This is a genomic window from Secundilactobacillus sp. MJ173, assembly GCF_059704265.1.
The window spans coordinates 1-57671 of record NZ_BAAKGN010000068.1 but is presented as its reverse complement, the minus strand read 5'-3'; the positions used below and the strand labels follow the sequence as shown (position 1 = coordinate 57671).

Annotated in this window: 39 protein-coding genes and 1 other annotated feature (1 of these 40 running past the window's edge); of the genes, 12 read left to right on the top strand and 27 right to left on the bottom strand. The window is 45.1% G+C overall.

Annotation, left to right across the window (positions count from 1 at the left end):
• Window positions 1–4303, top strand: partial view of a glutamate synthase large subunit gene (gene gltB, locus AC6H04_RS10900; RefSeq protein ID WP_497571696.1) — the 3' portion only. It extends 167 nt beyond the left edge of the window; the window shows 4303 of its 4470 coding nt (coding positions 168–4470); the start codon falls outside the window, past its left edge; it ends in the stop codon at window positions 4301–4303.
• A 5-nt stretch (window positions 4304–4308) separates the two neighbouring features.
• The gene (locus AC6H04_RS10895; protein WP_497571695.1) at window positions 4309–5739 is read left to right on the top strand and encodes a glutamate synthase subunit beta; all 1431 of its coding nucleotides are present in this window, start codon (window positions 4309–4311) and stop codon (window positions 5737–5739) included.
• A 124-nt stretch (window positions 5740–5863) separates the two neighbouring features.
• Here the strand turns inward: AC6H04_RS10895 and AC6H04_RS10890 are convergent, their stop codons facing one another.
• From AC6H04_RS10890 to AC6H04_RS10840, 11 genes are all read right to left on the bottom strand, one after another.
• Window positions 5864–6754, bottom strand: coding sequence for an LPXTG cell wall anchor domain-containing protein (locus tag AC6H04_RS10890; protein ID WP_497571694.1), 891 nt, complete (start codon window positions 6752–6754; stop codon window positions 5864–5866).
• 78 nt (window positions 6755–6832) lie between these two features.
• Window positions 6833–12754: an MBG domain-containing protein gene (locus AC6H04_RS10885; RefSeq protein WP_497571693.1), complete on the bottom strand. Its 5922-nt coding sequence runs from the start codon at window positions 12752–12754 to the stop codon at window positions 6833–6835.
• Window positions 12755–13083: 329 nt separating this feature from the next.
• Window positions 13084–17481, bottom strand: a complete 4398-nt coding sequence (locus AC6H04_RS10880) for a mucin-binding protein (protein WP_497571692.1) — start codon at window positions 17479–17481, stop codon at window positions 13084–13086.
• Between the two features lie 247 nt (window positions 17482–17728).
• Entirely contained in the window at window positions 17729–18574 is an 846-nt protein-coding gene (locus tag AC6H04_RS10875) for a methyltransferase domain-containing protein (RefSeq protein WP_497571691.1), read from the bottom strand.
• Window positions 18575–18586: 12 nt separating this feature from the next.
• Entirely contained in the window at window positions 18587–19777 is a 1191-nt protein-coding gene (locus AC6H04_RS10870; RefSeq protein ID WP_497571690.1) for an MFS transporter, read from the bottom strand.
• Between the two features lie 157 nt (window positions 19778–19934).
• Entirely contained in the window at window positions 19935–20858 is a 924-nt protein-coding gene (locus AC6H04_RS10865; RefSeq protein WP_497571689.1) for an L-lactate dehydrogenase, read from the bottom strand.
• Window positions 20859–21259: 401 nt separating this feature from the next.
• Entirely contained in the window at window positions 21260–22165 is a 906-nt protein-coding gene (gene htpX / locus AC6H04_RS10860; RefSeq protein ID WP_497571688.1) for a zinc metalloprotease HtpX, read from the bottom strand.
• Between the two features lie 16 nt (window positions 22166–22181).
• Window positions 22182–22745 (bottom strand): LemA family protein, encoded by a 564-nt coding sequence (locus AC6H04_RS10855; protein WP_497571687.1) that lies wholly within the window; start codon window positions 22743–22745, stop codon window positions 22182–22184.
• Window positions 22746–22913: 168 nt separating this feature from the next.
• Window positions 22914–24182, bottom strand: a complete 1269-nt coding sequence (locus AC6H04_RS10850; protein ID WP_497571686.1) for a metal-dependent hydrolase family protein — start codon at window positions 24180–24182, stop codon at window positions 22914–22916.
• A gap of 186 nt (window positions 24183–24368) precedes the next feature.
• On the bottom strand, window positions 24369–26006 hold the full coding sequence (locus tag AC6H04_RS10845) for a peptide ABC transporter substrate-binding protein (protein ID WP_497571685.1): 1638 nt from the start codon (window positions 26004–26006) through the stop codon (window positions 24369–24371).
• Between the two features lie 464 nt (window positions 26007–26470).
• Entirely contained in the window at window positions 26471–27865 is a 1395-nt protein-coding gene (locus tag AC6H04_RS10840; protein ID WP_497571684.1) for a DHA2 family efflux MFS transporter permease subunit, read from the bottom strand.
• Window positions 27866–28026: 161 nt separating this feature from the next.
• Here AC6H04_RS10840 and AC6H04_RS10835 point away from each other — a divergent pair, with 161 nt between their 5' ends.
• Window positions 28027–29139, top strand: a complete 1113-nt coding sequence (locus AC6H04_RS10835) for a YdcF family protein (protein ID WP_497571683.1) — start codon at window positions 28027–28029, stop codon at window positions 29137–29139.
• A gap of 225 nt (window positions 29140–29364) precedes the next feature.
• Here AC6H04_RS10835 and AC6H04_RS10830 read toward each other — a convergent pair whose 3' ends face one another.
• A complete protein-coding gene (locus AC6H04_RS10830; protein ID WP_497571682.1) occupies window positions 29365–30978 on the bottom strand; it encodes an FAD-dependent oxidoreductase in 1614 nt (537 codons plus the stop codon).
• Window positions 30979–31199: 221 nt separating this feature from the next.
• Here AC6H04_RS10830 and AC6H04_RS10825 point away from each other — a divergent pair, with 221 nt between their 5' ends.
• Entirely contained in the window at window positions 31200–32558 is a 1359-nt protein-coding gene (locus tag AC6H04_RS10825) for a glutamate--cysteine ligase (RefSeq protein ID WP_497571681.1), read from the top strand.
• A 69-nt stretch (window positions 32559–32627) separates the two neighbouring features.
• On the opposite strand, the gene AC6H04_RS10820 is transcribed toward AC6H04_RS10825, so the two are convergent.
• Complete coding sequence (locus AC6H04_RS10820; RefSeq protein WP_497571680.1) at window positions 32628–34757, bottom strand: AAA family ATPase; 2130 nt, start codon at window positions 34755–34757, stop codon at window positions 32628–32630.
• A gap of 292 nt (window positions 34758–35049) precedes the next feature.
• On the opposite strand from AC6H04_RS10820, the gene AC6H04_RS10815 reads away from it, so the two are divergent.
• A complete protein-coding gene (locus AC6H04_RS10815; RefSeq protein WP_497571679.1) occupies window positions 35050–36030 on the top strand; it encodes an aldo/keto reductase in 981 nt (326 codons plus the stop codon).
• A 490-nt stretch (window positions 36031–36520) separates the two neighbouring features.
• Here AC6H04_RS10815 and AC6H04_RS10810 read toward each other — a convergent pair whose 3' ends face one another.
• The 3 genes from AC6H04_RS10810 to AC6H04_RS10800 are packed head-to-tail and all read right to left on the bottom strand — an operon-like array spanning window position 36521 to window position 38529.
• Window positions 36521–36922 (bottom strand): hypothetical protein, encoded by a 402-nt coding sequence (locus AC6H04_RS10810; RefSeq protein ID WP_497571678.1) that lies wholly within the window; start codon window positions 36920–36922, stop codon window positions 36521–36523.
• Entirely contained in the window at window positions 36915–37235 is a 321-nt protein-coding gene (locus tag AC6H04_RS10805) for an acetyl-CoA carboxylase (RefSeq protein ID WP_497571677.1), read from the bottom strand. Before AC6H04_RS10805 ends, AC6H04_RS10810 begins: the two co-directional genes overlap by 8 nt.
• Window positions 37228–38529 (bottom strand): Y-family DNA polymerase, encoded by a 1302-nt coding sequence (locus tag AC6H04_RS10800; protein WP_497571676.1) that lies wholly within the window; start codon window positions 38527–38529, stop codon window positions 37228–37230. The genes AC6H04_RS10805 and AC6H04_RS10800 overlap by 8 nt, the downstream gene beginning before the upstream one ends.
• Before the next feature lie 139 nt (window positions 38530–38668).
• On the opposite strand from AC6H04_RS10800, the gene AC6H04_RS10795 reads away from it, so the two are divergent.
• Together AC6H04_RS10795 and AC6H04_RS10790 are read left to right on the top strand one after the other, a co-directional pair.
• The gene (locus AC6H04_RS10795; protein ID WP_497571675.1) at window positions 38669–39211 is read left to right on the top strand and encodes a PAS domain-containing protein; all 543 of its coding nucleotides are present in this window, start codon (window positions 38669–38671) and stop codon (window positions 39209–39211) included.
• 249 nt (window positions 39212–39460) lie between these two features.
• A complete protein-coding gene (locus AC6H04_RS10790; protein ID WP_497571674.1) occupies window positions 39461–40618 on the top strand; it encodes an ArgE/DapE family deacylase in 1158 nt (385 codons plus the stop codon).
• A gap of 291 nt (window positions 40619–40909) precedes the next feature.
• Here the strand turns inward: AC6H04_RS10790 and AC6H04_RS10785 are convergent, their stop codons facing one another.
• The 4 genes from AC6H04_RS10785 to AC6H04_RS10770 form a co-directional block, all read right to left on the bottom strand.
• The gene (locus AC6H04_RS10785) at window positions 40910–41902 is read right to left on the bottom strand and encodes a D-2-hydroxyacid dehydrogenase (RefSeq protein ID WP_497571673.1); all 993 of its coding nucleotides are present in this window, start codon (window positions 41900–41902) and stop codon (window positions 40910–40912) included.
• 185 nt (window positions 41903–42087) lie between these two features.
• Window positions 42088–42645 carry a serine O-acetyltransferase EpsC gene (gene epsC, locus AC6H04_RS10780; RefSeq protein ID WP_497571672.1) on the bottom strand — a complete coding sequence of 186 codons (558 nt, stop codon included), beginning with the start codon at window positions 42643–42645 and terminating at the stop codon, window positions 42088–42090.
• Window positions 42611–43798, bottom strand: a complete 1188-nt coding sequence (locus AC6H04_RS10775) for a trans-sulfuration enzyme family protein (RefSeq protein WP_497571671.1) — start codon at window positions 43796–43798, stop codon at window positions 42611–42613. The genes epsC and AC6H04_RS10775 overlap by 35 nt, the downstream gene beginning before the upstream one ends.
• 20 nt (window positions 43799–43818) lie before the next feature.
• Window positions 43819–44736 carry a PLP-dependent cysteine synthase family protein gene (locus AC6H04_RS10770; RefSeq protein ID WP_497571670.1) on the bottom strand — a complete coding sequence of 306 codons (918 nt, stop codon included), beginning with the start codon at window positions 44734–44736 and terminating at the stop codon, window positions 43819–43821.
• A 742-nt stretch (window positions 44737–45478) separates the two neighbouring features.
• Window positions 45479–45702 (top strand) — a binding site (T-box leader).
• A 78-nt stretch (window positions 45703–45780) separates the two neighbouring features.
• On the opposite strand from AC6H04_RS10770, the gene AC6H04_RS10765 reads away from it, so the two are divergent.
• The 5 genes from AC6H04_RS10765 (at window position 45781) to AC6H04_RS10745 (ending at window position 50153) form a co-directional block, all read left to right on the top strand.
• Window positions 45781–46731, top strand: a complete 951-nt coding sequence (locus AC6H04_RS10765; protein ID WP_497571669.1) for a ketopantoate reductase family protein — start codon at window positions 45781–45783, stop codon at window positions 46729–46731.
• 18 nt (window positions 46732–46749) lie between these two features.
• Window positions 46750–47571 carry a MetQ/NlpA family ABC transporter substrate-binding protein gene (locus AC6H04_RS10760; RefSeq protein ID WP_497571668.1) on the top strand — a complete coding sequence of 274 codons (822 nt, stop codon included), beginning with the start codon at window positions 46750–46752 and terminating at the stop codon, window positions 47569–47571.
• A 68-nt stretch (window positions 47572–47639) separates the two neighbouring features.
• Window positions 47640–48461 carry a MetQ/NlpA family ABC transporter substrate-binding protein gene (locus AC6H04_RS10755; RefSeq protein ID WP_497571667.1) on the top strand — a complete coding sequence of 274 codons (822 nt, stop codon included), beginning with the start codon at window positions 47640–47642 and terminating at the stop codon, window positions 48459–48461.
• A complete protein-coding gene (locus AC6H04_RS10750; protein ID WP_497571666.1) occupies window positions 48455–49501 on the top strand; it encodes a methionine ABC transporter ATP-binding protein in 1047 nt (348 codons plus the stop codon). The genes AC6H04_RS10755 and AC6H04_RS10750 overlap by 7 nt, the downstream gene beginning before the upstream one ends.
• Window positions 49494–50153: a methionine ABC transporter permease gene (locus tag AC6H04_RS10745; protein WP_497571665.1), complete on the top strand. Its 660-nt coding sequence runs from the start codon at window positions 49494–49496 to the stop codon at window positions 50151–50153. The genes AC6H04_RS10750 and AC6H04_RS10745 overlap by 8 nt, the downstream gene beginning before the upstream one ends.
• A gap of 321 nt (window positions 50154–50474) precedes the next feature.
• Here the strand turns inward: AC6H04_RS10745 and argR are convergent, their stop codons facing one another.
• The 7 genes from argR to AC6H04_RS10710 all read right to left on the bottom strand — a co-directional run.
• On the bottom strand, window positions 50475–50942 hold the full coding sequence (argR, locus tag AC6H04_RS10740; protein WP_497571664.1) for an arginine repressor: 468 nt from the start codon (window positions 50940–50942) through the stop codon (window positions 50475–50477).
• Window positions 50943–50959: 17 nt separating this feature from the next.
• Entirely contained in the window at window positions 50960–52432 is a 1473-nt protein-coding gene (arcD, locus tag AC6H04_RS10735) for an arginine-ornithine antiporter (protein ID WP_497571663.1), read from the bottom strand.
• Between the two features lie 31 nt (window positions 52433–52463).
• Entirely contained in the window at window positions 52464–53153 is a 690-nt protein-coding gene (locus tag AC6H04_RS10730) for a Crp/Fnr family transcriptional regulator (RefSeq protein WP_497571662.1), read from the bottom strand.
• 41 nt (window positions 53154–53194) lie between these two features.
• Window positions 53195–54157, bottom strand: a complete 963-nt coding sequence (gene arcC, locus AC6H04_RS10725) for a carbamate kinase (protein WP_497571661.1) — start codon at window positions 54155–54157, stop codon at window positions 53195–53197.
• Window positions 54158–54324: 167 nt separating this feature from the next.
• Window positions 54325–55353, bottom strand: a complete 1029-nt coding sequence (gene argF, locus AC6H04_RS10720; RefSeq protein WP_497571660.1) for an ornithine carbamoyltransferase — start codon at window positions 55351–55353, stop codon at window positions 54325–54327.
• 16 nt (window positions 55354–55369) lie between these two features.
• Window positions 55370–56605, bottom strand: coding sequence for an arginine deiminase (arcA, locus tag AC6H04_RS10715; protein ID WP_497571659.1), 1236 nt, complete (start codon window positions 56603–56605; stop codon window positions 55370–55372).
• 552 nt (window positions 56606–57157) lie between these two features.
• Window positions 57158–57671 (bottom strand): restriction endonuclease (locus tag AC6H04_RS10710; protein ID WP_497571658.1); only part of this gene is annotated, 514 nt, incomplete at its 5' end.

The window sequence follows — 57671 nt, the reverse complement described above, 5'->3', positions numbered from 1 at the left end:
TGAACCCGATACTGGTGACGGCGCCGGTATTCTTATGGCAATGCCGGATACATTTTTCCGTCAGCAGATGGCAAATGCCAATCTGCAGCTACCTAAAAAAGGCGACTACGCTGTGGCACAGCTGTTCTTACCCCACGAAGTCCAAAAACGCGATGCCATGTTAACGGCAGTAACAGCACAAATCGATCAAGCCGGCTTCCCGGTATTATGGACCCGACTCGTTCCCTTTGTTTATGAAAACTGTGGTCCCGGCGCTCAAAAATCCATGCCAGGGTTCGTCCAAATCATCATGCAACGACCAGCTGATATCGCCGCTGGCCGCCCTTTTGAAGACCAGCTTTACACCCTTAGACGTCAGTTGGAACACGTTTTTGAACACCAGTCATTAGCCATTTGCTCACTTTCCAGCCAAACCATCGTGTACAAAGGCATGCTGCACGCCTATCAAGTTGGCCGCTTTTATCCAGACCTGCACGACCCTGCCATGGAAAGCGCCATTTGCCTCATTCATTCACGTTTCTCAACCAACACCTTTCCAAGTTGGGCGCGTGCTCAACCCTTCCGCTTCTTGGCTCATAACGGGGAAATTAACACCTTAAAGGGTGCCGAAAATTGGATGACTAGCCACGGCATTGATATTTACGACGAAGAAGATTCTGACTCCGCTAAATTGGAAAACTGCATGGAATACCTTTACCGTCAGGGACGCTCAATCCCTAAAGCACTCATGATGATGGTGCCAGAAGCTTGGGGTAGCGGTGTTCAGATGCCAAAACAACAACGCGCATTCGATGAATACAACGCCACTTTCATGGCCCCTTGGGATGGTCCAGCAGCACTGTGCTTCACCGATGGCATCCAAGTGGGTGCTTTTCTCGACCGTAACGGGCTGCGACCATCGCGTTATACCTTAACCAAGGACCGCGTGCTCGTGGTGGCTTCTGAATCCGGTGTGGTGGACGTCAAGCCAACTGACATTGTTAAAAAGGGAATTCTAGGTCCCGCTCAAATGATCTTGGTGGATACCAGCTTAGGCAAGATTTACCAATCAGATGAACTCAAGCAAACTTTTGCTAACGAACATCCTTATCAGCAATGGCTGACTGCTAACCGAATCTCACTGAAAAACTTGCCGGAAGTCAAAACAGAAACGGCTATTTCAGATGCCGATTTAAAACGGCTCTGGCTGCAAAACGGCTATACCCACGAAGTTATTGAAACGGCATTGATCCCCATGGCAGAAAACGGTGGTGAACCCGTGGTGGCGATGGGTTTCGATTCACCGCTAGCGGTGCTCTCACATAAAGCTGAAAATCTCTTTACCTACTTTAAACAGGCCTTCGCACAGGTGACCAACCCACCGATTGATCCCCTCCGTGAAAAAATCGTGATTAGCACGACCCTCTATCTCGGCCGTGACGCAGATATCACTACTGATACAGCCGAAAACTGTCATAAAGTCCGGATTGAAAGTCCCATTTTAAGCGATCAAGATTACGCCAAAATTGAAGCGCTGGACCTACCAGGCCTCAAAGTGGCTAAATTGGGCTTGTCATACGATCTTACTGAGCGTCCTAACCGATTGTTCCATGCCTTGGATGACCTATTCAAACGGGCTGAAAACGCCATTGATAAAGGCGCATCTATTCTGATTCTTTCAGACCGTTCTACTGGTAGGCACCAGCTGACCATTCCCGTCTTACTGGCAGTTTCTGGATTGCACAACTATCTCGTTCAGCAAGGTAAAAGTACCGATGCATCCATCGTAGTGGATACGGCAGAAGCCTGTGAACTGCATCACTTTGCCTGCCTCGTTGGCTATGGCGCAACTGCTATTCACCCTTATGGCGCTTATGCCACCCTGGTTTCACGTGGTTATGAAGCCAAATTAGCCAACTATCGACTGGCCGCTACCAAAGGCATTATCAAGATTATGAGTCGGATGGGGATTTCCACCATCGCCGGTTATCAAGGCGCTCAACTGTTCGAAGCAGTTGGCCTATCAGCTGAAGTGGTAGACCAGTATTTCACTGGTACCCCGAGTCGAATCGGCGGCCTAACCCTCAATCAAATTGAAGACGAATACGCAGTGAAATATCACGCTGCCTATGATGCTCACAACATTGACGATTTACCATCCGGTGGCAGTTTCCAGTTCAAATCAGATGGTGAACATCACCTTTACAACCCAGAATCTATCTACCAGTTCCAAAAGGCAGTGCGTTCTGGCAGTTACGAGGAATACCAAAGATACGCGCAACAAATGAATCAAGAAGCTATTAGCGATCCTGTCACCCTACGTTCTATGTGGGAAATTCAAACAAAGGGTCGGACAAGCGTTCCCATCAACGAAGTGGAGCCAGTTAGTTCCATCGTCAAACGGTTCAAGTCCGGCGCCATGAGTTTCGGGGCCCTTTCAGAAGAAGCCCACGAGACGATTGCCATTGCCATGAACAAGTTAGGCGCACGCAGCAACTCCGGTGAAGGCGGTGAAAACCGGAACCGATTTAAAGTTGGTGCTGATGGTCTGAACCGGAACAGTCGGATCAAACAAGTTTCCACTGCCCGGTTCGGTGTCAACGCTGAATACCTTGAAAGTGCCGATGAGATTCAAATTAAAATGGCACAGGGCGCGAAACCTGGTGAAGGTGGTCAACTGCCCGCTGGTAAAGCTTATCCTTGGGTGGCTAGTATCCGGGGTTCCATTGCTGGTGTGCAATTAATTTCACCGCCGCCTCACCATGATATCTACTCGATTGAAGACCTTGCTCAGTTGATTTATGACCTAAAACAAGTTAACCCTTACGCGATTATCAACGTTAAGCTGGTCTCTTCAACTGGTGTTGGGACGATTGCAGCCGGCGTGGTTAAGGCTGGCGCTGATACCGTGGTGATTGCTGGCTATGACGGTGGTACCGGTGCAGCTCCGAGAAACTCCACCCGTGATTGCGGGCTGCCATGGGAAATGGGCTTAGCGGATGCGCACCAAACATTAGCGCTTAACCATCTCCGTCAGCGAACCACTCTTGAAGTGGATGGTAAACTGCTGACCGGTCGCGATATTGCAGTCGCAGTCATGCTGGGCGCTGAAGAATTCAGCTTTGCTACCCTGACCATGGTGGCTATCGGCTGTATCATGATGCGGAAATGCAACCTCAATACCTGTCCCATTGGCATTACCACCCAAGATCCACAATTACGGCGTCTATTTGCCGGTAAACCGGAATACATCATTAACATGATGCACTTTCTGGCACAGGATCTCCGGGAACAAATGGCCCAATTAGGCTATCGAACCGTGGATGAAATGGTCGGTCATGGTGAACATCTGGCTCCCCGTTACGTCCCAGCTGGTAAGGCTAAATCGCTTAACTACGATAGGATGATTGGTAAAACCATCACCATTCAACGTAAAGCTAAGGATCCCTTCCGTGCTAAATACAACTGGCCTGACCTCAACGCGATTACTGAAGCCGGCCTGAAAAACGGGACTACAATATCGATCAATCAGCCTATCAATAATACCAACCGGGCAACAGGAACCCGACTCGGTGGCTGGATTGCTGCTCGCTTTGGCAATCAGGGACTCAAACCGGGTGCTCTGCAACTGAACTACACCGGTACTGCCGGTCAAAGTTTCGGTGCCTTTATTACCCAGGGATTGGAACTCAAGTTACGCGGGGAAGCTAACGATTACGTGGGGAAAGGACTTTCTGGAGGCCGACTAATCGTTGCTTCGCCAGAAGGTGCCGAAGACATCTACGCCCACGCCCCGATTATCGGTAACGTTGCCTGTTTTGGTGCCACCAGTGGGGAAGCCTTCTTCAATGGCCGCGCTGGTGAGCGTTTCTGCGTTCGTAATTCCGGTGCCAACGTCGTAGTGGAAGGTATCGGCAATAACGGCTGCGAATATATGACCGGTGGCGTCGCTGTCATTTTAGGGCAAACGGGTCGGAACTTTGCTGCTGGTATGTCTGGTGGTGTTGCCTACGTTTATGATTGGAAACACAACTTCAAACAGCGTTGCAACACCGAACTCGTTGATCTGTATGATTTAGACGAATCAGGCGACGACAGCATCCTCAAAACTTTGATTGAAAAACACTATTACTACACCCAATCTTCACAGGCAAAGAAAATTCTCGACAACTGGGAAGAAGCAAAGCAGTTATTCGTGAAAGTCTATCCAACTGATTATCACCGGATGCATGACTTGATTCACAAATTTGAACAAGCGGGCGTCCCTGAGAATCAGGTGATTCAAAAAGCCTTCGACGTCGCCACTCAAACGGGAAAGGAGTGATCGGTATGGGAGATCCAAGAGGATTCATCAAACACGATCGAAAGAGCAACCCCATGCGGCCGATTCCAGCACGCATCAAGGACTTCAACATTATGGAAATCGACTTAGGTGATGCTGATCGCCGGATTCAGGCCAGTCGCTGTATGAACTGCGGCATTCCCTTCTGTCATCACGGTGTTTTTTACGGCGGTAAACGTGGTGTTAGCGGCTGCCCAAACGATAATTTAATTCCAGAATGGAACGATCTGGTTTATAAGCAACGCGATAAAGCGGCCTTTGAGCGCTTAACCCGGACCAACTACCTGCCAGATATGACTGGTCGAGTTTGTCCCGCACCGTGCGAAGTCGCCTGTGTTAACGCCTTAAATGGCCCCGGAATCACCATTCGTAATAACGAAAAATTCATTATCGAACAAGCCTTTAAAAATGGCTGGGTAGTTGATTCAGGTAAACCCGCTCACCGAACTGGTAAAAAAATTGCGGTTATTGGCAGCGGTCCCGCAGGTATTGCTGCTGCGTGGCGCTTAAATCAACTGGGACACTCCGTCACCGTTTATGAGCGAGCTGACCGCTTTGGTGGTTTACTGATGTACGGGATTCCTAATATGAAGCTACCTAAAGAAGTTGTTGAACGGCGGATTCAAGCGATGCGTGACGTAGGCATTAAATTAATTGCCAATACTGAAGTGGGTCGAGATATCGACGTTGAAACTTTAAGGGCTGAGTACGATCGCATCGTGATCTGTACCGGTGCTCGTGAAGCCCGTGATTTAGACGTTCCCGGCCGGCAGCTTAAAGGCGTTATGAAGGCCGTGGATTTCCTAACTGACGCAACTAAGTCAGTGATTGAGAATGGTACTGAAGCAACGGATGCGCTAAAGGGCAAGCACGTGGTAGTCCTTGGTGGCGGCGATACGGGTAATGACTGTATCGGAACTGCCATTCGTCAGGGTTGCGCCGGTATCACCCAGTTGGAAATCAATCCGGAATTGCCAAAGGAACGCACCTCAGATAATCAATGGCCAGAGTGGCCAATGGTGCTGAAAGACGGCTATGGTCAACTGGAAGCCCAACGGTTATTCGGAGAGATTACAACGTATACGGCAACTGCCACTGGTTTCTTCGGTAAAAACGGTCAACTATCTGAAGTTGAGGCTAGCCGTACCGATCATTTCAAGCCAATCCCAGGCAGCCAAAAACGTATCAAAGCTGACTTAGTCTTACTGGCTATGGGTTTCACTGGTGCGGAGCAATGGCTGTTTGACGCCTTTGGTATTACTAAAGTAAACGCTAATTACAGTACTAACGATAGCCAGATATTTGTGGCCGGTGATAGTCGCCGTGGCCAAAGTCTGGTGATCTGGGCCATTTACGAAGGCCGGATGTGTGCTGAAAAGATCAATGCTTCGTTTGAGGTGTTGTCGGCTAAAGTCTAATTTAAAATGATAAAAAACGGGCAATTTTCAGCGAATTGCCCGTTTTTACTTTCTTGAATTTAGGTAACAAAAATAGCGCTGATGATCACTCATCAGCGATATTTTCAGTGACGCGAACGACTAATTATTTCTCGTCTTCACGTTTCTTTTGCTTCGTGAAACCTAATAGACTCAACATACTCATGAGACTGATGCCAAGTAATGCCCAAACACTGGTATTTTGTTCGTTGGTTTGCGGCAAAGTGCCTGTCTTTTGACTAGTAGCCTTGGAACCCGTTACCCGTTGTGGCTGACCAGCTTCGGCGTTGCTGCTCTGTTGGACCAGTCCAGATTGCGTACCACTATTAGCACCACCCGACTGAGTTGGCTGACCAACCGTCTTTTGACCATTATCAGTGGCAACCACATTATTGTCTTTCCCACCGGTCACTGGATTACTACCTGACTCATCACCACCAGGCACCGTATTGTTGTCGGAACCATCAGTAGTCATATCAGTACCATCCGTTGGTGTACCAGTACCATGATCAGTTGAACTGCCATCTGGTACATCCGTCGGGCCACCATTATCTGAAGGATTTGCAGGTACCGTGACACTGACGGTAATTGGCTTCGATGGATCTTGGTTATTCGGAATCTCAACGTCGCCATCCGTACCGTTTAAGACATAGCCGTTTGGCACGTTTCCAGAAACATCAAACCGATTACCTGGGTTACCTACGACAGTTGCCGTACCAACTACATCACCACTTGGTGTGACAAAGTTGACCGTGTACTCGTTGGCTGAAGGAACATTATCCGTTGGCACTTCAGTCTTAGTCCAAACTTGAATACCGTCAGTATCTTGACCAGCCGGAGTCGTGACGTTGAAGACAATTGGTGTCTTCGAATCATCGCCAGCGGTTATCGTGATATTGCCAGTCTTTCCTGGAGTCGGAACATAACCCTTTGGTAAGTTTGGTGTGAGCTCGTGCTTGTCGCCTGGATTACCAACTATGGTCGTCTTACCAACCACATCACCATTTGGTGTAACAAAGTTGACCGTGTACTCGTTGGCTGAAGGAACATTATCCGTTGGTACTTCACCCTTAGTCTAAACTTGAATTGGGTCTGTATCTTTGCCAGCTGGCGTCGTAATGTTAACCATAATTGGCGTCTTCGGATCTGAACCCTTTGGTATATTGACGTATACCTTGTCATTTCCTGGTGTTGGCACATAACCGGCCGGAATGTCTGGTGTAACATCAACTGTATTATCTACTCCTGGGTTAGCTGGAACCGTGATTTTACCGACCACATCGCCATTTGGTGTGACAAAGTTTATCGTGTACTGGTTGGCGTATGGCGCATCAGGAACTTGTTCCTTAGTCCAAACTTGGACGCCATCCGCATCTTGACCAGCTGGTGTTGTGACGTTAAAGACAATTGGCTTATCCGGCACATCGGTCTTACTAATCGTGATGTTGCCATCTTTACCTGGTGTTGACACGTAACCCTTTGGAATACTTGGGGTGACGTTTAACTTATCGCCTGGATTACCAACGAACGACATGTGACCAATAACATCGCCGTTTGGTGTGACAAAGTTTACCGTGTACTGGTTAGCGTACGGTGCATCGGGAACCTGTTCTTTGGTCCAAACTTGGATACCATCTGCATCTTGACCAGCTGGGGTTGTGATGTGAACAATAAGTGGTTTCTTCGGATCAGCACCCTTTGGAATATCAACGTATACCTTTTCTTGCCCTGGTGTAGGTACATAACCATCAGGAATATTTGGTGTAACTTCAATGTGATGGCTCAACGCTGGGTTACCCGGAACTGTGGTCGTACCAACCACATCACCATTTGGTGTGACGAAGTTTACCGTGTATTGCTGAGACGCTGTATCAGGAATACCAATCGCATTGTAATAATAAGGTTCATCTGCGTTTAAGAAGGTTGAATCCTTACCTAAATCAGGATTTCCCAACTTGGTTAAGTCGTCCTTGGTAAGCGTAAATTTAACTGGATTCAATGCTGATACGTACGTAAATTCAGGTACGTAAGTAATCTCATCACCACCACTTGGAATTGAGTGAAGCGGCACTGCTTGGTAATTACTGTTAGCATCAGGCGTAAAGGTAACATCACCCGTTGCTTCATCTGTACTGATTGTCCAGTTAACTTGCTGAACAATTGGACTTGGTAATTTAGATTCATTAACGTCTGTATTACCCTTGAAGGTAATCGTACGGGTTGAAGTAATGGTTTCCGTGGAGATGTGATGTGTTAAATGAATCACTACATCCGCATTATCAGCCGCAGCAAAGGTATATGACCCTGAAGCTACTTGACCATCAGCTAAATCATAGCCAGCTGGCTTATCATTGGTATTCCAAGTAGCACTGCCACCTGTAATCCCAGTAAGCTTTGTTGGTGTACCAACTGCAGCACCATTGTTATCGTCATCAACATATTTAACATTCGCACTTTGATTGGTACCGATGTAATGAACGGTAACAGATTCGTCTTTCGGTGTTTCAGTTTTCATTGGATGTTGAACCGATACACTTCCAACACCATTCTCAACGGTATAACCGGCGCCCGCAACAGCCTTATAACCAGGAACAGTTGGTGCTGTTAATGCAGGATACATCCCCATTGGGGAGTAAAAATCTAACGGTGTCTTAGATACTGCACCAATTGGCCGAATATAGGTCACTTGCTGAACTTGGTCTGGAGCAATCGTATCACCTTTACTATCAACAAAATGGATAGTCCTGGTCTTTGTGACTGTTTCATAATCCAGTTTTTCCGCAATTGGTACTGTCCACTTTTGATCTTTCGTATCATCATGATCAAACGTTGTAATCGCACCAGTAAACGTTAGGAAGTCGTTAAAATTCCCAGTAGTATAACCAGCCAAAGCATAGCCTGCTGGAATCAGATTCAAGATTGTACCTTCATCATAGTTAACTGGACTATCAGAAGCACCAGTTAAGGTAGTGGTGGCCAATTCAGTACCATGATTATCAACAAAGTAAACGTTAACCGTTTGAGTATTAGGAACATAGGTTACATTGACGGTTGTGCCACGCTTATCAGGCGTAGTGACCTTACCATTAGTAACATTGTCTTTATTAGGTACTGGTGTAGGAATGGTAACTGTCTTATCAGTATTAATAACGGTATAACCAGGTACATTGGGAGCAGTAACATCAGTGCCAGGAAGACCCGTTACCGTAGTTGGGGTAGCGTTCTTGATTGGGTCACCATTTGGATCAACAGGAACTAAGGTAGCATCCGCAGGCACCTGATCATTAAACTTACTCAATTTAACGGTAATTGTTGGAGTAGCCTTGTCATCGTGATCAAAGACTTTCGGTGCGGTAACAAAACCAGTCTTATCACCATTAATTGGAAGATACCCTTGGCTTACTAAAGTCTTTTGAATATTCAACGCTTTGGTGTAGTCGATATTGCTATCGGATCCACCCGTTAAATCGATGGTATCACCTAACTTATTACCATCTTGATCAACGAATTGAACCTTAACTGTTTGAGTATTTGGCGTGTAAGTGACTTTGACAGTAAAATCAGGGCCATTGGGAATAGTTACATTTGACGTAGTTGCAGCGTATCCGGGAACATCAGGAACCGAAACACTGTTACCTGGGAAATCATTAACCGTTGTTGGCGTGGTGTTCGGAATTGGGTTATTGTCTCCATCACTTGGAACTAAAGTTGCGGTTACTTTTTGGTTGTAGACGACATCGATACCAGTTAAGCTTGCAGAATCAGTCGCCTGATCAAACGCAATTTCAGGTGCAGGTGTCACACCAAAATCAATGGCAGATCCATCGGCATGATTAAATTCAAAGGCAAGTATATCTCCGGCCTTAGACGAGCCCAATTGCTCACTCGTAGTTACACTGGTGGTATCTGGCTTACTATCATAGTAACTATTTGTTTGTGTGATTGTATTTTTAACCTTATCCACACTGATGACAGATTGTTTAATCCCCGATTTGTTTTGCGGCGTGTTTGCATACGTTAAGGTAATTTTATTTAGTTGGTCAGTTGGGTAGTCAGAAACACTGGCATCAATTGCCGAAACTTTTGTATCGTTACCTAACGTGAGTGTTTGAGTTGGTTTAATAGTTTTACCCGTCGTATCTTCAACTGTGACAGGAATATTCAGGGCAGTAACATTTAGCTTCCCCGCCACATCAATAGTGTTATCAAACAAATACCCTGGGTTAGCAGCAGCTAGTTTAGATAACCCTTGATTGGAAAGTTGAATATCATAGCCCTCATTTGGAGCGGTAACAACGTTCTTAATAGTAGATAAGTCCAAATCACCATCAGCAGTAGTAATCGTATAGGTATTGTTGCCTGCAGTTGCCCAATCACTTGGTGCTTTCAAGTTACTTGGTAACGTAACGGTAAACGTATCAGGTGTAGCCGCACCCCAGACGATAGTTTGGTCACCCAACTTAACTTGGTCATCATTCAAAACTTGCTTATATTTGACATCATAAGTTGTTCCCGGAAGAACAGTTTCGTCAGAGGTAAGTGTAGCCGTGCTAGCTTTAAAAGTCTGCTCCTTTGGAATACCCGTTTTATCTAATACATATTGAGTACCATCAGTTGTAGTTATCGTAGTTGGAATTATTGATAATGGATTATAAGTGTCGCCAACCTTGCCGTTAGTTGTGACAGCGTTACTATTTGTTGCAGCATTAGTAATTGATGTACCTAATTCATCAGTCAGGTTATACGTGTCTTGGACTGGAGCATGAACGATGTAAAATTGTCCCACCCATTGAGGGCCATCATAACCATCACCCAGTGTTAAAGCATTTGTTAATCCAAGTGCGGTTGCCACCGTCTGATTGTTGGGAAATGAGCCATCATGATCTAAAACATATTTACCATCCGTCAAATTACTAGAGTCAGTTGCATAGAGAATGGCATCGTCATTCTCACCCTTTTGATTACCATACTTCACAGTTGTTACATTATTTATATCAGGATCGACCATGATGTTTACCGGGAAGAGGGAATACGAATTGGTATCAGTAAAACCAGTTGTTGTAACGCTGCCCCATTGAACAGCAAAAGATTGTCGTCCTTTATAATTATCTAACTGTTTAACCGTAAAGTCCGTGTACGTGACACCTCTTTTATCCAAAACGGTTTGAACTTGCTTTTCAAAACTTTGTGCAGGATCCGTAGGCTTTGTATAAGTAGTACTTGTCTGGCCGTTCACGCTTGTAGTATGTGCATCAGCAATCATCATTCCTGCGGGAACAATCACAATATCAGTGAAATTCTGAAATGCACCTGAAGTACCATTGAAAAAGGGCAGGCTCATGTAAGTACCATCACCATCACCTAACGTTTTATTGTTGACGCTCTCATCAGTAAAATCATCATCTCCTAGATAAAATCCGCCACCAAAATTAGATAAGCCCCGATGAGTCGCAGAATTAGTTACAACTACACTGATTTGCCCAGATCTAACATTAGTCGTTGCTAACTGACGATCTGGATTAGCACTATTTAGGGTAGCCAGTGCTGCAGCAGTCAGATTGACAGTATAATTACCAACTTTAGTATTATCAACATTACTAGTGTCAAAGTAGCTTATTGGAATAGTATATACAACATCGTCTTGACCCGTATTATCGTAGCTAACAGCCCAATCAGTTGGTACCTTTTCTTCACGAGAAATAACACCAGTCAGTGAAGTTGGCAAAGCAGCATTGGCAACAATTGTCGCAACACCAAGACTTAATTTTGTATTATCCGCAATTTTAAACGTTCCTGGAGCAATCTTATCAGCGGTAATATCATAGTTTTTATTAACGTCCTTTAACTTTTGCAAACCAGCATCAGTTAAATTAACTAGATAACTGCCAGCAGTTTGGCTGTCAATATTAGCTTGAATATCACCAGAAGCCAGCGTAACCGTGTACGAACCATCATCGTTAGCAGCCCAGTCAGTCGGTGCAACCAAGCCATTATCCAGTTTGATTTCGTAACTAGTTGGATCCGTTGAAGCATCGTTATCATACAGTTTTGAAGTATCCGCAATAGTTACAGAGCCACTAATAATGGGTGCCTTGGTGATAGTTAACTTGCCACCGACTACAGTAGATAGTGTTAAATTTTTTTCTTTGTTAGCTACAACCGCATTGATGCGCTGAATTCCCATATCACTCAAAGTGATGTCATAAGTACCTACATCTTGTTGGACCTGAGATAAATCTAAGTCAGTTGAGGTTGAAGACACCAAATATTGATTTGGGGTACTAGTCACATACCAATCGCTTGGTGCTGTCAAATTGTCTGAAAGCTTAACGTTAACATTGCCTGGAATATCGGTGTTACCGTCGTATGCCTTCAAAGCATTTTCAACTGTTACCGTTGGCGTCTCAACTGGATCAGCCACCGTTGAAGGGTCTCCTTGAGCACCAGAAACCGCTGTAATAACTTGTGGTGTACCGGTCTTAGCATAGGCTTCCGCTGCAGCAGTCTTCGCTCGATCAATCGTACTTTGATCAGTAACGTCACCTAAGTTAGTCGTTTGAATGTTAGGCGTTGCTGCTCGAGCTTGCATATCATTTGTGGAAGGCGTCTTCGTTTCAGTTGAAGACGGCGTTCCTGTTCCTTGATTCTCCGTTTCCTGGTTTTCTGTTTCAGGTTCTGTTGTCGTTCCAGTTGTGTCTGTATCCGTTTTCATTCCAGATGTAGGTTCCTGTGATTGTGTTTCATCACCAATCACGACGCTTTTTGCTTGTAAATTAGTCTGTGTTGCAGTCGACTGAGATGTTTCTGAGTCAGTTTCAGTAGTTGCCGCATGAACATCTGGATGGTCACCCATCACAATGCCTGCGCCTAGCGAAATCGTGAATAGACCGGCGAAGAGCCACGTCTTTCCAACCTTATACATCTTAAAGTGTTCTTTAACCTGAGCACTATCCTGTAGTACCCGTTCGTGCTGCTTTTGTAGATCTTGCTTATTCATTTGATTGCCCCCCAGCAAAATTTAAACCTAGCTCCAACTTTTAGTATCCCTATTCATAGGATGCCGATATACCTAGTTAACGCTATTAATTATCCTCCAACGATACATAACAATTAACTAACCTTTGTTTGCCCATAGTATAACAATTTATTATCAAAAAAACCAGTAACAGAACGGAATTTACTGATTTTAATTTAAGTTGACTTTGCAAGTATCACTGATATGTATTTTAAAATACAAGGTGCTTCCAATCTCAATTGAATGAATCTATCACCTTCCCAGTCAAAAAACTCCTTCAACACTATTCTGATCAATTAACTTTACATTGCTTAATCATTTTCACGTTTCTGCCGCTTAACTAAGCCAAGCAAGCTCATGATACTTATCAGACTAAGGCCTAATGAAGTCCAGATGTGAGTGTTCTGTTCATTAGTTTGCGGTAACTCAGATGTTGCTTTGACTGTGTTATTAGACATCTGCTGACCAGATACTGGTTGAGCACGCTCACCAGCCTCGGTTAACCCAGATTGCCCCGCTTGACCAGTCAAACCCGTTCGATTTTCACTGCCATTCGTACCATTATTTTCTTGACTCGGTACCTGTCCATTATCCGTCGTCTCACTCACTGGCTCATTTGGCACTGTACCACCATCAGTAGTAAGCGTCGTTTCTGGTGTAGTTGGTGGTGTCTCGGGCGTAGTTGACGGTGTCACATCATTATCTGGTGCATCCGGCGTAGCAACGTAGTAAACCATTACTGTCATATTTCCAGCACTCTTGCCTATCACAACACCTGGGTATTCATTATCAACACTTGTTTGATCAGGTGTATAGCCTGAAACAACTGGCGAATTCACTGCAGGATAACCACCCTCGGGAACTGCCACAGTAGCACCCGTGACTTTATCCGTCGTAATGTACCAAGTCAATGGTTGTACTTCTGACGCATGAACTGGCATTGTCGTCCCTTGAACGAAGTAATTAATCGTCCGGGTTGTAATCGTGGTGGCATGCCCGATTTGATGCGATAAGTGAATGACAATCGTACTATTATCAGGCGTAAACGTGTAATTAACCTTATCGCTTTGACCTTTACTCAACTCGTAGTTATTTGGTGTCACAACGTTAAACGTACCTGTTTGGTCAATAAATCCGTCTAATGATGTGCCTTCAACTACCTTACCGTTTTCGACATCATCAACATAGGTGACAGCAATCTTGGTGGGATTGGGATTGTACGTCACGGTAACCGGCTTCAATGTTTCGTTACCAGTTAAAGTTGTCACGTCAATGCTACCAGCACTGACTGAAGATTGATCAGGTGTGTAGCCGATAATCTTAGTTGACGTCACTGCCTCAAAACCTTGACCAGTTTCAGTAGTTGGTGTCCACGCACCATACGTGATCTTGCCAGTTACTTCATCGATTGTCCCTGTCCGGATATAATCTTTGAGTTGAGTTACCGAATCACCTGCTTTATCACCCTTTTGATGATCAACTGTATCGTTTCCGTAAACATAGTTGATGGTCCGAGTCACCGTTGCCCTCAATTCGCCATTTTGGGGCTCAGTCACAGGCGTAATCGTCCTTGTTGCGTGTTTAATGTAGACATTGTAGCTTTGATCAACCTGGTCATCAATGTCATACGTCCCACTGGATGCACCATCATCGGCCCCAACCTGAACGTAATTGGTCGGTAACGTAATTGTGTTTGTGTACGTCTCATCCGTAGTTCCGTGCAGTGTTTGTTCAGCTAGTAGCACCTCGGTACCATCCGCTGCCGTCCAGTCTGACGTCTTGGGTGAGTCGTTCACATCAATGTAGTGCACCGTAACTTTTTGTTTGTCTGGATGATACGTAACTGTTTCTACCACTGGCTGATCATTGGCCGTTAAACCACTCGTTGCCACAGCCACAACCGTATCCTTATCCGGTGTATAACCAGTCAGCTCAGTATCACTGGCCCCAGTTGGTGAGTCAACTGCTGCAAACCCTTCACCAACACTGGTTACAGCCGTCCACGTACTGTAATTCACATCGTTAGTGACTAAATCGACTATCCCTGTGCGCGTAAAGTCCTGTTTCTGAACCACTGCTGGTGCTGCAGTCGTTCCCCGCTTACCCGCAACTGCATCATCCCCATACACGTAGTTTATGGTGCGCGTAATTGTGGTTTTTAGCTGATCGTTTTGGGGATCAGTTGTCGGCGTTATCGTCTTTGTAGCATGTTTGACGTAGACGTTATAGTTCTGACTGATCTGATCATCAGTGTCGAAAAAGCCACTGACAGAACCCGTGTCTTGAGCCACTTTAACATAGTTTGTCGGCAAGATAATGGGGTTTGTATAAACATCATCCGTGGTGCCATTCAACGTTTGCAACGCCGAAATCAGTTCAACACCATCCATCACTGTCCAGCCAGATTTCTTATTTGAACCCGTAACATCGATATAGTGAATCTGAATTATTTGAGCATCCGGATGATAAGTTACTGTTTCTGACTTTAATGTCGTCTCACCCGTCTTCAGTCCAGTCAAATCAACGTTTTCTGCAGCTATTGAAAGTTGATCCGGCATATAACCGGTGATGGCAGTCGATGGCACAGCTGTAAGCCCGCCATCATCCTGACTAATTGGCGTCCAAGGACTGTAGTAAATCACATCACCAGTGACCTCATCAACGATTCCAGTCCGTGTGAAGTCTTGCTGCTGGTTAACTGGTGCGATTACCTGATCGCCTTTGCGATGCGCCACAGTATCATTTCCATAAACATAGTTAATCGTTCGAAGTACCGTTGCATTTAATTCATCATTTTGGGGATCAGTTGTCGGTGTTATCGTCTTTGTAGCATGTTTGACGTAGACATTGTAGCTCTGATCAGTCTGGTCATCATTATCAAATATTCCGCTGGATGCACCATCATCGGCTGCAACCTGAACGTAATTATCTGGTAATGTGATCATGTTCGTGTAAGTCTCATCCGTAGTTCCGTACAGTGTTTGTTCAGTTGGTAGCACCTCGATACCATCTGCTGCAGTCCAGTCCGAAGTCTTGTTTGAATCATTCACATCAATATAATGTACTATGACCGTTTGCGGATTACCGGTGTACGTAACGTTGACTGTTGTATCTGTTGGTTTTATATCAGTAATCATATCGCCGTTAATCGGTACAATGCCAATATCAGGCGCGTAACCGTCTACCGTTGGACTAGTTACTGCTGTAAGCCAGCCCATTGGCGTATAGGTAACCTCCCCAGTAACTTTATTTTGGATAGCAGTATAGGTTAAGTTCTGGACGTTATCAGTAATGCCCGTTACAGGCGTACCGTCGGCCATCTGATAATGAATCGTCTGTTTAACCGTGACTGGCTCCAGCACCTTTGTTTCAGCGGCAACAACAATAGTGGCCTGTTGATCTTGACCATCATCGTGATCAAACGTGCTGTCCATCGTAATTCTTGGGGTAGTAATTCCCGTAGATGGGTCCATATCTGTCACGATTTCGTAACCGGCCGGAACTTCGTCAGTAACCATATCAGCTGTAAGTTCGGTATCAGAAACGCCAGTTACATCATATCTAGAGATAAGATTAGCGTCAGTATCTTCAACGGTTACGTGGACGACTTGCCAACGTGGCGTATAGACAACGGAGACCAGAATGTCACCTGGCACTAAAGTTGATTTCTGATTGATGATGGCATTTTTGGTGTTATAAATGGTCAAATCAACACCTTGCTGTACTAACGTATCGCCCACGTTTACTGGTATAAATCCTTCTGGCTGACTGCTACTACCGGATTGTTTGGGATAGTGATTTTGATAAGTCACATTAATTTTGCCATTGTTAATTACCGCTTTTCGGTCATACAGGTCATACGGTTGATATTGCCAATTCCAATAATCAACGCGAGGCTGTGGCTGATCAAAACCAAAAACAGTAGCTTCCATATCATAACCGGGTTTATTTAAGTCTAAACCATTAGGAATATTAACTTTGGTGTTGGTTAAGGTATAAGTCGCTGTCTTTGAAACTAGATCTAAATCTACCGACCATGTCAGCTGAACATTACCACCATCGGCATAATCGGTACCCAAATTAGTACGATTGGGATCAGTTCCTTTTTCCCAATTTGGATAAATCCGAACTTGAATATGAGACGTCATTGTATTGGTAATATGATCCGCACTGGAGTCATCTGCTGTTTCTTGAGTACCAGCTACCGCAGTGATTGTTTGTGGCGTACCTGTTTCAGCGTAAGCTGCTGATGCAGCACGCTTAGCCTGTGCAATGGTATTTTCGTCAGTTACATCCCCTAGATTGGTTGTTTGTACAGTTTGCGGGACAATCGTTTTAGGCGCAGCGTCCTCAGCTGTTGATGCTGCCGGCATTATAGTCTCCTGAACATTATCATCCACTGGTGGTGTATGCGTTTTCAAATCACTAGTGACGTTTGGCACCGTTTGTCCATTATCCCTGAGTGCTATTTGCGATGCTTGTGAAGCCGGTTGTTCGTTAATCACCGCTTGCGTCGTTTCTGATTCAGCTTCCGCATCTGCATGCGCATCCTGATGTCCGCCAAAAACGAAGCTGGTACCCAGTGAAATCGTGAATAGACTGGCAAAAATCCACGTTTTGCCACTTTTATACATCTTAAAATGTTCATTAATTTGACCACTATCTTGCAGTACCCGCCTGTGCTGATTTTGTATCTTTTGCTTATTCATTTTATTGCCCTCCAGCAAAATTTAACAACCTACTAACATCTCCACCCAAAAATATCGTTAAATAGTTAATGTCGTTAACTATATAGCAACTCAATATCCTAAATGACTTAATTAACTTTGCTGTTAGTATAGCAACTTATGGGTTAAATAACTAGTGGTTGTTTCTTATCTTCATTACTTTCTCTAAAAAAATAGACTCCAAGAAGTCACCGCATTAACTGCTGTGTTCCTAGAGCCTACTTTCATTTTATTTCGTCACAACACCGATTTCAAAATCCGCTGTGATCTGTGTCAAACCTTGCTTTAAAATACTGTCTTTACGGTCAACCGCGCGCCAAGTCAACGGTGTCATCTCAAACAGCGCTCTGAACAATGCTGGTGTCAGGTCAAACTGATAGTGGACTGGTGTGAAGTCAACGTTGCCGTAATGTTCAACAAAATGATCCTTAACCGGTGAATTATCGTAGGTAGCATGTTCACCCTCCGGATAAATCAACGCACGCAATTCTTTTAAATATTGACTGTTAGGAATAACCTTGATCAGCTTGCCACCTGGCTGCAATACCCGGTCAAATTCCTGATAATTAGCCGGTGACAGGATATTGACGATGGTAGTCAGCTGCTGATCACCAAAGGGTAGCTTCGCCAAATCGCCCACCATGAATAGCGGTTGCGGATCATTAACTGCACCCGAACCCGCAATATTAATGGCTGGTTTGGAAATATCTAAGCCGACGTAAGCGTCATTTGGATTCTGCATCGCTAGCCACTTGGTAGTCGTTCCTTCACCGCAACCGGCATCCAGCACTAAACCACCATGCTTAATCTGGGTCGAAACCGCCTGTAGCATTGGCTCGAAAAATCCTGCTGTTAACATCTGCTGTCGATAACGTAACATCTCATCCGTATACTCGGTTTTAACCGGCGCGTTGATCATAAACAACGTGCCTTTTTTGGAAATATCAAAACTATGTTCATTTTCACATTGAACCGTTTGGTCGATCACCGACGCAATTTCGCCACCACATACTGGGCACTGGAACTGTGGTCGATGCTGGCTTACAAACTGACTTGCTAACTCTGCTTTTTTCACACTGAGCCTCCGTTACGCTAAATGATGTGGTTTAATTTTAACAGCAAACGCCATTAAATACGAGACGGCTAGGAAACCGGCAACAACGATGTATGGATAATGCGTGTTCATATCCAATAGCGCACCAGACATTAACGGTCCAATCACGTTACCAACGCTGGTCAATGACATGTTCAATCCATTGATCAAGCCCTGATTCTTGGCGCTGAGCTTCGTCAGTAACGTGGTGATTGCTGGCCGCAGAAGATCAAAGGCAGTGAAGACCAGCAATGTGGCAATAATGACTTCAATCTTGCTGTGAGCGAAGATGATCCAAACAGTTCCGATAAGTGCAAAGAAGAAACAAATGCGAATCAGCCGCGTTTCCTTGAAACGAACGACTAACCGATCAAACAGCATCACTTGGAAAACCAGCGAAATCAAGCCATTTAATGTCAGAACCAACGCAATGTTGGCAATGCTAAAGTGAAAGACTTGGTTCACGAATAAACTGTAGATACTCTCAAACCCTTGCAGGCCAAAAGAAGATACCAGGATCAAAACAAACAGTAAGACCACTGGTTTGATCAGCAGATCGTGCCAGTCACCGTTCATGATATTGGCTGACTTCTGGCTTTGACTGGTGATTTGATCCGGTTTTTCAATTTCAGAATCTTTAGGTAATAAAATTAATAATGCAATGGTACTGAGCAACCCTAAGCCACCCGCAAACCAAAATGGGGTTTTGTAACTAATACCAGCCAGAATACCACCGATTCCAGGTCCCAGTATCAAGCCACCGCTAAAGGCTGCGGACAGCCAGCCGATAACCTTCGCTCGTTGTCGTTTGGTCGTAATATCCGCTGCCAGCGCCATCCCAGTAGGTGTCACCATAGCAGCCGAGATCCCGCCGATAACCCGGTCAATATCAAACATGCCCAGCAAGTTAGTCAGCGCAAATAAGATTTCTGAAACAGCATAAAGTGCCAGTCCAATAGCAATAATCGGTTTTCTGCCTACTCGATCGGAGATTTTTCCGATAATTGGTGAGGTGATAAATTGGGCAAAAGAAAACAAGGCCGTCATGACCCCCATATCAAAAGCCGACAAATGAAGCTGGTTACGAAGAAATGGCATCACTGGAATGACCAGGCCGATCCCCAGGCAAACCAAGAATTCACTTAAAATTAAAATCAAGATGGCACGTTTTACTTTTCCCGACATATCTATCGCCTCCCACGAATTTTAGTCACAAGTATTGTAGTATATCAGGTTTTTCGTTATAACTCTACTGATATTATTCAATAGACCTAATCAGCAAAAAATCAGCGGCTAATCCGTAATTGGATTAACCGCTGATTTCATTTATTTAATAATAAGATTACTTCGTACTTTCTGCAAACTTAGTCTTGATATAATCTGCTGAAATCTGAAGCTTCTTTAATTCATCTTCCGTTAATTCCAGTTGTAACTGTTCCTGCACACCATCACGGCCAACAATGGCTGGGTATGACAGGTAAGTGCCGTATTCTTCACGGTAATTAGAAACTGGCATTTCGGTTTCAGCACCACTTAAAATCGTGTTAGCTAAATGAACCGCTGCAGTAGCGACTCCATAGTTAGTGTATTTCTTGCCATGGAACACAGTATGGCCACCGACCTTGGCTTGGTGATCAAGGTCATCCAGATCAAGGTTTCGTTCCTTCGCAATTTCAGTGATTGGCTTCCCAAGTACACGAACTGTTGACCAAGCCGTAAATTGAGAGTTACCGTGTTCACCTAAGTTGTAACCAACAACTGAACGTGAATCGATGTTCAACTTAGCAGCCACAGCCCGCTTCATCCGTGCTGAATCCAGTAAAGTTCCTGTTCCGACAACGTGATTCTTAGGTAAGCCGGTAACTTGTTGATAGATAGATGTAATCACATCAACGGGGTTGGTGATGACCACCATCTTACCATGGAAACCAGAAGCTTTGATTTGAGCACCGACTTTTTTAGCTGCTTCGCTGGTAAATGGCAGTTCAGCAAACCGGTCATCAGTTGGGTTATCCTGTAACTTAATATTCCCAACTGCTGAAATAATGACATCAGCATCCTTTAATGCAGAGTAGTCATTCACTGTAATATTAGTATGTACAGGTAAATTTGGCATTGCATCTTCAAAATCCAATGCGTCGGCTTTCACCTTATCCTCGCGAATATCGATTAAAACTAAATCATCAGCGAAACCATTGGCCACGATATAATGGGCAGCGGTTGCACCAACATTCCCCATTCCAATGACACCAATTTTTCGAGTCATGTTACGCACCTCTATTTTAATAATTTCCTAATCGGATTGTTACTATCTTACCATTTTATCAGGAATGTGGCGACTGAAAATTAGAATTGAGGGGTTGGGGGAGGGATTTTCCTGGGTGAAAAGGCTGATATTCTAGGTACGTAGGCTAATAAGATTAAGTTCCCTTAAAAAATACTCTTACTTGGCCTTAACGTGCGAAAAGACTCTGATTCCTGCCGTATAAGCAAATAAGTTGGCCTCCCCAAAAGACCTCTTTGCCCTTATCTAGCTGAAACGCGCAAAAAGGCTCAGGCTCCTGCCATATAAGCAAACAAAAGCGGTTTTCCCCAAAAGGCCTGGGAAAAACCGCTTTTGTTCACTTATATTCTGGAGCCTACCCGAGCCTTTTTGCGCTCTGCGCTCTACATCTTTCTCAACCTTTCAATCCTCTCCTCCATCGGGGGATGGGTATCAAACAGGTGAGTGACCGATTTTTTCTTTTTCATTGGATCAGAAATATACAGCGCCGCACTACTCGGATCCGCCTCTTTCATCGGTTCCGAAGTAGAAATCTTCTGCAACGCCGAAATCAATCCCTGTGGGTTTCTTGTCAGTTCGACGCTACCTGCATCCGCTAAATATTCCCGGTTCCTTGATAATGCCATTTGAGCCAAGGTGGCTGCTATGGGACCCAAAATAATCAACAGAACCGACACGATCATCATGACAATTTGTATGACGTTGCCGCCATTATCATCGTCATCATCTTCACGACGACTACCACCGCCCCACCAGAAATAGTTACCCGCTAAGTTAACCATTCCGGTAATGGCAGCTGCCAGCGCTAAGGCCACCGTCTGCAACCGAATATCATAATTACGCACATGGGTCATTTCATGTCCCATGACACCTTCCAGCTCTTCCCGGTTTAAGCGCTCGAGAATACCAGAAGTGGCTGCTACCGCAGCATGTTGCGGATTATTCCCCGTAGCAAATGCATTAGGACTGGGATCATCGATGATAAAGACCCGCGGCATTGGTACCCGTGCCACTAGTGCCATATCTTCCACAATGTGCCATAGTTCTGGCGCCTGTTCTGCTTTAGTGATCTCGTGGCCGTGATTCATCGCCATCACGATATTGGTGGAATTACCAATCATGATTGCCGCGTAAACACCCGCAAAAACTAGTGCCAGCACTAATCCGGCAATGTAACTATCAAAGAAGACGTACCCAATCGCTGCCCCGATGGCCAGTACTAAGATGACGAACCCGGTCAAAACGTAAATCGTGCGCCGTTTATTCCGCGCAATTTGTTCGAATAACATCTCTTGTCATCCCCACTTATTTATCAAAAGACACTTTTGGTGCTGCCTTTTCTTCTTCAGGAACCTGCAAGTATTCGCTGATTTTGAAGTGGTGAATTGATGCCACAATGTTACTTGGGAATGATTGAATCTTCAAGTTGAAGCTGGCAACGCTTGAATTATACAGCTGCCGTGAATAAGCAATTTTATTTTCAGTATTCGTCAGTTCTTCCATTAACTTGGTGTATTCTTGGTCAGCCTTTAAATCTGGATAAGCTTCAGCTACCGCAAAAATACTCTTCAATGAATTACTCAACTGGTCAGAAACGGCCATGGTTTGTTGGTGGTCTTCACCCGAGCTGTTCACCAATTGATTTCTCAATCCAACGACTTTTTCCAAAGTACTTTGTTCGTAATGACTATATCCCTTCACCGTTTCAATCAGGTTAGGAATCAAATCGTTACGACGCTTTAATTGAACGTCAATTTGACTCCACGACTCCTGAACGTAGGTCCGTCCCTTGATCAAACCGTTATACGCGCTGATATAAGCAATGATTAAAATAACGATTACCACTGCTGCAATAATCCCTGCAATCATGTCTATTCCTCCATTTCAATTCTACCTATGAGTTGTCTCTATTTTACCAGTTCCTAGTACAATCACCTAATCGTGATCTTATCAAGGGAACATTCTTAAGGTTGCCATAACTTTTCAAGTTAACTAAAAAAGCCACCGCACTTGGCGATGACTTTCAGTGTTCAGATATTACCGACCCACAGCTTCCATTTCTCTTGATACTTGTTGCCCAGCTTCAACTTTCGCAACGGCTCGGTGAACATTAACACCGTTTTGATAAACGTCCTTTTCGTGTTGAATGACAGAAATGTCTTCGATTGGATTTTCTGTCATCGCAATGAAATCGGCGTATTTACCCACTGCAATCTGACCGTATTCATCATCAACGTGCATTGCTCTTGCACAGTTGATCGTTGCCGTATCAATGGCTTGTGCAGGCGTCATCCCTGCTTTATCAACGTATAGCTGAATCTCGTAGGCACTTTCACTTTGGAAACCATTATATGGTGTCCCAGCATCTGTCCCCATGGCAATTGGGATTCCAGCAGCCGCAGCCTTAGTGATGCTTGCAAAGTGTTTCTCGATATTAACGATCACCTTGCGCCGCGCCCATTCTGGGACGGTCTTTTCGCCGTATTCATAGATGGCGTACATGGCATTCATCGTTGGAACGACAGTCGTACCGTGTTCCTTAAAGATCTTGATAGTTTCATCATCAATATTAAAGGCGTGTTCAACTGTATCAACACCGGCTCGGGCGGCTTCTTTGACGCCTTCAGCACCCTGAACATGAGCAGCGACTGTCTTGCCCTTATGGTGAGCTTCAACTACCGCAGCTCGCACTTCGTCTTCATTAAACTGAATATCATCTGGTGTTTCACCGTTCTTTAGCACGCCCCCAGTGACCATAAGTTTAATGTTGTCGACACCCTTCTTCATCGCGGTGCGGACGCCTTTAATCATTTCATCTACACCATCAACTTCATGACCACTACCTGAGCCATGGCCGCCAGTCATGGTAAATGCACGACCGGATGTCATCACCTTAGGTCCTTTGATCATACCCTTTTCCTGCATTTTCTTAATCTCAATATCGATATCATAGGCGGCACCAACGTTACGAATGTAGGTAATTCCGTTGTTGATAGCATCTTTCATGTTTTGAATAGCATACATGGTGTTAAATTCACGAGAATCTGAATGCCGGTCCTCTTCACCATCGCGCCACCAGTAAGTTGGAATACTGGTGATATGAGTGTGGGCGTTCATGATCCCTGGCATGATGTACTTACCTTTCATATCGACTGTTTCATCGACTTGAACGGCACTGCTGACCACACCTTCACCAGTTTCAACGATCTTACCTGTTTCCGTATCGACTACCACATAGTGATTAGCTTCGAAGTCCTGTGCGTCATGGTTGTAAATTGCTGCGTTGGTATAGTTGATTTTTGTCATAATAATTTCTCCTCTTTATATGTAAGTTTTTTAACTGTAACGGACCATCATCTTGAGTTGAGACTAACGCGTATGACATATCAACCACCACCTTTCTTGTTGTCCAGCAGCTTCCCCCAAGCCGCTTGTCTCAGATACTCAACCTTGAGCACCTCAGAGAAGCGGCTTGAAGCCAGCTTCTATGTATTATTTCCAATAAGCATACTGCAATTGTCCGGATGCCCCAGACAGGGTATCCCACTTCAATCCGCCAAGATCTCTATTAACCAAGTGAGCCTGGGCCGTTTGGAACGTCGGCGCAACTGCCGCAATTGACATCAAGCGTTTATCAGCTTGTTTTTCAAATTCGTAACGCTGTGCAGCCGTGTACTGCTCAGTGTCGTTGACTTTGGCCATCAGTGCATCATATTGCTTATCCTTAGTTTTGGAGAAATTAATCGAGTTTTGACTTTGCATCCCGTCCAAGAAGTTTTGCGCATCTGGATAATCTGGACCCCAACCGACTGTTGTGATGTCAAAATCAGTCGTAAAGTCGCGGGATACGTGAGTGCCATGAGGTACCGAAACGATATTCACTTTAACACCCTTCAAATTCTTCTCAACGGTACCTTGAACGTATTCAGCTACCTTCTTTTCTGTATCGGTATCATCCACCAAGAAATCAATGCTGACCTTATCTTTGCCAATTTCTTTTTGTGCTTTAGACCAGTAATCCTTCGCTTTATTGACATCTGTAGGTGCCTGATCACCAACTTCATCGATAAAGTCTTTACCATTAGTTGGGTTCTTCGCGTAATCCTTTGGCACGATGTTAGTTGAAGGTGTAGAACCATCCTGCAGCACGTTATTTGCCAATGCCTTACGATCGATTACCATGCTGATCGCCTTACGGAAGTTTTCGTTTGCCGTTGTTGGCCGCTTAGAATTGAAGTAAATGTAGTTGTTTCGCCCATTCTTGGTAACCACTTCTTCTTTCTTGTTGGCGTTTGCTTTAACGAATTGGCCATTAATACTGGTTAGTTGAACCGTTCCGGCATTGAACAAGTTTTGTGCCGTATTATCATCCTTAGCCACCTGGACATCAATGTTAGCAATCTTCACGTTCTTGGCATCCCAGTAATGGGGGTTCTTGACGTAGTGCCAGGAATCATTTGATCCTGTCCACCCCTTAATTTCGTATGCACCATTAGCAACCGTGGTTTCAGCACTTGACCCATACTTGTCGCCAAATTTCTTAATTGCACTCGTATTCAAAGGCCGGTAACTGACAAATTCATAGTTCATATAAGGAACAGGTCGTGACAGTTTAATGCTAAAAGTTCGGTTATTTTCAGCGTGAACACCCAACTGACTCTTAGCCATCTTGCCGCTATTAACAGCAGCGAAGTTTTGGATGTATTGCGTATCCGTTGTTGCCTGTGACTTAGTTGCAGGATCGGCGTTTCGTTGCATCGCGGTGACGAAGTCTTGGGAAGTCACTGGATCACCGTTTTGCCATTTAGCAGTCTTTTTGATCGTAAAAGTATATTTGGTGCCATTTTCAGTTGGCTTTACAATTTTCTCAACAACGCCTGGAACAATTTTGTTATCAGCGTTTCGTCGGTAAATACCTTCACTGATTTGGTTAATAACCGCAGCCCCGTTGGTTTCAATCGACTTGTTGGGGTCGATGGTCATGGGCTCGCCAGGAATAGTTACTTTCAGTGTTCTGCTAGCGTTGCCGCCTGCTCCACCGACAATGGTCGACGCGCAGCCACCTAATAAGGCGCTCATTATCCCCATTGTGATACTTACGATGACGATCATTCCTTTATGTGTGCCCATTAGCTATTCCTCCATTTCTATGTGTATTAATATCGATGAGCGGTCCAGCACCACTCTTTTCGGCCAAAAAAAGCGCCCTTTCAGAAAGATTGAACTTTCTAAAAGGACGCTTAAGCGCGGTACCACCTTTTTTGTTGTGCAAAAACACAACCACTCACGTACGGCCGGTCGACTCGGCATAACGTTGGCGCTATATTGGGCGCACCCTAACTGCTCTATACAAGCAGTCTCACTCGGATTTAACTTTTGAAGAACAAGACGTTACGTCATCACAGTCCCTGACGCTCTCTGAAAACCTCTTGCTTTCGACTCCTTAAATCTTCTCAGTGATTTCTCATCGATATTTAATGATGCTCACTATACAGAGTTCAGCAATCAGTGTCAACCGTTTTGTGTCAAAAAGTTTTGTGTACAACTTATCTTGATTTAATTTATTCTATAATATGTCATCGAAAAATGACGCTTTAATTTTTTGCCTGTTTTCGGAAATTAATCAAAATCAGCGCAAACGTAGTAACAGCTAAAATAGCAAGCAAAATAAAGTCTTGATCGCCGCCACGGGCAGAAAGAACCGCCTGTGACAAATGCGGATCGCTATGCTGACTACTGGTCAAAATAGCGGCCATAATAGCCGTCCCAATCGAACCAGCGTATTGCTGACTGGTGTTAAACGCAGCGTTGGCATCCTGCTGCAACTTAACGTCTACTTGCCCAATCCCATTGGTCATGACATTACCGAAACTAAAACCAAATCCTAGACCGAAAATCAAATAGAAGAAAATAATCATTGGAATGTTCAAATGAAGGCCGAAAATGGCAAACAGAATCATGGCGATCACAATCAAAACACTGCCGATTCGAATTGGGTAGCCCGCGCCATGTGAATCCAGCAGCCGACCACTCATCGGTTGAACGATCCCTGAAACTAAGCTCCCTAGCAGAATAGCCGAACCAGCTACCAATGAATTTGCGCCAAACACTAACTGACTGTAGTTCGGCAGTAAATATGAGATACCAATGTTCATCAGTTGAATCAAGAAATACGACATAATACTCAAAACAAAAGTTGGTGATTTAAAAATGTTGAGGTCCAACAAATCACGGTCAGAGTGAAATGAGTGGTAAATAAATAGTGCCAGAACCACGAATCCCGCTGCCAAGAAGCCCCAGAACTGAATACTGAACCAGCCAAAATCGCCAGCCTCAGTAAAGCCCTCAGCAATCAAAAAGAAGGAAAGTCCCAGTAGTATGAGACCAACAAAATCGAACGTGTCGCGCCGAGTTTTCATCTTCTGCGGAATCGTAAAAGCGCCCAATAAAACCGCGATCACAACCACGGGTAAAATAAACCAAAAGATTTCACGCCAGGTAAACAAATAGGTGTTCATCCCACCGTATGTTGGCCCAATGGACGGTGCAACACCGACCACCATCCCGCCGAGGCCCATAAATAAGCCTAACCGGGCAACGGGGACTTGCTGCAGAATAATCGCAAATAATAGCGGAATCGCATAGCCGGTTGCGACAGCTTGAATCAGCCGGCCAATTAGTAACACGGTAAAGCTTGGTGCCAAGGCACACACACAGCTTCCAAGAATAAATGACACCCCTGAAAAAATAAAAATACTGCGAATTTTATATCGTCGCTGGATATAAGCTGAAGTTGCCATGGTCAGTGAAACCAGTAGTAAATACCCAGTAGACAGCCATTGAACCACACTCATGGACAGTTTAAACTGCGCCATCAGTGTTGGGAACGTCACGTTCATCGATGTTTCAACTAAAACACCGCAAAACGCCATTAAACCAGCACCAATAATCGCTAGCATTGTCTTTCTCGGAATGGCTTGATTTTGCAAAGTAAAGATCCTCTCTCTATGTCGTTTTAATGGTGATGATGACAAACATCATGACCAGCCTATATAGTATAGGCGTTCTCTGCTTAAAAGGCCAAGGTATCAGGCAATTAATGCCGGATTTAGAGTATAATTTTAATGAGACGATTAAGGGGGAGTTATTATTGCAAGGCGATTATTTATTTTACGTTAAACTGGGTTGGCTGATCACCGGGGTCTTCTTTGTGATTTTTGGCATCAACTATGCCTATAACCGAACGTGGCTGAGAAACGGCATTTGGTTCAACCTGTTTTTCTACAGTTTTTGGCTGAATCTGGCCATGACCATTCTGAGCACCGACAATAACGCTATTATTTATCCCGTTGGGATCCTATTCTTATTTATCCTCTTCTGTATTGGTCTGGTCTTTGCGCTTCAGGCGATTTTATTGCTGTGGAACGCGGCCATCGTTTGGCGCCGGGAAAGCCATTCGCTAGCCAATTCACTGACACTTTACCTGGGAATTGGCATTATTCTACTGCCATTTCTGATTAGTCTTATCCGGGCACATTTACCCGTCTTCTGGGCTGACGTGTTCACGACCTTTCCAGTCCTATGCATCTTGTATGCCGTCTTCTGGTTTTATAATTACCTTACCGTACTGGTGCTCTACCAGCTCTATTGGCCCCGTCACAACAAGGATTTCATCATCGTACTGGGTGCCGGTTTGATGAACGGTGACCAAGTCACCCCCTTGCTAGCGCAAAGAATCAATAAGGGGATTCAATTCTCCCAACGTCAATTTAAGAAAACGGGTCACGCCCCGAAAATGATTTTTTCCGGTGGTCAGGGTGGCGATGAAACCATACCGGAGGGTGAAGCCATGCGTCAGTACGCTATTACCCACGGTGTCGGGAGCAACGATGCCCTGGCTGAAACGGCCTCCAAAACGACTTATGAGAACATGGTCTTTTCTAAAAAAATTATCGATGAATCACCGGTTAAAAAGCCAAAAACGATTTTTGTCACTAATAACTACCATACGTTTCGAGCCGCTATCTTTGCCCAATCAGCAGGATTAAAAGCCGCCGGTATCGGTTCTAAAACAGCCGGCTTCTTCCTGCCAAACGCTGTCATGCGTGAATACATCGCCATCGTCATGCGTCAGCGGAAATTACACTTGATCATGGTGATATTGATGTTGATTTTATCGCTAATGCTGGTCATGCTATCACTGCATTCGGACTGGATTGCAGCGTGGTTACAGGGAATTCGTCAGTTTTTGGATCACCTCTAAAGAAGGTGTGACACAACTCGGTAGATTCCAGAATATAACACCCAAAAGCGCTATTCCGATGGTTTTTATCGGGATGGCGTTTTTGGGTGTTATATGGCCGGAATCTGAGTTGTTGAACAGGTTAAGGCTATATTCGAGTAGCGAGCTAAAGCAAACTTTAAGTGATCATTCAGTCAAGAAACCAGGTGAAATTTTTACCAATATACGCTTATATCACAGCCACTTTCATTCCGTCACAATTTTAACATCGTACCCGTTCCCTGCTAGTATTCTAGAGGCATTATAAGGACCCAGCCCCTTCCGGTAAAGAATGTAGACAGTGTGACCCGTTGGGATTTCGTTTAACCGGTCACGTAGCTCCGTCAGTGGAATAGCCAAATCCGAATCAATTGTGCCGCTAGCTGACTTACCTGTTTCGCGAATATCGAGAAAGGTACCGTCACAGCGTTCAGTCTCGGTTAAATCACCGTACTTGACCGTCTGATTAACTTGCTGGCGTTGGTTGATCCCCACGTAGCCAGCCATATTCAACGGATCGCGAGGAGCTGAATATGGTGGTGAATACGGTAGCTCGATGCCTGGCAGTTCATCAATGGTGAGACCACCAGCAATCGCCGCTGAGAGCTCCCCTGACCGTTTATCAACACCGTTTTCGCCCACGAATTGACCGCCGAGAATTTTACCAGTATCCGGTTCATAAATCAGTTTAATATTCAATCGTTTCGCATTCGGGTAGAAATAAGCATGGTCAAAGGGGGTAATGAACACACTGTCGTAATTGGTAATTCCCGCTGCTTGCAGGGTTTGTTCGGAGTAGCCCACCATACTTGCAGTAAGATTAAACACTTTCACAGCGGACACACCCACAAATCCGGGATAATGTAGCGGCTCACCGTTCAAAATATCTGCCAGTAAATGGCCCTGCCGGTTGGCGGCACTGGATAGCAAACTTGGAATCGGTAACCCGGTGATCCGACTAGTTGTTTCGATAACATCACCAATGGCATAAATATCAGGCGCAGAAGTGGCAAATTGATCATTCACAATAATGTGTCCATCCGCCCATAATTGAAGACCAGCGTTTTTGGCAATTTCACTATTGGGAGTGACCCCAGTGACCACCACCAGCATATCCGTGGTCAGTACACTGCCATCTGATAAATGCAGCTCATGACCGTTGTCGGTAACCAGCTGAATCGTCTCACCTAGTTTGACATCCACGCCGTTTTTTACCAGTTCTTTTTCCAAGAAATCTGCCAATTCAATATCATATGGTTGCATCACTTTGTCGGCTTGATCAATCAGCGTCACTGATAATCCTAGTTGCCGGAAGTTTTCTGCAAGTTCAACACCCGCTGCGCCAGCGCCTAAGATTGTCACCTGCCGAGGCGCTTCCGTTTGGATGTAGTTTTTAATCCGGTCACCATCCGTCAAACTACGCAGCGTAAAGGTGTTATTAGCAGTTTCAATGCCGCTGATGGGTGGCAACACTGGCCGCGCGCCAGTTGATAGCACTAACTTGTCGTAAGATTCATCATACTGTTCGCCACTCTCCAGGTTCTGCACACGCAACACGTGCCTTGCCGGATCAATCGCTGTGACTTCGTGACGTACGCGAACATCAATATTGTTATTCTGTTTCAAAATTGCTGGCGTCCGCTCGATTAACGCATTACGGTCAGTGATAACACCACCTAAATAATACGGCAACGCACAGCTGGCAATTGAAATATGTTCGCCACGTTCCAGTATCAGAATCTCGTTTTGTTCATTCAACCGCCGAAACCGGGTGGCAAAGGATGCTCCAGCGGCAATGCCGCCGATGACGATGACTTTCATAGGAAACCCTCCATTCTAAATAAGCGCTTTCATCAGATTTAGCATACTGGTTAACTAACTAATGCGCAAGCAAGATGTTCCCATCACTACCACATCTTCTTCAAGCAATTAATTTACGAATTTGCTGTACTACATTATGAGAAAAGTGTACACTAAGGAATAATGTTTTCTCACAGAATATTAATAATCTAATTGGAAATACATATTAGGGGGAACCAACCATGTTTAGCGAAATCGGTCAATTAATTTTTGACAATGAAGCTGTGGCGAAAACGCAAGATTTTACCATGGGACTAGAAATCGAGATGCAACGAGTCGACGAAACCGGGGAATTAAGTCAGGAACCATATCCTGCTGGTGCTGGCGATGAAAAGACGAACCCTTGGATCACCAACGACTTCTTGGAAACCATGTCGGAGGTCGTTACACCGCCTGCCAGTCACGCACTGGATGCGATGCACTACTTATTTAGTTTAAATAACGCCTTACGAACCGCACTTTCACCAGGAGAATTACTGTGGCCCTTATCGATGCCACCACGTTTACCAAAGGATAAGTCAACCATTCCACTAGCTAAAATGGGGCCTGACAAAGAAGCCTACCTGCATGAGTGGGTCAAACGTCATGGTTTCGCTGCTGGAACGCCATGTGGTGCTCACATTAATCTTAGTATTGATGAGCATGTTTTCGAATTGGTGTATAAACATTTCAAGGACCGTTTTCCGAATCGGGTTGATTTAGAAAACTATCTCTACACGATTATCGCTCAGGGCTTTTGCCGATACCGCTGGCTGATTACCTACCTCTTTGGCGCCAGTCCAATCGCTGAAGCAGGTTATTTTGATAAAAATGAGGGACCGGGTCATCCAGTACGGAGCATCCGTCAAAGCACTTATGGCTTCGGTACTAAGTTTAAAGGCGACTACACCAGCGTTCAACGGTACGTGGACCGGATCGAAAAAGGCGCCAAAGATGGTACCTTGATTTCCGATTATGAATTCCACGGTGCCGTCCGTTTGAAGGGTAACTCAAATTTGAAAGACCTACCTAAAACCGGCGTTAAATACCTAGAACTGAGAATGTTAGACTTAGACCCCAGCAGTTCAGTGGGTGTGAGAACCGGCACGCTACGTTTCTTACGATTAATGGCCAGTTATTTCATCATGACACCTGCTTTGCACCCAGAAGAGGTCGAAAAAGTCATCAACCGTTCTGATGAAATGAACGAAATCGTTTCTGAAGAAGAACCTACTTCCGTCACTAAATTTCAGGCTAAAGCCAAGGCACTCATGCGTCGACTAGAAATGTATGCCAACCAAATCCAGTTGGGACCAGAATATCAAGAAGAACTGGAAGATCTCGAAGACCGAATTGAGAACCCTTATACCACACCAAGTGCACGACTAATGACACACGTTAAAAACGATTCACTAGAAGCGTACGCACTGATCCGGGCTAAGCGTTATCAGAATTCAGCACTGGAGACCATCCGGCCGTTTAAAGGCTTCGATCACAAGCGAAAACTCACTGCTGAAGATTTGAAGAGTCAGCTATTCAAGGGTAGTTGGGAACCGCAATGATCATCAAAAAGGACGTTCACTTATCAGTGTAAACTGGTAAGCGAACGTCCTTTTATTTAGCAGTAGACATTAAGCTGTCACCGCCGCCCTTTCACTAATCTTGATCGTGCCATCTACTAGATCAGCTTGCAGGTACTTGGCATCCAAGTGATCCAAGTAGAAGTCAGTGACCTTGTCACGAATTTGCTGTTCAATGACCCGACGAAGTGGACGTGCACCCATCGCTTCATCGTAACCTTCAGTCATCAACCAGTTCTTAGCATCGTCAGAAACCGTTAACGTGATGTCCTTCTTAGCTAACGTCTTGTTAACGTCATCCAATAACAGGTCAACGATTTGACTTAAATCGGTCTTAGTCAAATGACTGAATTGAACGATCCCGTTGAACCGGTTCAGAAATTCTGGTCTGAAGTATGGTGCCAAACGTTCGGATAGGCTGATATCCTTCTTCTTGTCGCCAGTCAAAGCTTCATTACCGAAACCGGCGTTAGAAGTGGCGATGATAATTGTGTTCTTAAAGTTGACCACGTTACCCTGACCATCCGTCAACCGACCATCATCCATGACTTGCAGCAACAGGGTCAACACTTGCGGATCAGCTTTTTCAATTTCATCCAAGAGGACAATTGAGTATGGGTTACGCCGAACTTGTTCCGTTAAGGTGTTACCGTTATCCTCGTAACCAACGTAACCAGCACTGGTCCCAATTAATTTAGAAACCGCTGTCCGGTCACTGTATTCACTCATGTCCAACCGGATAATGGCCTCCTTGTTACCAAACATGTCCAGGGCTAATTGCTTAGCCAATTCCGTCTTACCCACACCGGTAGGACCAACGAACAAGAAACTGCCGATTGGCCGGTTACCTTCATCAAAGCCAGCACGGTTACGACGAATAGCACGAGCTACCATCTCAACAGCTTCGTCTTGGCCAATAACCTTAGACTTCAGCCGGTCAGCAATGCCTTTTAGACGCTGAATATCGTTGGTACCCATCTTAGCAACGGGAATGCCAGTCAGCCGTTGAACGGATTCAGCAACGTCATTTGGCGTCGCAACCACGTTACTTTCAGTTGTGTCGTCAGCATGCTTGATTTGAGCTTCCAGTTTTTCGACGCGTTCCTTAGCTTTAGCGGCCTTTTCGTAGTCTTCTGCTTTAGCAGCTTCGTCCTTGGTCTTTTGAACTGTTTTCAGTTGTTCTTTCAGACTTGCTTCATCGGAGCCAGCGTTACCAGCTGCTAAGTGTGCCGCAGTCATGTCGATCAAGTCAATCGCCTTATCTGGCAAGGTTCGTTGTGGCATGTATTGAACGGAGTAGTCCACCGCAGCCTTCAAAACATCGTCCGGCAAGCTGACGTGATGGTGCTTCTCATAGAGGCCTTTGACCCCTTTCAAGATTGCCAGAGTCGTTTCTGGTGATGGCTCGTTGATCACCACATCGTTGAACCGACGTGCTAACGCCGTGTCCTTTAAAATGGTGTTCCGGTATTCATCCTGAGTGGTTGCACCAATCACGGTAATATCACCACGAGAAAGTGATGGCTTGATGATATCAGCTAAGCCTTTACCGCCATTTTCTTCACCGCCAGTAGAACCAATCCCTAAAATCTGATGAATTTCGTCGAAGAACAGGATAACGTTACCGGCGGCCTTCACTTCTTTGACTAAGTTTTTAATGTTGTCTTCAAATGAACCCCGCAGCTGCGTGCCTGCTTCTAGCGAGGACAGGTCAATGGACCAAATTTCCTTGCCTTGCACGGCTTCAGGTACTTTGCCATCAGCAATCGCTTGTGCCAAACCTTCAACTACCGCTGTCTTACCAACCCCAGCGTCACCGACAAGGATTGGGTTATTCTTGATCCGACGACTTAAGATTTCAGCCGTTTCTTGAATTTCCTTGTCCCGGCCAATAACGGGATCCAGTAACCCATCGCGAGCTTCTTGCGTTAAATTACGGCCTAATTTCTCCAAAATACCACCTTTCTTAACGGCGTGATCACCGGCATCATTCACTTCAATTTCGTGCTCGTGGTCTGGTAACTTCCCCGTTGCACGGTACTGTGCGAATTCATCCGGCGTTAATTCGTGACCGTTAACTTCGTAGCGTGCGGTTTCGCCATTTCCCATCTGTCGAAATAGACTGTTAAACATATCATCCATATTGTTATTGAAGAATGGATCGTTAAAATAATTTGCCATATTACATGCACCCCCATGTGATTTGACGCCCAAGCAAAACGCAAAGGCACCGTCTAGTCGACGATGCCTCGCTGATTGCTATTAAGTTGGTTAGTCTAGTCAGTCGAGGCGGATATTAATATTATATCGAACTTTTGTCTGATATAGTTCTTATATCCCCGTCAACAATTATATATTATCACCTTTTTAGCACTCTTTCAAGCAGAGTGCTAATTTTATTTTTATTTATTTTTGCGGTCCAAACTGGTTATAATAAGACTGTATGTTAAAACGCTTACAAGGAGGATTTACAATGTCAAACACAGTTAAAATTGGTAAATCAGAAGTAACTGCAACCCCATTAGGTCTTGGAACCAATGCGGTTGGTGGCTATAACCTCTTCCCTAATTTAAAAGACGATGACGGTTTAAATATCGTTAAAACCGGTATTGAAAACGGCATTACGTTATTAGACACTGCCTATGTTTACGGACTGGGCCATTCTGAAGAATTGGTCGGTCAAGCTATCAAAGACTTTGACCGTCATCAGTTGGTGATTGCTACGAAAGGTGCCCATGACTTTTCATCGGGTGAACAAGTCATCCGTAACGATCCAAAGTTTATTACCCAGCAAGTTGACGATAGCCTAAAGCGTTTGGGTACCGACTACATTGATATTTACTACCTGCATTTTCCAGATCACGATACACCAAAAGCTGAAGCGGTGGGCGCGTTACAACGCTTGCGCGAACAGGGTAAGATTCGGGCAATCGGTGTTTCAAACTTTAGTCTGGATCAAATCAAGGAAGCTAACGCCGACGGTTATGTTGACGTGGTAGAAGATGAATTTAGCTTGCTGCATCAAGACCATGGCGCGGATATGCTGCCATATTTAAAGGAAAATAATATCAGCTTCGTGCCTTATTTCCCATTAGCGAGTGGTTTGCTGACGGGTAAGTATCAGCGCGACATCGCCTTCCCAGAAGACGATATTCGCAGTCAAATAGCGGATTTCCAAGAACCGCGCTACGGGCAAATTCTGACAGCGGTGGATGCTGTTCGGCCGATTGCCGAAGCGCACGATGCCACGGTAGCACAAACTGTTTTAGCTTGGTACATTAAGAATCCACTGATCAGCGTTGTGATTCCAGGGGCTAAGAAACCGGAACAGGTGGCAGCTAATGCGAAAGCGTTGGATGTAACATTAAGTGATGAAGAATTTAAGCAAATTGATGATGCGTTTGCGGAGTTTAAACAGATTAAGAGTGGGAAGTCGTTGGCAGACCCAGAGTAGAGGAGAGTGTGGAAGCAGGCGGTTAAGGAGCGGCGTGTAAGGTGATGTTGGTAAAAATCCCGGTTTTGGATTTATGCCAATATCACCTTACACATAGCTTCTTGCCTGCTGGAGCACGTTTGAGTGTGGAAGCAAGCGGTTAGATAGCGAAGTGTAAGGGGCCTCACCATAAATCCATGGGTTTGGGATTTGTGGTGAGGCTTCTTACATGCAGCTGTCTGCTTGCTGGAGCACGTTTGGGCAATATGAAATGAAACATCTCACTACTCCCCTCTAGCCCAAACGCGTTCCAGCAGGCAGGGACTTATGTGTAAGGGGGCATCCGGTAAAAATCCTAAGTTCGGGATTTCCACCGGATGCCCCCTTACACGCCAGTCCCTTAACGCCTGCTTCCACGCTCTACATTTTAAAACGCGCTCCACAACACTGATTCCGGCCATATAACTAAAAACGGTGAGTTTCCCAAGATCAGGAAACCCACCGTTTTCAGTTATATTCTGGAATCAACCCGTGTTGTTCCACGCTCTACATTTCTCACAACCCCAATCTCAAACCCTTGTTGTCCTTCCAAATACACCATCTCATCATCATACCCGATCACCTTGCCAACCAGATCTGGTAAGAATTCACCATTCAAATCCCGGTTGTTTAATTGCACACTCACCGTTTGACCATTGGCATAGGCTTCACTTAATAGTTGGGACATCTCTTCCATGGATTGCTGGACCCTTGCAGGATATTTTTTGGCTTCTTGTTTCGCCTGTTTTTTCAACGCCGCCGTATGATCCGACAGATAGAATCCCTGCCACTTCACCACACCGCGATCCCGATAATCGTGGTCGAAGAAGCGCTGCACCAATTGATCATCATTAATTTGCCGTAACTTACTCATCGTTTAATCGCCTGCTTTGAATTAACCTCTGATTAGATGGCCAGCGTTGGCCTGTAAACCCAACAAATTCAAAACTCAGCTTAGTATGTTCTCTTAGCCCCTTAACCACCTGCTCCAAATAGGTTAACTGGTATTGCTGAATACTGTGCAACGGCTGCGACTTCAACCGTTGACCACGGTGCTGATAGTTAAGAAAAAAATTATACGTTTTATCGTACGGGTCATCCGTGATTTGGACTTGATAGCGGACCTGTGGCAATCGTTTAAACCCTGCGTCCAACCGCTCTGTAATTAATTTTAAATCCTTATTCATAAGCATTCCCTCCGTTATGACCACCGACCAATGACGCCCTGTCGATTGCGGTACCACCCTTTTGCAAACTACTTGCGTACACCAATCGGGTAAAGCCGAACCGGTCACGAATTGCGTCAACCACATGGTCAGCTTTGACCCGTTTAAGTTGTGTCTTAGCTGGTTCAAAGAAGTTCAACTGCAGGCCAGTTGAAGGACACAGCCTAGAGGTATAAACTGCCACGTTTCGAATCGTCTGACCTCCCCAGTTGCGCCTGAACAAATCAAGGATTGCGGCGGTAATCTCAGCATTCTGATCAGTTGGTGCAATGCGCATCTCCTGATGAAACCCGCTGCGGCCATCCGCTTCACTGGCAGCGTAGGAAAACCCAATACTAAGTGACACGCAGCCTGCCTGCTTATGGTGATGACGCAGACGCGAAGCTACCTGTTCGCCAACTTCTTTAATCACCGTCTCGATCTCTGCTTGCTTCATGTAATCTTTGGGTAACACTTGAGAATTCCCCAAGCTGGCATTTTTCGGTCCACGGCGCTTTTTTAGCTGTGACCGATCAATTCCCCACGCCATGGCAAACAGCTGCTGACCCATCAACCCCATCTCGCTATTCAACTGATACGGATCCACGTGAGCCAATTCGTACATATTATGGATCCCTAAACGGTTTAAATGGGATGCGGTTCGTTTGGCAATTCCCCAAATATCGGTTAACTTGGTGACCGGCCAAATCGTTTGCGGTACGGTTGAATAATGAATCTCGCCAATGAGATCAGCATCGTGTTTAGCATAAAGGTCCAGCGCTAACTTAGCTTGAAGCGGGTTATCACCAATCCCAACTGTGGTGTATAACCCTAATTCTCGGCGCACCGTTTTTTGAATCCGAACGGCGACTTCTCGTGGTGTCTTCCCGAATAATCGCCAAGAATGGGTTAAATCCAAAATCGATTCATCAATTGAATACGGCATTAAATCTTCATCAGCAACAAACCGGCGAAAAATATCGTTGATCTGTAGATTGCGTTTAATATATAAATTCATCCGCGGTGGTACCACCACTAACTGCGGATCCTGCGGTACCTCCCGGGCACGGGAAACATTGGCTTGTAAATGATATCGCTGCTTAGCCTCCGGTGATGTGGCTAAAACCAGCCCGCCGTTCGTATTCTCCGCTTCACTCATCACTACAAGGCTAATCTTTAGTGGATTCCACCCCCGCGCCACGGCTTCGACGCTGGCGTAAAACGACTTATTATCGATTAAAAAGAAAACCCCGTGAGGCTCATTTTGGTAATTCATCACGCTCACCTCGAACATATGTTTGTAAACATTATACAAACATATGTTCTTATTTGGCAAGCGTTATTTCCAAAATTCTGAAGTCACAACCATTTCGTACTATAATATAAGCATTAAGTTAACATTGGAGGATGATCCTATGTCAGATAACGAGCCTTTCATGAAAGATGCCCACGTAACCTTCCCAAGCGGGACTTTAACATTAACCGAGCTTCAGCAAATTTTTAAAACACTCCCATTTGAATTAGACCTGGTGGATGCTAGCGACCGCTTTGGTTGGTATTCAGATCAGCCCAATCGCAATCACACCCGCTCTCAGGATCAAATTGGCAAAACGCTGGCGGAAATTCATCCTGCCAAAATTCTACCCGCTATCAAATCCCTCATCGATAGTTTTAAAGCGGGTAAACAGGATTCAGTGAACATTCCCAGTACACAAAACGGTCATAAAATTTTGACCACCTATTACGCGTTGCGCGATGACGCTGGTACCTACTTAGGGACTTTGGAATGCACCGCGAACGTTGACCAAGTGATCAGTATGTTTGAAAACGGTGCGTTTGACGCCCTGTCTGGTGCCTCAACTCAGCCAAATAAAACCACTGATACCACTACCGGTGCGTCGGCCAAGCCACAGATGCCAGAAAACCTAGACGCCAACACTGGCGCATCACAAAAGTAACCATGTGATTAACGACGCTGCTCCAAGAATTCGAGTAGCGCTTTTTACATTTTCAATAACCTGTGTAAAATTTTAAAAATTGCCCCTGTGAAAGTTGCACAAATAATTCAGCGTAAATCAATTTAAAGACTAGCACCAAGCCTTTTTAAAGCACTTTCGTACGCCGTATGTCGAGTGCTAAAGGGGACAATTGTCCTAAAAAAGTTTATAATGTAAAGTATAAGTCTGAAAATGAAAGCGGAGGTCACCATGGATAAACAAAATAAAATTGACATCCTAACGCACTTGGTGCAAATTGATTCGGCTAATGATCATGAAAAAATGGTCGCGGATTACTTAGAAAAGTTACTCACGGATCACGGCATCACAGTTAAGCAAGTTGAAACGTCTCCTGGGCGCAACAACCTGATTGCTGAGCTTGGTGAACCAGACGCAACGCCCGTCTTCGCGCTTGCTGGTCACATGGATACTGTCAGTTTCGGTAATGTGGGCAATTGGGCACATGGTCCATTGTCAGCTGAAGTCCACGGTGACCGCCTTTATGGTCGTGGCAGTGCAGACATGAAGGGCAGTTTAGCTGCCATGGTCATTACCATGATTGAATTAGCAGATAGTAAAACTAAAATTCCTGGCCGCATTCGTTTACTAGCTACAGTTGGTGAAGAATACGGTGCCGCTGGTTCTAAACAATTAACTGAACAGGGTGAAGTTGATGACGTTGACGGCATGATCATCGGTGAACCCACTAGTGGTGACGCGGTTTACGCCCACAACGGTTCGCTGAATTACACCGTTACCTCCGAAGGTACCCCCGTTCACAGTTCTATGCCAGAACAAGGTGTTAACGCCTTGACTAACTTGGTTAAATTCGTGAACGCCGAAGCCGATCTTTTCGCTGACGTGAAACCAAGCAAGGAAGTCGGTCCACTGGTTCACAGTATCACCGTCTTCAATAGCGGCGACCAAGTCAACACGATTCCAGGTCACGCTGAACTGCAAGGAAACATCCGCGCCACACCTGAATTTGGGAACGGAGCCGTCATCAAACGGTTGAACATGATCTGTCGCGGTCTGAGTTCCGCACCCGGTGCTGACTTGTCCTTCAACGTTGACATGTCCTTTGATCCCGTAGTCACTGACAAAGAAGACCCACTGGTTCAATTGGCACAATCAGAATCAAGTAAAGCCCTGAAACATGACACTGACTTTAAAGTTATTCATGGTGCTACCGATGCTTCAGAGTATCGTAAGGCCGAAAACCAATTTCCAATCGTTGTTATGGGCGCTGGTGACTGGGAGAACGCTCATAAGATGAACGAATACGTTGAATTGAGCCAGTTCTTGGTGATGGATGACGTCTATAAAGAAGTTGCTTTGAAGTATTTGAAGAGTTTGAGCAAGAAATAAAAGTGGGATTGGGTTGTGGTAAAAGCGTTAAGGCTACATAGCCGAAACGCGCTCCAGCAGTCAGGGCCCTATGTGTAAGTCACTTCTGGTAAAAATCCAAGTTCGGGATTTCCACCAAAAGCGTCTTACACTACAGTCCCTTAACGCCTGCTTCCACGCTCTGCATTTTTGAAACGCGCTCAACAACACTGATTCCGGCCATATAAGGCACAAAAAAGAGGTTCCCAAAAATCAGGGAACCTCTTTTTTGCGTCTTATATTCTGGAATCAAAGCGTGTTGTTTCACGCTCTCTAAAACTCATGCTCACTAACCCCACCACTAATAATCGCTAACGTATCATCCAGCGACTGCATCACCATGTTCTTAACGGCATGGTCAGTGAAGAACGCTACATGCGGTGTGAGTAACACATTTGTCATTTGCTTCAACTGGTTATAGTGCTCAACCGGTGTTGGGCCATCAAACTTTTTGTTGAAGACCTTAGTTTCATCCTCAACCACGTCCAGCGCTGCGCCAGCAATCTCCTGGTTATTCAGCGCACTGATCAGCGCTTGCGTATCCACCACTGGACCACGGGAGTCGTTGATGAAGAACGCGGTTGGCTTCATTTGCGCAAAGGCTTTGTCGTTAATCAAATGGAAGTTATCATCGCCGCCCCAAACATGTACGGAAATGATATCGGCCCGTTTGTACAGTTCTTCCTTGCTAACATAGGTCAAAACGCCACGTAAATCTTCTCGCGGTGCACGCAGATCATTACCGATCACCGTTGCACCAAGAGCATGGAAAATTCGCGCTAAGGTGCCGCCAATCCGACCAACACCCACGATGCCCACGGTTAGCTCAGTTAATTCCTGTGACCGTAACCCAAGCACCACATAATTATTGTCACTGAGTCGGTCGTTAAATTGTGGGATGTGGCGAATGAGTTGCATCGCTTGCGTCAGTGCCATTTCAGCCACCGCTTCTGGTGAATAAGACGGCACGTTGGTTACCCGCAAATGATTTTCCTTAGCCCACTTCAAATTAACAGTGTCGATACCAGCTGAGCGCGCTGACATTTGAATAATGCCGTAACTGGCTAACTTTTTATAGAAATCTGGATTTTGAGTCACTACAGTTCGTTGCTTAAAATCAATTCCGTCGTACCCCTTGGCCATCTCAACCGTATCATCGTGCAATTCTTTATCAGTACTATCAACTTGCACACCATGTTCCTTTGCCCATTGATCAACAAAGGGCTGTTCATCAATTCGCACGTTGTAAGCTAAAATCTTTGTCATTATCTGTCATTCTCCTACCCAAAATTTAATCAAATAAATCCCTTCCCGTTCATCGTTTGAACAGTAAGGGATCCTCACTCTCCCAGTGATTGCCTGAATAATTGATCACTTTCAATTATCAAACAGTATCTAAAGAGTGTCAATATTAAGATTAGAACTCTATGGGTATTTGATGATAAAGCCAACTACGCCTTTGCGCGTTCATGGGTCGCGCTTAAGGGTATCGGCATCACCTTCCTTGTTTTACGGATCAACCGAGCCGGATTACCTACCGCGGTCCAGTGCGCCGGAACATCTTCTAATACCACCGCACCAGCACCAATTTTAGCACCTTCACCAATCGTGATTGGACCTAACAATAATGCATTAGCACCAATAAAAGCACCCCGTTTAACGATTGGCTGCCGGCGGCCATTCTTGACCGTATTCCGTGCACCCAGCGTCACCCCGTGCAAAATCGTCACGTCATCTTCAACGATTGCGGTGGCACCGATGACAACACCAGTGCCATGGTCGATGAAGACTCGCTTCCCAATTTGGGCAGCTGGATCAATGGTGATCCCAGTAGTTTTCGCAGCGTGCTGACTCACTGCCTGAGCTAAAACGTAGTGTCGATGACTATCCAAAAAATGTGTGATTCGGTGCCAAAACAACGCCCTGACACCAGGATAGGTGAGCACCACTTCCAGCAAACTGTGTGCCGCCGGATCACGCTTTAGGATGGCTCGCGGTGTTTGCAGCATGGCTCTCGCTCCCTTGTACGGCCTTGAAGCCGCGGTCCAAATCGGCCAGTAAGTCTTTTTCATCTTCGACACCAATAGAAAGGCGAATCAGTTCATCCTTGATACCATTTTTAAGCCGAATATCACGTGGAATGGCACCGTGGGTCATCAAAGCAGGGATCTCAATCAAGGATTCCAGAGCGCCTAGACTCTCAGCCAACGTAACGATTTTAAGGTTTTCAACGAACTTCTTAGGATCCAGTCCGGGTTGTAATTCAAAGGAAATCATGGCGCCAAAGCCGTGATGCATCTGCTTCTTGGCAATCTCATAATCAGGATTTTCCGGGTCACCTGGGTAGTAAATTTTAGCAACAGCCGGTTGATCAGACAAGTAGTTGAAGACGGCTTGAGCATTGGCTAAGTGTGCCCTCATCCGAAGTGCCAGCGTCTTCATACCCCGTTGCAGCAACCAGCTTTCCTGTGGTGCCAGGATGCCGCCAATCGCGTTTTGCAGATAACCGATCTTCTCGCCCAATTGCTCATCTTTAGTGACGATCACACCAGCAATAACATCCGAATGGCCGCCGAGATACTTCGAAGCGGAGTGCAACACGATGTCCACACCCAGTTCCAATGGCCGTTGCACGTAAGGCGAACTGAAGGTGTTATCAATAATACTCAGTAAGCCATGTTCGCGAGCTAAATCAGCAACGGCTTTAATATCGGTCACGCGCAATAGCGGGTTAGTCGGTGTTTCCAGGTAAATGGCCTTAGTCTCTGGCTTGATAGCAGCTTCAACGGCAGCTAAATCCCGCGTATCCACCACGGTAAAGGTCATGCCGAACCGTTTCAGAACGGTATCAATCAAGCGGAAAGTACCACCGTAAACATCGTTACCAACGATAAAATCATCGCCGGCGCTAAACATTGAGAAGACGGTATCGATTGCTGCTGAACCAGAGGCGAACGCGAACCCCTGAGTGCCGCCTTCAAGATCAGCGATTAACGCTTCAACCGCTTCTCGTGTTGGGTTACCAGAACGAGAATATTCGTATTTTGACTCGCCAATTTTACTTTGATGGAAAGTGGATGCCATGTAGATGGGAATGGAAGTTGCGCCCGTGTATGGATCTTCACTAATGCCGCCGTGTAATAGTTTCGTTTCAAATTTCATGTTAAAATCTCCTCTTCAATTTAGTCTTGTGTGGCATAAATATTTTCACTCATGTAACGTTCCGAGCTGTCAGGGAATACCGTTACGATGGTGCTATTCTCAGGTAGCTGTTCAGCCACTTTTAAGCTGGCCGCCAACGCTGCGCCGGAAGAACTACCGATAAACAATCCCTGTTCAGCTGCCATCTGACGCACGTACTTGAAAGCATCCGCATCCGAAATAGTGAGCGTTTGGTCGATTTGAACATCCTTGAAAAATGGCGGAATGAATTCAACGCCGATCCCCTCCGTTTTATGAGGATGCTCTGGTCCGCCATTTAGAATCGATCCTTCAGGTTCAACCACGATGGATTGGGTATTGGCATTCTGTTCTTTCAAATATTTCGCGATGCCCGCAAAGGTTCCGCCAGAACCAGCGCCAGCAATAAACGCATCAATGGGCTGATCAAGATCCGCAATCAATTCCGGTGCCAACGTGTGGTAATAGGCCGCTGGATTAGCCGGATTCTCAAACTGCATCGGTACAAAACTGTTTGGCGTTTCAGCAGCGATTTCACGGGCTTTTTTGATTGCGCCTTTAATCCCATCTTCTGATGGCGTATTGATCAACTTGGCACCCAATGCCTTCATGAGCGTTTGCTTTTCATAACTAAACTTCTCCGGAACAACCAGAATAGTGGGTAAATGATGTTCCTGAGTCGCCAACGCAACCCCGATACCCGTGTTACCAGCGGTTGGTTCAATGATGGTGGTGGTAGCGTTGATCTTGCCTCTATCGATGCCATCCTGAATCATGTATTGGCCCAAACGATCCTTGATGCTACCGCCTGGGTTGAACATCTCCAGCTTGGCGTAAATATGCGAGTGATTTGGAACCTCGATTTGCAGGTCGATTAACGGTGTGTTGCCGATGAGTTGCTGAACTGATTTGATTAACATTTTATGATCCCTTTCCTTAAATTATTGGGTGGATAATTTTGGTTGGGATAGTTGTGATTTCTTGATTGTGTGTGATGGCTAAGTGGCATGGCTTTTTCAGGCTACCGTGCCTTAACGCGTTCCACAAAACTGATAGCTATGTGTTAAGGGCTGGCTGGGATAAATCCAAGACCGGGATTTTTCCCAGCCAGCCCTTACACGCCGCTATCAACCCGTTTTGTTCCACGCTCAACACACAAAAACGCGCCCATTCCTCTTTCAGAATTGGCGCGCTCCTCGACCCCGTTCCACCTGGAACAGAGACTTTTAGGTTAAATCAACAATTACCCTTTTAAAAGTCAATGCTTAACAGGCCAAACATCGCAGAACACGCGACATTTGACAACAAGTATTTTGCAATTGACCTTTAACTGAATGGGTTATCATTGTTGATCCTCCTTCGATTTATAACTTGAGGTTAATATAATCGTTTGGCCTGTGGATGTCAAACCTGTTTAACGCTATTTTTTCGTGTATGAACCTGAAAAGATTGATTTATCGGCACTCATTCGAGTAAAATTTTTTTGTTTTTTAAAACTCATTTATGATAAAAATATCCTAAATTTAATTTAAAACTCATTATTCTCATTTTCATCATCAACTTAGTTTCTACTATAATACCCACTTAAAGCAGCCGTTAGCCACTAAATAAAAAGTTGACAAGTTCAAAACTAACTGATAACATTCAACTCATAAGTTAAAAAATGAAACGTTGATGAGAAGAGTACGCACCCTTTAATTTCAAGAGAGCCCCGATTGGTGAGAACGGGTGATTGAATGATGCAGAAGATGAGCTCGGAGTTCAATTTGCGGTGAAAGCCAATAATTCGTGAGGATACGATATAATCCCGAACATTATCTGTGTTCAAGAGGCTAGTCATTGACTAGTAATTTGGGTGGTACCACGGTTAACCAATCGTCCCTGTGTTGCATAATATTATGCAGCGCAGGGACTTTTTGTTTGGCGTTTCATTTTTTCAATATTTTTAGAGGGATGTGGGATAGATGCATTATGCAGTGTTAGGGTCAGGCGCTATGGGTCTTCGTTTTGGAATTCTACTGAAGGAAACGGGTCAGCAAGTTGATTTCGTTGATGACTGGGATCCCCAAGTAGCAACCATCAAGAAACAAGGCGGCGTTTACGTTTCCCGTGATGGTGAGGGCCGTCACTTAGTAAACATCGACATCAGCCTCCCAGAAGATTACACGGGTCATCCAGATGCCTACATCATCTTCTGCAAGCAAATGGGCCTGCAAGAAATGTTGACACGTTGCGCCCACTTCTTCACGGACGATCAATACGCGATTACGCTGATGAACGGCATGGGCCACATTGAGAAGATCAACCAGTACTTTAAGCCAGAACACGTGATTGCTGGTACCGCCATGATTGGCACCGTCCTTAACAAGCCAGGCGACGTTGATTTCATTGGCAAAAAAGGAACCGGCACCATCAACCTGGTTAATCAAACCGAACAGGCAGACGACTTCACTGATCAAGTTGTGGCGGAATTTACAAAAGCTGGCTTAGGACCAACACTCACACACAACTTTCTTGGCACCCTCTTAACGAAAGTCATCTATAACTCAGTTGTGAACACGCTTTGTTCCATGTTCAAACTAAAAGAGGGCGAATTCATATCAGCCGATGTGGCACCTAAATTGATCCATCGCCTGATTAAAGAAGCTTACGAAGTTTGTGATGCTGCAGGCATTAAGCCACTTCAAAATAGTAGCGAAGAAACTCAGGTCATCGTTGACGCTACAAGTAAAGTTACACCACTTCACTACCCTTCAATGTACCAAGACCTAGTCAAGAAGCGCCTAACTGAAGTCGATTACATCAACGGCTACATTTACCAGCTCGGTGAAAAGAATGGTTACAGCGCCAATTCACACGACTTTTTACGCGACCTAGTTCATTTGGCAGAACACGCCAACTTAATTTTAGATTAATAGTGGAGGAAATAGAGGATGAGAAAGTCACTGCTTAAATTATTAGGGATTTCACTTTTAGTATTAGCTACCGGCGCAACCCTTTCCGCGTGCGGGAACAGTTCATCAAAGCCATTAAGCACGAAAAAGATCACGGTTGGTGTCACAGCTGGCCCCCACGAACAAATCATGGAGCAAGTTAAAAAGATGGCCGCCAAAGATGGCTTAACGATCAAGATTCGTTCATTCACCGATTACAACACACCTAACTCAGCCTTATCTTCCGGCGACATTGATGCTAGTTCATTTGAAACGACCCAGTTCTTAAAACAACAAGAACACGATAAAAACTATAAATTCGAAATTGCTTTTAAAACGATTGCCTTGCCAATGGGAATCTACTCAAATTCAATCAAGAACTTAAAGGACCTGAAGAACGGCGATAAAATTGCTGTTCCAAACGATGCCACCCAAGAAGCTAGAGCACTTCGGATCTTCCAAAGTGCCGGTGTCCTAAAGATCAAGAAGGGTGTTGGTCAGAAGGCAACGAAGAAAGATATCAGCTATAACCCTAAGCACCTTAAGATTTACGAATTAGACGCTTCACAAATTCCCAAGCAACTCAACGAAGTATCTGCTGCAGCCATCAACAGTAACTTCGCTCTCGATAATCACATTCTATTAAGTTCAGCACTGGTTCACGAACCATTAAAGAACAATGCATGGCCAAACAACTTTGTGGTTAGAAAAGGTCACAAAAACGATAAAGTGGTCAAGCAAATCAAGAAGTACTACCAGTCTAAACAGATCAAACAGTATATTTTGAAGAAGTTTAAGGGAGCGGCAGTACCGCAATGGTAAATCCAAACGCCGCCGTTAAATCTGAACACGCCAATCACGTCTTAAAGGAAAATTAGGAGGAGTTCACCATGAAGCATAGATTACTGAAATTATTAGGCCTTGCAGGATTAGTATTAGCCACCAGCGCAACTTTAGCCGCTTGCGGTAACGGTTCAAGCAAACAATTGGACACCAAGAAAATCACGATCGGCGTTACCGCCGGCCCTCACCAACAGATTTTAGACCAAGTCAAAAAACTGGCAGCCAAGGACGGTTTAAAGATCACCGTTCGTTCATTTACCGACTACAACACACCTAACTCAGCGCTATCTTCTGGTGATATTGGCGCTAACTCATATCAAACTGGTCAATTCTTGAAGCAACAAGAACACGATAAGAACTATAAGTTTGATGCCGCCTTCAAGACCATCGCTCTGCCAATGGGTCTCTACTCTAAGTCCATCAAGAGTTTAAATGACCTTAAGAGCGGCGATAAGATTGCCGTTCCAAACGACCCTGCTAACGAAACTCGTGCACTGGAACTCTTCCAGAAGAACGGTGTCATCAAGTTACGTAAGGGTGCCGGCGAAAAAGCCACTAAGAAAGACATCGTTTCTAACCCTAAGCACCTCAAGGTCTATGAATTGGATGCCTCACAATTGCCTAAACAATTAGGTGACATCACCGTCGCAGCCATCAACAGTAACTTCGCTTTGGCAAATCACATTTACCTCAAGACGGCCCTTGCTCACGAACCTTTGAAGCATAACGTTTACGCTAACTACTTCGTGGTTCAAAAGGGTCACAAGAACGACAAAGTCATCAAGCAAGTTAAGAAGTACTACCAATCTAAGACGATCAAAAACTACATCAACAAGGAATTTAAAGGAGCTGTGGTTCCACAATGGTAAAAAATGCAAACACACCACTCATCAAATTTGAACACGTCAGCAAAACCTTCAAAGGCACTGCCAAAACCAAAGAAGTCCACGCTGTTCATGATGTGTCGATTTCAGTGGACCAAGGAGAGATCTTCGGGGTTATCGGTTACTCTGGCGCTGGTAAAAGTACGCTGATTCGCATGATCAACGGCCTAGAAACGCCAACTGAAGGTACCGTTAAAGTCAATGACCAAGACGTTACCCAACTGGATAAAGCCGCTTTAGCACAGTTACGGCATAAAATTGGCATGATTTTTCAAAACTACGACCTGCTAAAAACTGCCACCATTTACCAAAACATCACGATTCCTTTGAAGCTGGAAAAGATTTCCACTGAAGAAATCAAGCAGCGTGCCGAAAAGTATCTGAAAATCGTTGGTCTCTGGGATCGGCGTAACAGCTACCCATCACAGCTTTCTGGTGGGCAGTCACAACGGGTTGCCGTGGCTCGTGCATTAGCTCATGAACCACAGATCCTACTGTCAGATGAAGCAACTAGTGCCTTGGACCCTGAAACCACCAGTTCGATTCTGGATCTGCTGAAGGATATCAACCAGAAACTTGGCTTGACCATCTTCATCATCACCCATGAACTGGACGTGGTGAAGAGCATCTGCGATAAGGTGGCTATCATGGAGTCTGGTGAATTGGTTGAACAAGGCCGAACCATCGATGTCTTCACTAATCCAAAGCAGGAAGTTACCCGCCAGTTCTTGGGCTCAAGCGATCTGTCCGGTGTACCAGCTGCAATCCTGACTGAAACGCAGAAGCATAATCACGTTTTGCTGATCAAATTTATTGGCAACGAAGCTTCTACTCCAGTAATTGCACAGCTCACCAAGCAGTTTCACGTTGAACCCAATATCATGGCTGGTTCCATTGAGTACTTAAAGGAACAGCCCTATGGTAAATTACTGATTTCGATTGAATATAATGATAACTATGACGCGGAGATTCAGTATTTGAAAGATCAAGGCGTCATCGTAGAGGAGGTTGACCAAGTTGGCTAATTTTATATCTGAATGGGGAAACACCCTGACGACTGGTTTGACTGATACCTTGATCATGACCGTCATCACCCTGATTATTACCATCATCGTTGGGATTCCGCTGGGCATCTTCCTAGTTGAAACCAACGTCAACGGGATGTATCCAAACGCGTCCGTTCACGCCACTTTGGAAACTATCGTTAACATTTTGCGATCGTTACCTTTCATCATTTTACTGTTCCTGATTCTACCAATTACGCGGCTCTTAGCCGGTACCACCATTGGTATCCGAGGTGTGATTCTGCCACTGGTCGTCTATTGTGCCCCGTTCTTAGCACGGTTGATTGAATCTTCCCTGCTGGACGTTGACCCCGGTATCATCGAAGCTTATCAATCAATGGGAATCAGCAACTACAAAATCATCACTCGCGTCCTACTGAGAGAGGCACGTAGCGGTATCATCCGTGGTTTGACCTTAGCCACTATTGGTTTGATTGGCGCTACCGCCATGGCCGGTTTAGTCGGTGCTGGTGGTCTTGGAGACATTGCCTATCAATACGGTTTCCAACGTTATCAACCAGACATTATGTATACTTCTATCGTGATCCTGATTGTCCTGGTACAAGTGATTCAGAGTGTCGGGAACGTTGTCAGTCGGCGATTAACGAAGTAAGCTGTGACAAAACTCGGTAGATTCCAGAATTTAACGTGAATAATGCCTATTCCGTGTATTTTGCGGAATAGGCATTATTTGCGTTAAATGGCCGGAATCTGAGTTTTGGCACGTAATTAGTCTATATCGACGTATAGAGTCCAAAGTACAGTAATAACTAATTTTGTCTATGATCGTACTTCAATTCAACAAGTTAATATAGCCTAAACGTGTTCAAACAAGCAAAGAGTTGCAAATAAGGCACAGCCAACAGAAATCCAAAACCAGGATTTCCGTTGGCTGTGCCTTATTTTTCACTCTTTAAACGCTTGTTTTCACACTCTATTCCACGAGCTCTTCATTCATATGCTTCGTAAAGAGATCATACATCTTCTGCGCTTCAATCTCATCCGCACTGATGATGATAATCACGTCATGCCCGGCTAAAGTCCCCTTAACTTCGGGTAGATCCAGGTCATCAAGAATCGCTGCCAGCATATTCGCATAGCTTGGAAACGTGTGAATCACGTTAAGAAACTGAACGCGATCAACTTGCGTGACTGTATCGCCAATCGAACGGTATAGATGCTGCATCTCGTTTTGATTACCTGCTTTATAAATCATATAGCGGGATGATCCGCTAGCGTCTTGTTGCTTCACGATCTGCATTTCACGAATATCCCTAGATATCGTTGCTTGAGTCGCGTTGATGCCCGCTTGACGCAGACGCTCCATGAGCTCCTCTTGCGTCGAAATCACGTATTGATTAATGAGCTGTTCAATTTTTGTTTGGCGAACAGTCTTTTTCATCTTGTTTCACCTACTTCTTAAAATAATTTAGTGATCTGACTCCAGTCGAGACTTGTGACACCGTTGACTCCCAAACGGAAGAGTTCAAACACCGTTAATAACGCCACGATGAAGATGCCAATGGCGAGGATTCGTTCGCCCGATGAGAAGATCTTGTCTGCGTGGTTATCGCGCTTTTGCAGCATGTAATAAACTGGAATCCCAACCGCAAACAATAGACTCATCAGCAGAATGTAACCCAGGTTGGAAGCATACAAGAGCCATACCGCGTAGATACTTGCAATCCAGCCAACGACTAGGTTGCCGGTACGTCCTGGAGTGCCGATTGATTCGTGCATGGTGAACTTCAGTTGATAGAAAGCTGAAAAGGCGTACGGAATCAGGATAGCGGCACTGGCGATTGAATAGAAGAAGTTGTAAGCCGACGCGGTGATCAGATAACTGAACATGAAGAGTTCCACGCAGACGTTAGTAAATAGCAACGAGTTGATTGGTGCACCATTCACATTTTCCTTAGCGAAGACCTTAGGGAAGGTCCCCACCTTGGCAGCTTCGTATGGTAATTGACCGGCAAACATGGTCCACGATAGCCAAGCACCCACAACGGAGATGATCAAGCCAGCATTAACCACGATGGCGCCCCACTTACCCACAACGCTTTGCAGTAAGGCGGCCATAGCGGGTTGGCTCAGACTAGCTAAACCAGCTCTACGCATTACACCGAACGATAACAGGGTGATCAAAGCGTAGATCAAGATAACGGTGATAATTCCCAGCACCGTGGCTTTACCAACGTCAGAACGCTTCTTCGCACGTCCTGAGAACACGACGGCACCTTCAATACCAATGAAGACCCAAACGGTAACTAACATGGTGTTTCGCACTTGACCCATAACATTGCCGAACTGGAAACCACCGCTTGGTGTGAACCAGAAACCGTGGGTGAAAACGCCCAACCGGAAGGAAATAACCATAATGACTAAGAAGATGAAAATTGGGATCAGTTTGGCGACAGTAATAATAGCGTTAACAAATGATGCTGATTCAACACCCTTTAAAATCATGAAGTGGCAGGCCCACAGAATCACTGAGGCAGCTGCGATGGACCACAGGTTTTGCCCATCCTTGAAGACTGGGAAGAAGTACGCCACGGCACTCATCAGCAAGGTAGCATACCCAACATTGCCCAACCATGCTGACAGCCAGTACCCCCAAGCGGAGTTAAAGCCCATGTACTTCCCGAAGCCGGCTTCGGCGTAACTGTAAACACCGGCATCCAAGTCGGGACGTTTCATGGTTAAGTTCTGGAACGTTTTTGCTAAGGTCAACATCCCGATAGCGGTGATGACCCAGCCAATCATGATGGCACCGGCGCCAGCACCCGCTGCCATATCATGCATCAGGTTGAAGACCCCGCCACCGATAATCGAACCGACGACTAACGAAACAAGTTCTAATAGATTTAATTTACCCTTATTTGATTCTTCCAATAGTTACACATCCTTTCGCTCTAGAATGCTCTTAGGTCAGCAATTCTGGATTAAACTGAAAGTTCTTGTGCTGATAGACCACGACACCCTCGTCCACTAACTTGCTGACAACTTGACCAGCAGTTTCGCGGGTAGTCCCACTAACGCGAGCAATTTCCTTTAGGGTAATGGGGTACGGAATCGTCGTTTTATCCGACTCATTGTGCGTCCCCAGATCCTCTGCAATCAGCATCAGCGCCTGTTTGACGCGGTGTGTTGCACTAGAGGTCACCATCCGTTGCAGACGGTTTTCATCATCGTTGATAATTTGGCCCATTTGGGAAATCAGGCATACCATCATTTGCTTATTTTCACGCAGTAATGTCTCAAATACTGGCATCGGAAACGTCGCAATCGTGATGGCAGTCATAGCCATAGCAGCGTAGGTGTACGTTTCACCAACAAACATGCCGCGGTACGGAAACGCCTTATGAGGACTCACGTAGTTAATAAATGGAAAACTGCCAGTCTCGTCTACCCTTTCAAGGCGCACGACTCCATCGAGCACGTAGTAAAAGCGTGTTCGCGGATCACCCTGATCAAACAGCACTTGCCCCTTTGCGAAGGTCTTGACCTGCATCTGCTGAGCTAGCTGTTCAAATTCACTGTCAGTAAAGGAAGCAAACTCCTCTTGCTGACGGATAATTTTGCGATACTTTTCAAGTTCGTCCATTCTATTCATGTTGAGTCCCCTTTTCGATTTGATGCGTTTTCGTACTTGGACTATTTGGCTGGTACTGGGGCAGCGGAGATGATGGTGCCGCTACCCGTACTGAGAAATTGGCCAACGTTTTCTAACGACGTCACAACCGCTTTGGCATCCGGACGGTGTTCAACAAACTTAATGGCAGCCTCCACCTTAGGCAACATGCTGCCCTTAGCGAATTGATCCTGCTTAATGTAGTTTTTCAATTCTTTAACGGTGACATTGGTTAACTGTTTTTGATCCGGCTTATTGAAGTTCACGTAGATGTTATCTACCGCAGTGAGGATGATCAGCAGGTCAGCGCCCACCAGTTCAGCCAGTTTTTCGGAAGCGAAATCCTTGTCGATCACGGCTTCTCGGCCCACGAATCGATTACCTTCGCGGACAACGGGAACGCCGCCACCACCAACTGCCACTGGGATGATATCAGCATCCACTAATTTATTCACGACATTTGCTTCATTAACACCGATTGGCTTTGGTGAAGGCACCACGCGGCGGTAACCACGGCCAGCATCTTCCACAAACGTCTGGTCGGGGTGTTCGGCGCGAAGCTTGGTAACTTCTTCCTTACTGTAAAATGGGCCAATGGGTTTCGATGGGTTGGTGAAGGCTGGATCATCGGCTGCCACTTCAACTTGAGTTACCACTGTGGCAACATCGATATCCATGTTATTTTCGGCCAGTACTTGGCTCAATGCGTTTTGCATCCAGTAGCCGATACTGCCTTGAGTCATGGCTACCGCAGTGTCCAACGGCATTGCAGGATTAGCCTCCGTACTGCCAGCAGCTTGTTGAAGGAGTAAATTACCCACTTGCGGACCATTACCATGGGCAATGATCAAATGATCCCCCTGCTTGATAAATTCCACGAGGTAGCGGGCTGTGTCCAATAAAGCTTGTTGTTGTGCTGCTGCACTGGCGTCTTTTGATAAGATGGCGTTACCACCCAGTGCGACAACGATTTTTCGTCCTGACATTATAAACATCCTTTCGTTTCGATATGAGCCAATTGTGATTTGCTCGTTTAATTTCAATTTCACCAACATGAGGGGTCGCACTTAAATAATCCTTGAACCAGATTATTTGAGCGCGGCCCCTCATTTATTGGGAGTTAAACGTCTTTGATTCCAATTATCGCAAGTGATTAAACTCTTGGAATGAAGAGATTTCCTAAAGTTGCTGCCATCATCGCTTTAATGGAGTGCATCCGGTTCTCTGCTTCTTCGAATTGGCGTGCGTATGAACTACGAAAGACTTCATCAGTAACTTCCATTTCAGTAATACCGTATTTTTCTTGAATTTCTTTACCGTATTCAGTATCAGTATCATGGAATGCTGGTAAGCAATGCATGAAGATCAATTGATCATCTGGTGTGCCGGTCTTCTTCAGTGCGGCCATGTTAACTTGGTATGGCTGCAATAATTTGACCCGTTCTTCCCAATTGCTTTCGCCCATTGATACCCAGACGTCGGTATAAACGATGTTTGAACCCTTCATACCCTCATCCAGATCATCGGTGATGAGTAACTGAGCGCCAGACTTAGCAGCGAATCCGTTAGCCAGGTCTTGGATTTCTTTGGTTGGGTGTAATTCTTTAGGAGCAACGATGTGAATGTTAACGCCTAAGATGGCACCTGTTACTAACAGAGAGTTGGCAACGTTGTTACGGCCATCACCCATAAAGGTTAAGGTTAAGCCCTTCAAGTGACCAAAGTTTTCCTTCACCGTCATGAAGTCAGCTAGCATTTGAGTTGGGTGCCACTCGTCAGTGAGGCCGTTCCAAACTGGTACACCGCCGAATTCGGCTAACTGCTTAACGACTTTTTGACTGAAGCCACGGAATTCGATGCCGTCAAACATACTTCCCAGTACTTTAGCAGTATCTTCGACAGATTCCTTCTTACCGAGCTGAATATCGTTAGCACCTAAGAATTCTGGGTGGGCACCGAGATCAATAGCAGCGGTCGTGAATGCTGAACGTGTTCTAGTTGATGTTTTTTCAAACAATAAAGCAACATTTTTGCCTTCCAAGTAATGGTGTGGAATGCCGGCCTTTTTCAAAGCCTTTAAATGCAAACCAAAATCGATCAAGTATTCAAGTTCAGCCGCGGTAAAGTCTTTTTCAGCCAATACTGAACGGCCCTGAAATACACTATTTTTGAAATCTGTCATGTTAAAATTCTCCCTTTTATAGATCTTCTCTTACTAATGGCATGCTCATGCAACGTGGACCCCCACGGCCCCGAGATAATTCACTTGAAAGAACTTCCAGAACTTTAAGACCGTGTTCGCGCAGTACCCGGTTGGAGACGTAGTTACGGTTGTAAGTAACAACGACACCTGGGGCGATTGCCAACGTGTTTGAGCCATCGTTCCATTGTTCTCTGGCTGAGACGATTGGGTCGCCAGCGCCAGTTGGAATCAAGTCAAGATCGTCTAAGTGAAGGGCGTCTTTAAGCACTTGTTTTAAGTCGGTTCTGTGATCAAGGTTTAATTCGCCATCGTTACCTTGGGTGATCGTCCAAGTATCAATGTGACCACCTTCGCCCAAGATACCTGGGTGAACGGTGAATTGATCCTTGTTGATCATGGTAAAGACGGTGTCCAAATGCATCATCGCGTGGTTGTGTGGGATGCGGATGGCAATGATCTTTTCGTAACCGCTCTTGTTCTTGAAGAGGTTCCGGGCAATGTCTTCAATAGCGTTAGCTGAAGTCCGTTGCGAAACACCAATTGCGAGAACGGTGTTACTGAGAACTAATTCGTCCCCACCTTCGATACGGGTATCGTGGTTACGATCACGCCATACCTGAAGGCCTTGGTTAGCAAACCGTGGATGATATTTGATAATTTCTTCGTAAAATAAGGATTCACGACGACGCGCAGGGAAAGTCATGTGGTTAATGCTCAGTCCCTCGCCGATTGAGGCTGCTGGGTCGCGTGTGAAGTAGAGGTTAGGCATTGGATCCATGAAGAATGGGTAATCCTCTTCTTCGGCCGCACTGACAAGGTCGCGTGGCACAAAGTCGAGTTCGTTCTTACGAACACCGCCCATGATCTTAATGACCATCTCCTGAGTTGACATCGAACTGAGGTATTCTTTCAAAACGTCGTGCAGGACACCAGCTGCATAGCCGGATTCTGCCAACATTTGGTCAAGAAAGGCATCTTTAACTTGGTCGCCGCCAGCATCCAGTGCTTCGGCTGCCAATTTTTCAAGATATAAGACCTCAACACCGTTATCCCTTAGCGTATCCGCAAAAGCATCGTGTTCCTTTTGGGCTACAGGTAAGTATGGGATGTCGTCAAAAAGCAATCGGGGCATCATATCTGGTGTGAAGTTTTCAACTTCAACGCCGGGCCGCTTTAACATCACAACTTTCAATTTGCCAATCTCAGAAGTGACGTGAATTGGTTTTGTCATCTGTGTTACCTCCTATCTCATTTGAACAACATCATCATATCCGATATTGTAACCGTTTTCTAAAGCGCTTTCACAGTTAAAATGTACATTTTTTCACGTTTTAATTTGACTTTGTATATTGAGGAAGATTTATGTAATAAAAATGAATATACAAGATAAAATAGGTATTTATACGACTAGTTTTGTATAAAATGAGATAATAATAATCCCATTAAATTTTAGGATGTTTTTAGTTAGTGCCTATTTAATAACGTTTATGACATTTATCAGTTATAATTATTTACATATTATCCGTTTAGTATAAATGTATACTAATTAATTAGATTGTGAATATTCTAATTGTGAGGAATCATTAGTTTTACTGGGTTATATGTGTGGCGTTGTGGGTGCATATTGATTATTGAGCAAGAGATTAGTTGTGATGTTTCTGTAAGCTTGATGATTGTTTGTGAAAACAAATGAAAAAGTTCAACCATCGTATATGCAAAATAAAAATAGGCATCCCACCGTCACACAATTCATATGACAACGGAATGCCTATTAAGAAACTTATTATAATTCGTCAGAATCGAAATAATCCTCATCTACAGTAAATAAGTCAAAGTGATGTTTAGCTTCCACACCTACACGATATTGGAGCATCAGGTTCGTTAGCTTTAACCCATCGATGAGAACGATTGAAAAACTCTTTGCTGTTTGGATTGCTTGCTGAGAAAAACTGGATGTTGTGATAAATACACCTCGATCAGCATGAAGCCGATTTAGAGCGCCGTAGAACTGTTCAATGTTCGGCCGTTGTACGACATTGTTTGCTTGGTATCTTTTAGCTTGTAAGTAAACCGTACTCGTTCCGAGAGGATCCTGATTAATAACGCCATCGATTCCGCCGTCATGACTCTGTGGTGTCACGATTGCATTACCATTAACACCTTGATATCCCATTTTAACTAATAAATCTATCACCAGGTGTTCGAAAAATTGAGGTTCGGCCTCACGAATTCGGTTAAGCAGGTCATCGGCTACTTGAGTGTTGTAGTCTTCAATTTGTTTGGTAATGTCTTTGACA

Excerpts from the sequence above, each read along its gene's own strand:
- AC6H04_RS10895 (WP_497571695.1), top strand. The coding sequence starts at position 4,309 with ATGGGAGATCCAAGAGGATTCATCAAACACGATCGAAAGAGCAACCCC.
- AC6H04_RS10885 (WP_497571693.1), bottom strand. The coding sequence starts at position 12,754 with ATGAATAAGCAAGATCTACAAAAGCAGCACGAACGGGTACTACAGGAT.
- AC6H04_RS10880 (WP_497571692.1), bottom strand. The coding sequence starts at position 17,481 with ATGAATAAGCAAAAGATACAAAATCAGCACAGGCGGGTACTGCAAGAT.
- AC6H04_RS10870 (WP_497571690.1), bottom strand. The coding sequence starts at position 19,777 with ATGTCGGGAAAAGTAAAACGTGCCATCTTGATTTTAATTTTAAGTGAA.
- AC6H04_RS10865 (WP_497571689.1), bottom strand. The coding sequence starts at position 20,858 with ATGACTCGAAAAATTGGTGTCATTGGAATGGGGAATGTTGGTGCAACC.
- htpX (WP_497571688.1), bottom strand. The coding sequence starts at position 22,165 with ATGTTATTCGAACAAATTGCGCGGAATAAACGGCGCACGATTTACGTT.
- AC6H04_RS10855 (WP_497571687.1), bottom strand. The coding sequence starts at position 22,745 with ATGATTGCAGGGATTATTGCAGCAGTGGTAATCGTTATTTTAATCATT.
- AC6H04_RS10850 (WP_497571686.1), bottom strand. The coding sequence starts at position 24,182 with ATGACAAAAATCAACTATACCAACGCAGCAATTTACAACCATGACGCA.
- AC6H04_RS10845 (WP_497571685.1), bottom strand. The coding sequence starts at position 26,006 with ATGGGCACACATAAAGGAATGATCGTCATCGTAAGTATCACAATGGGG.
- AC6H04_RS10830 (WP_497571682.1), bottom strand. The coding sequence starts at position 30,978 with ATGAAAGTCATCGTCATCGGCGGCATTGCCGCTGGAGCATCCTTTGCC.
- AC6H04_RS10825 (WP_497571681.1), top strand. The coding sequence starts at position 31,200 with ATGTTTAGCGAAATCGGTCAATTAATTTTTGACAATGAAGCTGTGGCG.
- AC6H04_RS10820 (WP_497571680.1), bottom strand. The coding sequence starts at position 34,757 with ATGGCAAATTATTTTAACGATCCATTCTTCAATAACAATATGGATGAT.
- AC6H04_RS10815 (WP_497571679.1), top strand. The coding sequence starts at position 35,050 with ATGTCAAACACAGTTAAAATTGGTAAATCAGAAGTAACTGCAACCCCA.
- AC6H04_RS10810 (WP_497571678.1), bottom strand. The coding sequence starts at position 36,922 with ATGAGTAAGTTACGGCAAATTAATGATGATCAATTGGTGCAGCGCTTC.
- AC6H04_RS10805 (WP_497571677.1), bottom strand. The coding sequence starts at position 37,235 with ATGAATAAGGATTTAAAATTAATTACAGAGCGGTTGGACGCAGGGTTT.
- AC6H04_RS10800 (WP_497571676.1), bottom strand. The coding sequence starts at position 38,529 with ATGAATTACCAAAATGAGCCTCACGGGGTTTTCTTTTTAATCGATAAT.
- AC6H04_RS10795 (WP_497571675.1), top strand. The coding sequence starts at position 38,669 with ATGTCAGATAACGAGCCTTTCATGAAAGATGCCCACGTAACCTTCCCA.
- AC6H04_RS10790 (WP_497571674.1), top strand. The coding sequence starts at position 39,461 with ATGGATAAACAAAATAAAATTGACATCCTAACGCACTTGGTGCAAATT.
- AC6H04_RS10785 (WP_497571673.1), bottom strand. The coding sequence starts at position 41,902 with ATGACAAAGATTTTAGCTTACAACGTGCGAATTGATGAACAGCCCTTT.
- epsC (WP_497571672.1), bottom strand. The coding sequence starts at position 42,645 with ATGCTGCAAACACCGCGAGCCATCCTAAAGCGTGATCCGGCGGCACAC.
- AC6H04_RS10775 (WP_497571671.1), bottom strand. The coding sequence starts at position 43,798 with ATGAAATTTGAAACGAAACTATTACACGGCGGCATTAGTGAAGATCCA.
- AC6H04_RS10770 (WP_497571670.1), bottom strand. The coding sequence starts at position 44,736 with ATGTTAATCAAATCAGTTCAGCAACTCATCGGCAACACACCGTTAATC.
- AC6H04_RS10765 (WP_497571669.1), top strand. The coding sequence starts at position 45,781 with ATGCATTATGCAGTGTTAGGGTCAGGCGCTATGGGTCTTCGTTTTGGA.
- AC6H04_RS10760 (WP_497571668.1), top strand. The coding sequence starts at position 46,750 with ATGAGAAAGTCACTGCTTAAATTATTAGGGATTTCACTTTTAGTATTA.
- AC6H04_RS10755 (WP_497571667.1), top strand. The coding sequence starts at position 47,640 with ATGAAGCATAGATTACTGAAATTATTAGGCCTTGCAGGATTAGTATTA.
- AC6H04_RS10750 (WP_497571666.1), top strand. The coding sequence starts at position 48,455 with ATGGTAAAAAATGCAAACACACCACTCATCAAATTTGAACACGTCAGC.
- argR (WP_497571664.1), bottom strand. The coding sequence starts at position 50,942 with ATGAAAAAGACTGTTCGCCAAACAAAAATTGAACAGCTCATTAATCAA.
- AC6H04_RS10730 (WP_497571662.1), bottom strand. The coding sequence starts at position 53,153 with ATGAATAGAATGGACGAACTTGAAAAGTATCGCAAAATTATCCGTCAG.
- arcC (WP_497571661.1), bottom strand. The coding sequence starts at position 54,157 with ATGTCAGGACGAAAAATCGTTGTCGCACTGGGTGGTAACGCCATCTTA.
- argF (WP_497571660.1), bottom strand. The coding sequence starts at position 55,353 with ATGACAGATTTCAAAAATAGTGTATTTCAGGGCCGTTCAGTATTGGCT.
- arcA (WP_497571659.1), bottom strand. The coding sequence starts at position 56,605 with ATGACAAAACCAATTCACGTCACTTCTGAGATTGGCAAATTGAAAGTT.